The sequence below is a fragment of the Bradyrhizobium sp. USDA 4472 genome (assembly GCF_054058595.1).
The window spans coordinates 6,168,041-6,223,005 of sequence record NZ_JBSSAM010000001.1; the positions used below are offsets into that span (position 1 = coordinate 6,168,041).

The window sequence follows — 54,965 nt, forward strand, 5'->3', positions numbered from 1 at the left end:
GATCAGCCACCAGCCCTGCGATGTCGTCAGCACGCGCGTCACGAAATCCGAGATTCCGGTGACACCCTCATAGCCGAACGCCGCCACATAGATCGCCTGCGCAGTCGCGACCCAGGTCACGAACAAGGCGAGCAGCAGGGTTCCAAGGCCAAGCATCGCGCCGAAGGAGGGCGAGCGCAGTACGTCCACCGCATCCCAGGCGGTGGCTTCCTCATGGCGCTCGCGACGGCTCGAGAGCTCGTAGAGGCCGAGCGCTGCGAACGGGCCGATCAGGGCGAAACCCGCGGCCAATGGAAACAGCAGCGGAATCACCGAATAGCCCATCGCCACGCGGGCGAGCACGAGGCCCAGCACCGGGTAGATCACACAGAGGATGATCGCGTGGCTTGGAACGGCCTTGAAATCTTCCCAGCCGCGCTTGAGCGCGTCGTGCAGGTCGGACAGTTGGATGGTTCGGATGATCGGTCCGGCCGCGTCTGCGGTCCGGCCCATCCTGGGGACATTGCCCTGGTATAGTGTGGCCATGGTCGGCTTGCTCCCTTGCCATGCAGCCGAATTGGGCGCCGACAACGGCGCAAGCGGCCGCATTTCTGAGTTTCACGATGCCAACCAGACGCGAATTCCGGATGGCATCGCGAGCTGAACGAGAAGCGTACGCCTATTTCCGAGTCCTGTCCCTCACGCTTGGGTGAAAATCGATGCCGCAGTGCAACCCCGATGACGTCATCCGGTCGTCATTTCGCCGCAGATAAGCTCATGCTGTTTGTTGGTTCGCAGGGACTTCGCGGGCGCGACAACGTAACTTCATCCATAAGTGTCACTCAGGGCCTTACAAGGGATCCTTTTCGGGGAACAGACATGAGCATTTTCGGGAAAATCATGGGCGCGATCTTCGGCGGCCACGCAGCTTCCGGTGCGCCCGCCGGCGGCGCACCCGCGGGCAGCGCGCCGGCAGGAGGCGCGCCAGGCGCATCGGCGCCGGCGTCTGCACCTGCAGCCGCGCCTCCGGCAACTGTCGATGTCGCGGCGATCGTTGATGCGGCCGCCGCCGCGCACAAGGGCGAGAAGCTGGAATGGCGCACCTCGATCGTCGACCTGATGAAGGCGCTCGACGTCGATTCGAGCCTTGCCGCGCGCAAGGATCTCGCGAAGGAGCTCGGCTACACCGGCGACATGAACGACTCCGCCAGCATGAATGTCTGGTTGCACAAGCAGGTGATGTCCAAGCTCGCCGCCAATGGCGGCAAGCTGCCGCCGGAAATCAAGCACTGACCGGTTACCATTGGTCAATGCTGAAGGGCCCGCGAACTCGCGGGCCCTTTTTGGTCAGGCAACGAGATCTGCGTCCTCCGGATGCTTGTCGAGATAGTCGACGACGAAGCCGCAGCCCGCAATCACCTTGCGGCCGTCCTTGCGGATCAGCTCGAGTGCGCCCTTGATCAGCTCCGACGCGATACCGCGGCCGCGCAGTGCACGTGGCGTCTCGGTGTGGGTGATGATGACGGCAGTAGGCGTCAGGCGGTAATTGGCGAAGGCCAGCTCGTGACCGGTCTCTTGGCCGACATCGAGCTCGAAGCGGCTCCTGTCCTTGTTGTCGCGAACCGCTGTTGCCATGGCTGCCCCTTCCGAAGCGATGCTTGTTGCCTGATCCAGGCGCCTGAATCCTGTCCACTTTTTTGGGGGAAATCAGGGCTCCTCGCAATGACGAGGTCAGATTTTCACCAGGTCCTGATAGTCCGGATGCTTGTCGATCCAGGCCTTCACGAACGGGCATTCCGGGATCAGCTTCAAGCCGCTGGCGCGGACCTGGTCGAGCGCGCCTTGCACCAGCTTCGAGCCGATGCCTTTGCCGCCGAGCTCTTTCGGCACGTCGGTATGCTCGAATGTGATGACATCGCCTTCGAGCTTGTAGTGCTCGGTCGCGAGATGGCCTTCCACCTCGAGCTCATAGCGGTGATGAGCCCTGTTGTTGATCACGTCGCTCATGATATCTCCGCTCAACTTTTCAGTGCGTCCGTCAGCATCTTGCGGATCGACCAGGGTTCGCCGTCGGATGCCCCCTTGATGTCATCGATCTTCCAGCTGTTGGCTTCTCGCACGAAGTCATAATGCACGATCCGATCGGCTGGTTTGCGGTCGTTGCGGCGGCCGGTGATGGTCACCGCCAGCGTCGCCTTGTCGGCCTCGGCTTTCTCCAAGTCAACCTTGAACGACTTCACGTCGGGTTCCTGCGAATTGGTGATGGGATCGAAATCGATCGGGCCGACGTCGCCCTTCGGCGTGTGCGCATCCGCCTTCGCCCACAGCGCGACCAGCGCCTGGGAGAAATATTTTGCCTTCGCAGCCTTGTTCTCGGTGACGAAGGCCGCGCCGCCGTCACCCTTGCCCTTGGCGGCGCGGGTGTAGATCGCGCTCAGGATGGCTGCGGGATCGTCGGCGGCAGGCGTCTGAGCGAAGACGGGCTTGGCGGCGGCGAGGAGAGAGGCGGCAACGAGGCTGCGGCGGGTGAGCATGGATCGTCCCTCAGATGATGGCGAGCGACCATAGGCCGGAACGGCTGATGTCGACGCTGTACCCTGTAGACCAACCCAAGCGTGGTTCGGTTCAATCGGCCGCCTTGGCAAGCCGCGAATCGTCCGGCTGTGGCTTTGCATGAAGGCAGCCCTGGCAGATGACCAGCGAACGATTGACCTTTGCGTCCTGCTCGGCATCGATGCCGTCGCTCTCCGACTGGGCAGCTGCGCGCGTTGGGCGTGAAGGGCCGGGAGTAGAGTGCGGCCGATTGGGGTCCCGACCCGCGCCATCCCAGGCATAGCGCCCGGGCGTAAAGGCGGGATCGGAGGCCAATTGCGCTTGCGGAGCGACGGCACAGCCGGCAAGCGCCAACGACAACAGCAGGAACGCGGGCGCTTTGACCATGATGCGGCACTCTGTACGCGAGGACTGATGCAGGTTGCGCCGATCATGTTTAAAATTCCCTGAACGAGCGCAAGGATGACGCCGGCTGGCGGCCTTGCGAGGCCGTTCTTGATGGCGATAAATGGGCCGCAATATCGGGGAAGGCCAGCGTGCCATCCGCTATCGAAGAGGAAGCCCCATGCAGCCGCTCCGCATGTCCCGCCGTGTCATGAATCTCGCTCATATGCTGACGCAGAATGCGCGGCGGCATGGATCTCGGCCCGGGTTCGTCTGGGGGGACAAATCCTGGACCTGGCGCGAGATCGATGCGCGGGTCTCGGCACTCGCTGCCGCACTTGCCGCGCGCGGTATCGCCAAGGGCGATCGCATCCTCGTCCATTCCAAGAACGGCGACGAGATGTTCCTCTCGATGTTCGCGGCTTTCCGGCTCGGCGCGGTCTGGGTGCCGACCAATTTCCGCCTGATGCCGGACGAGGTGGCCTATCTTGGACAGGCCTCCGGCGCGAAGGCGTTTCTGTGCCATGTCGATTTCCCTGAACATGCGGCGGCGGTGAAGGGCGGCCCGCTGGAATTCACCTGGTGTATCGACGGCGAGGCCTCGTTCGGCGAGACGTCGGTGGCGGACGCCATCGGCTCACAGGCTGGCACCGTGGTCGAGAATGTCGCAGTCGAGCATGACGATCCCTGCTGGTTCTTCTTCACCTCAGGCACCACCGGCCGCTCCAAGGCTGCGGTGCTGACCCACGGCCAGATGGGGTTTGTGGTCACCAACCATCTTGCCGATCTCACCCCTGGCGTCACGGAAGCCGATGCGTCGCTGGTGGTGGCGCCGCTGTCGCACGGCGCGGGCGTGCATCAACTGGTGCAGACCGCGCGCGGGGTCTGCACCGTGCTGCTGCCGACCGAGAAATTCGATATCGACGAGGCGTTCCGACTGATCGAAAAGCATCGCGTCGCCAATCTGTTCACGGTGCCGACGATCCTCAAGATGATGGTCGAGCACCCCGCCGCCGACAAATACGATCATTCCTCGCTGCGCCACGTGATCTATGCGGGCGCGCCGATGTATCGCGAGGACCAGAAGGCCGCGCTGAAAAAGCTCGGCAAGGTCATCGTGCAGTATTTCGGCCTCGGCGAGGTCACCGGCAACATCACCGTGCTGCCGGCGGCGCTGCATGATCCCGAGGACGGGCCGCACGCCAAGATCGGCACTTGCGGCTTCGAGCGCACCGGCATGCAGGTCTCGATCCAGGACGACGAGGGCCGCGAGCTCAGTGCGAACCAGAGCGGCGAGATCTGCGTGATCGGTCCTGCGGTGCTCGCCGGCTATTACGACAACCCGGAGGCCAATGCGAAGGCGTTCCGCAACGGCTGGTTCCGCACCGGCGATCTCGGCCACATGGACGAGGAGGGGTTCGTCTACATCACCGGCCGCGCTTCGGACATGTACATCTCGGGCGGCTCCAACATCTATCCGCGCGAGATCGAGGAGAAGATCTTGACACATCCCGCGGTCGGCGAGGTCGCTGTGCTCGGCGTGCCCGATGCGACCTGGGGCGAGGTCGGCGTCGCCGTCTGTGTGGCGCGTGACGGCGAGAACGCCGTGAGCGAAGCGGAGATGGCGGCGTTTCTCTCGCCGAAAGTGCCGCGCTACAAGATGCCGAAGCGCTTCTTCTTCTGGGAGGCGTTGCCGAAATCCGGCTACGGCAAGGTGCCGAAACGCATGGTGCGCGATGAGCTGGAGGCGCGCGGGCTGCTCGATCTCGACAAATCGAAGGCAGGCTGAGCGCTGATCATGCGGAGCATCAAGCAGCCGGGCGCGCCCGCCACTGAGCGTATCCAATGGGTGGAGGCGAGGGGCCGCGCCTTTTCGTTCAGGCTTCAGGCTGGTCTGCCGCTGCTCGAAGCCGCGCGCCGCGGCTTTGCCGCGGAAGGCTTTGCGGGTGGCGTGCTGAATTTCGGCCAGGGCGCGCTCGGACCGTTCGGCTATGTGATGCCGGCGCTGTCGAAGACCGGCGAGAATGCGGCGTTCTATAGCGACACGCAGCGGCCCGCAGGCGTGACGCGCACCCGGTTCGGCAGCATGACGCTGGGCGAGCGCGACGGCGCGCCGTTCTTTCATTGCCACGGCCTGTGGACGGAAGCGGATGGCAAGGCGAGCGGCGGCCACATGCTGCCGGACGAGACGATCGTGGCCGAACCGTTCGAGGTCCGGGCTTTTGGCGTCGAGGGCGCGATGTTTCGCGCCGAGCCTGACCCCGAGACCAATTTCAAGCTGTTCGGACCGGTCGCTACAGCGAGCACCGGCGCGCGCACGACCAGCCGCGCCTTCGCGCTGCGGCTGCGGCCCAACCAGGATTTCGCCTTCTGCCTCGAAGCCTTTTGCAAGGCGCACGGCATAGCGCGCGCAAAGATCCACGGCGGGGTCGGTTCGACCATCGGCGCCCGCTTCACCCATGGTGGTGTGACCGAGCCGTTTGCGACGGAGCTTGCGATATCGGCTGGGACGATCGCGCCTGACGCCTCCGGCGCGCTGCAAGCCGCGCTGGACGTCGCCTTGATCGACTACACCGGCGGCATCGCCGAGGGCCGGCTGATCGGCGGCGACAATCCCGTGTTGATGACGATGGAGCTGGTGCTGGAGGCGCTGGATTAGCTTCCGTGTTGAAGAGCGCTGCCGGCGCCAGGGGATTTTCATCTTCGACGAGCCGGAATCCGCGTTGTCGTCGACGCGTCAGCTCGAATTTTTGAAGCTGCTGCAGCGCATGGAGGACTCCCGCATCTGCCAGGTCATCATGGCGACCCATTCGCCGATGCTGATGGCTTATCCAAATGCGCGGTTGCTGCGGCTCGGGAAGTACGGGCTGGAGCCGACGAGCGTGGAGGAGACCGATCATTACAGGGTGATGCGGGAATTCTGCGACGACCCGCGCGGGTTCGTGGAGGCGACGCTGGCGGAATAGGTGACGGAAGGACGTCGCAGATGCGCGCTCGCTCCGTCGTCATTGCAAGCGCAGCGAAGCAATCCAGAATCCCGCCGCGTTGACGGTCTGGATTGCTTCGCTGCGCTCGTAATGACGGCGCTTGGGGCACGGGCACCCAATTCGCGTCTTCCTTGCAGACACACCTTCGCGTCCTCGCTGCACACGTGCCCGAGCTTTTGGTTCAACCGCTGCCCTCGAAGGTGCCGAGGGCGCAGGGAAGACCGGGTGCTGACCTCGCACCCGCGGTCCACTGTGCGATGGGTTGCGCTACAAGAGGCTGCACAGCGGCATACAGGTGAAGCCCAAACATCCGGCCTTCCCTGCGCAGTGGTTTGACGGCTTATGTCGTGATCTCCCCGGGGAGCGATGCACTATTGCCCCCGTCGGCTCGCAGATGACTGACACGAGGGCCCGGTTGGGCCACACGCATCACCACGAGCCTTGACGCACAGACTCCGGGCGCCAGGACCACACGATTTTGCCGTACGCGGATCACACCGGTCGTTTGCGCGACGCTTTGCTCACGGTTGCCCGCCCTGCAGAACCCTTCGCGCCGATGCGGCCCACGCCCACCGCCGTCCGGCCCGCGTCGTGACGATCGCGATACGCCCCTCTTCCATGGGCCGGGTTGCCGCGACACATACGCCGTTTCCGAATTTCGGTAAAGTGGAATATTTTCGGATGCGCAGCTTGCCCCACGGCTGGGGTGTTTTGCCCGACAGGCAACGCAAGCTGTTGTGGCACGCTGCGCGGCAGCTAGGCCGGCGTGCGATCTCCGAGGTCGGCCAGCACGGCCGGCGCGATCTCGTCGATGTGCGTGAAGACGAGATCCGGCTGCCGCGCCCGCAGCGCCGCCGGTGCGGCGTAACCCCAGCTGACCGCGCCGCACGCAATCCCCACCGCACGCGCCGCCTCGATGTCGCGGACCTCGTCGCCGATTGAAATGACGTTTTGCGGCATCACGCCAGCACGCCGGATGACGCGGCGAAATTTCGCGGGCTTGCCGAACACGGAAGCCGCGCCCTCGAAATACCGGAACAGCGTGGCTGATGCGCCGAGCTTTTGCCGCGCATTGACTTCGCTGTCCGACGTTATCAGCGCGAGCTGCACGCCGTTCTCGGATAGCGTCCGCAGCATCGCTTCAGTGCCCGCAAACAGCGAAATCTCCGACGCCGCTTCCGCCTTCAGACGCCGCGCATAACGCGCGATGGCCGGCAGCTTCCACACGGGCACCTCGAGCCGTGAGAGGATCTCGCGCGTCGAGGCATGCCGCAGCCCCTCGACATCCTCATCCCTGACGCGCCGAAAGCCGAAACGATCGGCGACGTCGTTGATGGTGCGGAGGAACCAGGGGAAGCTGTCGACGAGAGTGCCGTCGAGGTCGAAGATGGCGAGGGCGTAGCGCATGAAGGAGGGGAGGTTACCAGCAGCAAGCCGGGCTTGGAGATGATTTGGCCGAGGTGTCGGAGCCCGGTAATGCAGCGCGTCGTACATGTTCACTGGCCCACTCTGCAAATGCAAGACGGGAGGCTGGGTCAGCGAAAACCCCAGCTGGAAACCGTGCGTCGTACCAGAGCGCGACCGGCGAATTGGTATCCTTCATCGCTGCAGTCGCACTCCAGGGCATCCGGCTTTCGACGCCCGGAGTCCTAATGACTGTCGAGACATCATCAAAGGCAACCTGCCACGTCATCTGCGCGGCTCCATGCAGCTCGAATGATCTGCCAAACATTTGGCGAATGCATCAGAGCATCACGAAGAATGCGAAGCAATACCCCAGCATGAACCACATTAGCGATCCGAATGCCGCACCCGCTGCCAACCAACCTCGATCCACGGCTGCACAGGCCCAAACGATGATCAGGAAGATTGCGACGACTGGGGCACCGGCGCTGATGCGCTGGTCGATGAGAGCCTTCAGGTTCTTACCAGTCACATTCCAAAAAGTCTGTGTTCGGCTCTGGTGGCTTGAAATTCGAAATGGAAGCCGCTTGCTTCAGTTGCGTTGCTCATTCTGACCTCCCGACGGCGAAGTCAGAAAGGTATAGCAGGGATCAGCGATTAACCCGAGGTTGCTAATAGGCGAACTAAGTATCGCCCCACGGACGATACTTAGAAGAACCGAAACGCATGGATCGGCCAAGCGACTGGCCGATCCATCGGCCCCATAGACACACTGCCAAGTCTGCAGCGATAGGCTACTCCGCCGCCTCGCTCGTGCTCCGCCGCTTCGGCTTGCGCGCCTTCTTCAGCACCGGCTCCAGGAACTTGCCCGTGTAGCTGCGCTGCGCTTTCACGATGTCCTCGGGTGGGCCCCAGGCGACGATCTCGCCGCCGCCGTCGCCGCCTTCGGGGCCGAGGTCGATGACCCAGTCGGCGGTCTTGATGACTTCGAGATTGTGCTCGATGACGACGACCGTGTTGCCTTGCGCGACCAGCTCGTGCAGCACCTCCAGGAGCTTCTTGACGTCGTGGAAGTGCAGGCCGGTGGTCGGCTCGTCCAGGATGTAGAGCGTGCGGCCGGTGGCACGCTTGGACAGCTCTTTTGCAAGTTTGACGCGCTGGGCTTCGCCGCCCGACAGCGTCGTCGCTTGCTGGCCCACGTGAATGTAATCCAGCCCGACCCGGTGCAATGTCTGAAAAGTCTCGCGCACGCGCGGCACCGCCTTGAAGAACTCGGCGGCTTCCTCGACGGTCATGTCGAGCACGTCGGCGATGCTCTTGCCCTTGAACAGCACTTCGAGCGTCTCGCGGTTGTAGCGCTTGCCCTTGCAGACGTCGCAGGTGACGTAGACGTCGGGCAGGAAGTGCATCTCGATCTTGATGACGCCGTCGCCCTGGCACGCTTCGCAGCGGCCGCCCTTGACGTTGAAGGAGAAGCGGCCCGGCTCGTAGCCGCGCGCCTTCGCTTCGGGCAGCCCGGCGAACCATTCGCGGATCGGCGTGAAGGCGCCGGTGTAGGTTGCCGGGTTCGAACGCGGCGTGCGGCCGATCGGCGACTGGTCGATGTCGATGATCTTATCGATATGCTCGAGCCCCTCGATGCGGTCGTGCGGAGCTGCGCCTTCGCTGGCATTGTTCAACTTGCGGGCGATGGCCTTGTAGAGCGTGTCGATCAGCAGCGTCGACTTGCCGCCGCCGGAGACGCCGGTGACGGCGGTGAATAGGCCGAGCGGAATTTCGGCCGTGACATTCTTGAGGTTATTGCCGCGCGCGTTCACCACCTTGATGGTGCGGCGATGGTTCGGTGGCCGCCGCTCCGGCACCTCGACCTCGAGCTCGCCGGTGAGATATTTGCCGGTGAGCGATTTCGGGTTGCGCATGATCTCCGCGGGCGTGCCTTCGGCGATGATGTTGCCGCCGTGCATGCCGGCGCCCGGGCCGATGTCGAGCACGTGGTCGGCGAGCAGAATCGCGTCCTCGTCATGCTCGACCACGATCACGGTGTTGCCGAGGTCGCGCAGCCGCTTCAGGGTGTCGAGCAGGCGCGCATTGTCGCGCTGGTGCAGGCCGATCGACGGCTCGTCCAGCACGTAAAGTACGCCCGTCAACCCCGAGCCGATCTGCGAGGCCAGGCGGATGCGCTGGCTCTCGCCGCCGGACAGCGTGCCGGAGGAACGGGAGAGGGTGAGATAGTTGAGGCCGACGTCGAGCAGGAAGGTGAGGCGCTCGCGGATCTCCTTGAGGATGCGCCCGGCGATCTCGTTCTGCTGCGCGTTCAGCGTATCAGGCACGGTCTCGAACCATGCGCCGGCGCCTTTCACGGACAGCTCCGAGATCTCGCCGATGTGCTTGCCGCCGATCTTGACGCAGAGCGCCTCGGGCTTCAGCCGGAAACCATTGCAGGCGCCGCAGGGCACGTCGTGGAAATACTTTGCGAGTTCTTCCCGCGCCCACTCGCTCTCGGTTTCGCGGTAGCGGCGGTTGATGTTGGTGATGACGCCCTCGAACGGCTTCTTGGTGTCGTAGGAGCGCACCCCGTCCTCATAGGAGAACTTGATCTCGTCGTCGCCGGAGCCATGGAGGATCGCGTTCTGCGTCTTCTTGGGCAGATCCTTCCACTTGGTGGTGAGCGTGAACTTGTAGTGCTTGCCGAGTGCCGTCAGCGTCTGCACGTAATAGGGTGACGATGACTTGGCCCAGGGCGCGATCGCGCCCTTGCCGATGGCGATCTCCTTGTCGGGAATGACCAGGTCCTCGTCGACATGCTGCTCGACGCCGAGGCCGCCGCAGGCCGGGCAGGCACCATAGGGATTATTGAAGGAAAACAGTCTGGGCTCGATCTCGGGGATCGTGAAGCCCGAGACAGGGCAGGCGAATTTTTCCGAGAACAGGATGCGCTCGGGTCCGCTCTTGTCGTGGATCTTTGCCGTCTTCTTTTTCTCTTCCGCCGGCGCTGCCGCCGGCGCGTCGGCGAACTCGACGACGGCGAGGCCCTCGGCGAGCTTCAGCGCGGTCTCGAAGCTTTCGGCAAGGCGCTGGCCGATATCGGCGCGCACCACGATGCGGTCGACCACGACGTCGATGTCATGCGGGAATTTCTTGTCGAGCGTGGGCGCTTCCGCCAGCTCGTAGAAAGTGCCGTCGATCTTGACGCGCTGAAAGCCCTTCTTGAGCCATTCGGCGAGTTCCTTGCGGTACTCGCCCTTACGGCCGCGCACGACGGGCGCCAGCAGATAGAGGCGGGTGCCTTCCGGCAGCGCCAGGACGCGGTCGACCATCTGCGAGACGGTCTGGCTTTCGATCGGAAGTCCCGTGGCCGGCGAATAGGGCACGCCTACGCGCGCCCAGAGCAGGCGCATATAGTCGTAGATCTCGGTGACCGTGCCCACGGTCGAGCGCGGATTCTTCGACGTCGTCTTCTGCTCGATCGAGATTGCCGGGGACAGGCCGTCGATCTGGTCGACGTCGGGCTTCTGCATCATCTCCAGGAACTGGCGGGCATAGGCCGACAGTGATTCGACGTAGCGGCGCTGGCCTTCCGCATAGATGGTGTCGAAGGCGAGCGAGGATTTGCCGGAGCCGGAGAGGCCGGTGAAAACCACGAGCTTGTCGCGGGGAATCTCGACGTCGATATTCTTGAGGTTGTGCTCGCGCGCGCCACGGATCGTAATCGCGCGCAGGCTGGAGCCCGCGTTCTGCTGTTGGCGCTTCGCCTTGATCACTTCATCCATCCCGTTGCCCTCGAAGAATCCCATGAGCGAGCGACCGCGCCAACGTTCCGGCGCGCTTCGCCCGGAACCGGGATCGGCGCCAATGGGTATGTGAGCGAACGTAGGAAGAACGGGGAGGGATTTCCAGAGGGACTTGCGAATCGTCAACGGATTGTTGTGGCGCTGGCGGGACTTGGCAGCAGCTGATGGCAATTGCACCGAATGGAACAGCAAAAAGGCCGGCACGAGGCCGGCCTTTCGTGACGTTGTGACGTCGGTTGCGAGGATCAGTACTTCGCGACCACCGGGCCACCGAAGGTGTAGTTCAGGCGGACGGTGCCCATGTCCACATCCTGCTTGATGTTGTCGGCGCGGAAGGGCAGGCCGACCACCGTGAAGCTGTCGTTGTGCTTGCCCATGAACAGGTGGTTGTACTCAAAACCAACCGACCAGTTCGGCGCGAAGCCGAACTCGATGCCGGTGCCGATGGTGCCGCCCCAACGGGTGTCGCTCGCGTCGCCGACCGTGACACCGGCCAGAGTGCCGCTGAACTTGTTGTGGGTGACGGCCGCACCGCCCTTCACATACCAGAGGACGTTGTTCCAAGCGTAACCCACCTGGCCGGTGAAGAGGCCTATGGCGTCGATCTTGGTATTGTTCACCAGCGGGAAGAACGCGGCGGGCGAGCTGGTGTTCGAACCCTTCAGATCGGCCCAATCACCCTGCGCTTCGACGCCGAACAACCAGGCGGCGGACTGCCAGCGATAACCGATCTGACCACCGGCGAGAGCGCCGGTCGCGTCATGGCAACCTTCGCTCGTCGTGGGGACAGTAGCGCCACCGACGCTGGTCGTGTCCCAGCAATTGTGGCTGGAGCCGCCACCAGCGTTGGCGCCAATGTAGAAGCCGCTCCAGTTGTAGATCGAAGCGATAGCTACCGGAGCCTTGGTGTAGGGGCGAGCCGCCAGATCGGCAGCCGAAGCGGCGCCAGTGAGGGCGAACAGAGCGGCCGAAGCCAACAAAACCTTTTTCATTTTCAACTTATCCCAGTCCCAGTTTCTGTTGTTGCCTTCCGTGCGTCGGAAGGGCAGCGGACGTCGTCCAACTGACGTCTTGCTTACACCACTGAAGCCGCAAGTTGTGTCTCTCAAAAGCCACAACAGGCGCAAAACGTGGCGTTTGCTGGAAGAAACAGCAAAAGGCCGGCGCGAGGCCGGCCTTCGATCCTCGAATGGATTCAGAGGGATCAGTGCTTTGGGGATCAGTACTTGATGACCGTATTCAGCGATTGCCGGGCTGCCGAAGCGGTAAGTGAGGCGGACGAGACCGATGTCGACATTGTGGCCGATCCGGTCGGTCTGGAATGCAACGCCAGCGGGTGTATTGAGTGTAACGGTCCGATTCCCCCCAAGATGTGGTCATACTGCGGCGCAGGGTTTGGACGCTTGGGTCGCAGCCATTTCGATGGGAACAAATCTGGAACGAAGGCCCGGTCGGTGCTATATGTGGGGATAACCGAGGGCGTGGTGGGCCGATCGGCGCTTGTAAGCGTATAGGGTCGGCCCAACAGGCGGCAGCGCGGGCGCGCCTTTTCGAAATTCAGTGGCATTGGAGTGGAGAGCGGCGATGGCGGGAAGCGTCAACAAGGTCATTCTGGTTGGAAATCTCGGCAAGGATCCGGAGATCCGCCGCACCCAGGACGGGCGACCGATCGCGAATCTGAGCATCGCCACCTCCGAGACCTGGCGCGACAAGAACAGCGGCGAGCGCAAGGAAAAGACCGAGTGGCACCGCGTCGTGATCTTCAATGAAGGGCTCTGCAAGGTCGCCGAGCAGTATCTGAAGAAGGGCGCCAAGGTTTACATCGAAGGCGCGCTCCAGACCCGCAAATGGACCGACCAGAGCGGCGTCGAGAAGTACTCCACCGAGGTCGTGCTGCAGGGCTTCAACTCGACGCTGACGATGCTCGACGGCCGCGGCGGCGGAGGTGGCGGCAGCTTCGGTGACGAGCCGGGCGGCGATTTCGGCTCGTCGGGTCCGGTCAGCAGCGCACCGCGTCGGCCCGTGGCGGCCGGCGGTGGTGGCCGCAACAATGACATGGACGACGACATCCCGTTCTAGGAATGGTCCGGGCGATGAGGGTGCGCTGGTCAGGTTGATCAACACCTTCCACGTCGCGTCAGTAAACCCAACTAATCGACGGAAGGGGCTCGGAATTTGCGGGCCCGCTTCATGTTTGGGATGAAGTCGGGGCGCGGGCTGCAAAGCGGCAGAACGGCCGCACTCGCCCACGGCTCGACCGCCCGTCCGAGGCGATTTTGGAAGGTTGATTCCAGGCTCATCCAAGATGCCCGCTTCAGGGACGTAAGTTATTGGAAGAATAGACGGAAAAAGCGCTTCCCTGGCCTCGCGAGGGTGGTTATCAGGGCCTCGATGCGCTATATGATTCCCAGATAGAATCTCACCGGATTTCCCCTTGGCAGACGACGACAACAAGCCCGGCGACCAGCCGGCGCAACCCTCGGACATTCGCCCCGTTTCGATCTACGAGGAGATGAAGAAGTCCTACCTCGATTACGCCATGAGCGTGATCGTATCGCGTGCGCTGCCCGATGCGCGCGACGGGTTGAAGCCGGTGCATCGCCGCATCCTCTACGCGATGAACAATCGCGGCGACACCCCGGACAAGAAGCACAAGAAGTCCGCCGGTGCCGTCGGTGAAGTCATGGGTAAGTACCACCCCCATGGCGACCAGGCGATCTACGACGCCCTGGTGCGCATGGCGCAGGACTTCTCGATGCGCGCGCCCCTGATCGATGGGCAGGGCAATTTCGGCTCGGTCGACGGCGATCCGCCAGCGGCCATGCGCTACACCGAATCCCGCCTGACCAAGATCGCGCTGAAGCTGCTCGAGGACATCGACGACGATACGGTCGATTTCCAGGACAACTATGACGGCTCCGAGCGGGAGCCTGTCGTTCTGCCGGCTCGGTTCCCGAACCTTCTGGTCAACGGCGCCGGCGGCATCGCCGTCGGCATGGCGACCAATATCCCGCCGCACAATCTCGGCGAGGTCATCGATGCCTGCGTGGCGCTGATCGACAATCCGTCGCTGACGATCGACGAGCTCAACAACATCATCCCGGGCCCGGACTTCCCGACCGGAGGCATCATCCTTGGACGCCAGGGCATCCGCAGCGCCTATCACCTCGGCCGCGGTTCCATCGTGATGCGTGGCAAGGTCGAGTTCGAGACGATCCGGAAGGAGCGCGAGGCGATCGTCATCACCGAGATCCCGTATCAGGTGAACAAGGCGACGATGGTCGAGCGCATCGCCGAGCTCTACAAGGAAAAGAAGATCGAGGGCATCTCCGATCTGCGCGACGAGTCCGACCGCGACGGCTACCGCGTCGTCGTCGAGCTCAAGCGCGACGCCGTGCCAGACGTGGTGCTGAACCAGCTCTACAAATTCACACCGCTGCAGACTTCTTTCGGCGTCAACGCCGTCGCCCTCGATAGTGGCCGTCCGCAGACGATGAACCTGAAGGACATGCTGACGATCTTCGTCGGCTTCCGCGAGCAGGTCGTCACCCGCCGCACCAAATACAAGCTGCGCAAGGCGCGCGAGCGGGCGCATGAGCAGGTCGGCCTCGCGATCGCGGTCGCCAATATCGACGAGATCATCAAGGTCATCAGGCATTCGCCGACGCCGGCCGCCGCGCGCGAGACCCTGATGACGCGCGACTGGCCCGCGCGCGACGTCGAGGACATCATCACGCTGATCGACGATCCCCGCCATCGGATCAACGAGAACGGCACCATCCGCCTCTCGCTGGAGCAGGCGAGGGCGATCCTCGAGCTGCGCCTCGCTCGCCTCACCGCACTCGGCCGCGACGAAATCGGCGAGGAGCTGGCAAAGCTCGCCGGCGAGATCGGCGAGTATCTCGAGATCCTGCGCTCGCGCGCCCGCATCCTCGACATCATCAAGACCGAGCTTGCCGAGGTAAAGGCCGAGTTCGCCACGCCACGCAAGACAGTGATTATGGAGCAGGAAGGCGAGGTCGAGGACGAGGACCTGATCCAGCGCGAGGACATGGTCGTCACCGTCTCGCACGCCGGCTACGTCAAGCGCGTGCCGCTGTCGGCCTATCGCGCCCAGCGCCGCGGCGGCAAGGGCCGCTCCGGCATGCAGACCCGCGACGAGGATTTCGTCAGCCGCCTGTTCGTGGCCTCCACGCACACGCCGGTGCTGTTCTTCTCGTCGCGCGGCCAGGTCTACAAGGAGAAGGTCTGGCGGCTGCCGATGGCAGCGCCCAACGCGCGCGGCAAGGCTTTGATCAACATTCTGCCGCTGGAGCAGGGCGAGCGCATCACCACCATCATGCCGCTGCCCGAGGACGAATCCACCTGGGCGCAGCTCGATGTGATGTTCGCAACGACCGGCGGCAACGTCCGTCGCAACAAGCTGTCCGACTTCGTCGACGTGCGCCGCTCCGGCATCATCGCGATGAAGCTCGACGACGGCGAGGCGATCGTCGACGTCCAGATCTGCACCGAGCATGACGACGTGCTGCTGACCGCGGCCGGCGGGCAGTGCATCCGCTTCCCGGTCCCCGACGTCCGCGTCTTCACCGGACGCACCTCGATGGGCGTGCGCGGCATTGCGCTCGGCGTGGGAGACAAGGTAATCTCGCTGGCCATCCTGCGCCATGTCGAGACCACCTCGGACGAGCGTTCGGCCTACCTGAAGATGCGCCGCGCGGTCGCCGGTGAAGCTGCGGCCGAAGAGCCGGCAGCGGACGCCGAGGCCGAGGAGACTTCCGGCAGCTTCCAGCTCCCGCAGGAGCGCTATGCCGAGATGTCAGCGGCCGAGCAGGTGGTGCTGACCGTCTCCGTCAACGGCTATGGCAAGCGGACCTCGTCCTACGAGTACCGCACCACGGGGCGCGGCGGCAAAGGCATCGTCGCCATGAGCGTCAACAACCGCAACGGCAACCTCGTCGCGTCCTTCCCCGTCGAGGATGCGGATCAGATCATGCTCGTCACCGACAAGGGCCAGCTGATCCGCTGCCCGGTGGAAGGCATCCGCATCGCCGGCCGCTCGACGCAAGGCGTGATCGTGTTCGACACCGCCGAGGACGAGCACGTCGTCTCGGTCGAGCACATCACCGAGGAGGCGGAGAGCGGGAATGGCGCGAATGGAGAACAGGCGAATGGCGAATAGGGAATAGCGAACGAAGCTTGCTGCTCTCTTCGCTATCGACCACTCGCCATTCGCTAGATTTCCAGCTCCGTGCCGAACTCCACCACCTGCTTCGTCGGCACGCCGAAGAAGGCGGCGGAGCGCTCGGCGTTGCGCTGGAGGAAGGCGAACAGGCCTTCGCGCCAGACCCACATGCCCGGAATGTCCTCGCTCGGAATGATGGTTTCGCGGCCGACGTAGTAGGTGATGTCGGAGAGATCGATGCCGGGCAGCTTGCCCTGGCGGCAGGCGAGCGCCAGACCCTCATAGATCGTTGGGTACTGCATGAAGCCATAATGCAGAATCACGCGGGTGATGCCGGGAATGATCTCGATGATCTCGACCCGGTCCTGGTCGGCGATGTGGGGCAACTCCTCGATCAGCACGGTGACGAGGACGACGCGCTCGTGCAGCACGTGATTGTGCTTGACGAATTGCGTCAGCGCCAGCGGCACGCCTTTCGGCGCGGAGGCCAGGAACACGGCGGTGCCGGGCAGGCGCGCGCTGCATTTGTTGACCGCCGTCTCGATCAGATCCTCCTCCGGCTGCCGCAGCTTTGCGCGTGCGGCTTCAACGAGCTTCACGCCGCTGCGCCAGGTCAGCATCAGGAAGGCGACGAAGCCCGCGAGCAGCAGCGGAAACCAGCCCCCCTCGAACAGCTTGATCGAATTGGCCGAGAAGAAGATCACGTCGATCACGAAGAAGAAGCCGTTCACGGCCACCACGATCCACGGTGAGTAGCCCCACTGGATCGCGACCAGGGCTGCGAGCAGCGTGGTGATGGCCATCAGGAGCGAGACGGCGATGCCATAGGCGCCGGCGAGCGCGTCCGAGGTGCCGAAGCTCAAGACCGCGCCGAGCGTGGCGGCGGCGAGCAGCCAGTTCACCAGCGGCACGTAGATCTGGCCGATCGCATGGCTCGTGGTGTGGCGGATCTGCATGCGCGGCAGGAAGCCGAGCTGGATCGACTGCTGAGTCAGCGAGAACACGCCGGAAATGATCGCCTGCGAGGCGATTACGGTTGCGATCGCCGAGAACGCGACCAGCCCGTAATGTAGAAAGTCGGGGCAGAGCTGGAAGAACGGATTCTCGATCATCGAGGGATCGGTGATCAGCAGCGCGGCTTGGCCGAAATAATTCAGCACCAGCGCCGGCAGGCAGATCGCGAACCAGGCGAGCCGGATCGGCAGGCGGCCGAAATGTCCCATGTCCGCATACATGGCTTCGCCCCCGGTCACCGCCAGGAAGGCGGCACCAAGGATCGCGAAGGAGACATGGAAATCCTGGTGGATCAGGAAATCGAAGGCATAGAGCGGGCTGAGCGCCGCCAGCACCCCCGGCGCCTTGAGGATGCCGTGGATGCCGAGCGCGGCGAGCACCACGAACCATGCCACCATGACCGGTCCAAAGATGCGGCCGATGAAGCCGGTCCCTTGCTTTTGCATCACGAACAGGCCGACCAGAATCGCGACGGTCAGCGGCACCACCACCGGCGAGAGCGAGGGAGCGTCAACCTTGAGGCCTTCGATGGCCGACAGCACCGAGATCGCCGGCGTGATTGCACCGTCGCCGTAGAGCAGCGCCGCACCGATCAGGCCGACCACCAGGAGATGCGCGCGCCAGGTACCCGCTTTCGCGTGGCGGGCGTGCAGCAGCGCCAATAGCGCGACGATGCCGCCTTCGCCGCGGTTGTCCGCGCGCAGAATCAGCAGCGCATATTTCAGGGAAATGATCAGCAGCAGTGCCCAGAGGATGAGCGAGGCGACGCCGAGGACGGCGTCTGAGCTCACCGCGCCGCCACGGGCGGCCGCCTTGGCGGCTTCCTTCAACGCATAGAGGGGACTGGTGCCGATATCGCCATAGACCACCCCGAGGGCGCCCACGGTCATGGCAAGCGGAAGCGGATCGGGATGATGGCCGGAGACAACGGCGGGCGTACTGGACAATTGCAACCCCTCAATGGGCCCGCGACCATCGGGCCATTCCGAGGGTGCGCGCATCACATAGTCTGCGACGAGACGTCGCAAATATCCATGGGATTTATCTGGGGTTTACAACGAAGTTTATGACACAGAGCTGACAGACCGCCTACGGTGTGCGGTCTGCCGTCACGAGGCGGGCGACGCGGATGTCCGCCTTGGTGCCGGCGCGGCGCAGGCAGGATGCCTCGAAGTTTGGCCACGCTCGTTGCGAGCAATCCCTGCCGATGGCCTTGATGTCGAGCCGGTCACCCTTGGCGAGCGGCTGCGGCACGCTGGCTTCGACCGACGGCGCAAAGCCGGGCAGCAGGGTGAGCATCGCAGCAACACATGCAGCAACAGCTATAGCGGAAAGAGCCTTGATCATTGACGGTCCCCTGTGATGCGGCCGCGACGCCCAGTGCGCGACCGTCATTCGTTGGCCGGATTAGTAACCACGCCCAGTTTCCGGACGTCTTCGCCGATGCCGGAAATGGTTTCGTTCGCGCCTCGTTGTGTTTCGTCGATGCCCCGCGGACGAAACAAATCGCGGCCTTCCCGACTGGGGGGAGCGGAAAAATCGGTGGGACTGACGCTGAACAGGTCCGGCTTGCCGGGCAGGGCCGGGCGCGGTAGGACGTGCCATGCCGCGAATTGCCTTCTACCCCGGTTCCTTCGACCCCATCACCAACGGCCATCTGGACGTGGTCCGGAACAGCGTTTTCATGTGCGACCGGCTGGTGGTCGCGATCGGGGTCCATCCCGGCAAGAAGCCGCTGTTCTCGACCGAGGAGCGGCTCAAGATGCTTGATGATGTCTGCGGGCCGGTGGCGGCCCAGGCCGGTTGTACGCTTGAGGCTGTGACTTACGACGATCTCGCGGTCACCGCGGCGCGCAAGTACGGTGCGACCATCATGATTCGAGGCCTGCGCGACGGCACCGATCTCGACTACGAGATGCAACTCGCCGGCATGAACGGCACCATGGCACCGGAGGTACAGACCGTCTTCCTGCCTGCCTCTCCCGCAGTTCGCCCGATCAAGGCCACCTTGGTACGCCAGATCGCCGCCATGGGAGGAGACGTTTCGCCCTTCGTCCCGCCGCTCGTTGCATCCCAGCTCAAGGCCAAATTCGCCTGAACACGGCGCGTCAATTCATCTTACCTGATCCGGAGTCTCCATGATCCGTCGTCTCGCAATATTTGCCACGATGTTCGTCGCGCTCATTGGCGCCGTCCCGGCGGTGGCGCAGCAGCTGCCGGCCAATCTCGACAAGGCCAATGCGCTGGTCATCGACACGACCAAGGGTCGCATCGTCATCAAGCTCCGCACCGACCTTGCGCCGCAGCACGCCGAGCGCCTCAAGCAGCTCGCGCGCGAAGGCTTCTACAACAACGTGCCGTTCCACCGCGTGATGGACGGCTTCATGGCCCAGACCGGCGACGGCCAGAACGGCAACGGGACTGGCGGCTCGAAATATCCGAACCTGAAGCAGGAATTCTCCAAGGTTCATTTCGCCCGCGGCATCGTCGGCATGGCTCGGCGCGGGGACAGCGTCGATACCGCCAATTCGCAGTTCTTCATCATGTTCGCCGACGGCGGCAGCCTCGACGGCCAGTACACCGTGGTCGGCGAGGTCGTGCAGGGCATGGACGTCGTCGACAAGCTGAAAAAGGCGCCGGCCGGTTCGCCGAGCGGCACCGTCACCGATCCCGACAAGATGGTGAAGGTGCAGGTCGCCTCCGACATCAAATAGCCGAGACGATGGCGCGCCGTGGCGACAGGCTCCTGTTCGCTGCCGCGGCGCTGCTGTTCGGCATCACGGGTGCGGCTGCAGAGGACGCGCCCGTCAACACTCTCCACGACCTCTTCCAGCGCTTGCAGACCTGCTGGAAGCCGCCGCCGCCCAACAAGGCCCGCCCACTCGACATCACCGTCGTCGTGAGCTTTAACCGTTCCGGAAACATTCTGGGGCATCCACGGATTACCTACGAATCCGCGGGGGCCTCCGACAATGACCGGCTGCAATACCGGATCGCGGTAATGGAGGCGTTGCAACGCTGCACGCCGATGCCATTTACCGATGCAATGGCCGGCGCCGCCGCGGGACGTCCATTCGCGATCCAGTTCCGTAGCCGCAAAACTTCACCTCCAACGCAAGAGAGACGAGCATGACCGTCACCGAAAACACATTGATCCTCGAGACCACGCAGGGCCCGGTCACCATCGAGATGCGGCCCGACCTGGCGCCCGGCCACGTCGCACGCATCAAGGAGCTGGTCCGTGAAGGTTTCTACGACGGCATCGTGTTCCATCGCGTGATCGACGGCTTCATGGCCCAGACCGGTTGCCCGCATGGCACCGGGACCGGCGGCTCGGGCCAGAAGCTCAAGGCCGAGTTCAACAAGGAGCCGCATGTGCGCGGCACCACCTCGATGGCACGCGCCGCGAGCCCCGATTCCGGTGACAGCCAATTCTTCATCTGCTTCGACGACGCCCGCTTCCTCGACAACCAGTACACGGTGTGGGGCAAGGTCACCGAGGGCATGGAGAATGTCGACAAGATCAAGCGCGGCGAGCCGGTGCAGAACCCGGACAAGATCGTCAAGGCGCGGATGGCGGTCGATAAGGAATAGACATGTGTCGTCGTTCCGGGGCGGCTCGTAGAGCCGAACCCCAGGTGCGCAATTGCGCACCGGGGAACCTCGAGATTCCCGGCTCGTGCCATGCGCGCCCCGGAATGACGTCATAAGAGACCATGCGCACCGATCTCTTCGATTTCGACCTGCCACCCGAGCGCATCGCGTTGCGCCCGGCGCAGCCGCGCGACTCCGCGAAGATGCTGGTCGTCGAGAACGGCGCGCTGCGTGACGAGACCGTCGCCCAGTTGCCGCGCTGGCTGAAGCCGGGCGACCAGCTCGTGGTCAACGACACCAAGGTGATCGCGGCGCAGCTTAGAGGCCGCCGCATCGGCCGCGAGACCGAGCCGAAGATCGAGGCGACCCTGATCAAGCGCCTCGACGGCTCGCGCTGGCAGGCATTGGTGAAGCCCGCGAAGAAGCTTGTCGCCGGCGACCACATCCGCTTCGGCAACGAAGGCAAGGTCTGCCTGCTCGGCCATCTCGATGCCGAGGTCGAGGCCAAGGGAGAGGAGGGCGAGGTGACGCTGTCATTCTCGTTCCACGGCCCGACGCTGGATCAGGCCATCGCCGATCTCGGCAGCCCGCCGCTGCCACCCTATATCGCCTCGAAGCGTACGCCCGACGATCAGGATCTCTCCGATTACCAGACGATGTTTGCGGCGAACGAAGGCGCAGTTGCAGCGCCCACCGCGGGCCTGCATTTCACGCCCGCGCTGGAGCACGCGCTGCACGCGCGCGGCGTCGGCGTTAATCGCATCACGCTGCATGTCGGGGCAGGGACCTTCCTGCCGGTCAAGGTCGATGACACCGACGGCCACAAGATGCATGCCGAGTGGGGCACGATCTCGGCGCAGACCGCGGAGAGGCTCAACGCCGCGCGAAAGAGCGGCGGCCGCATTGTCGCCGTCGGCACCACGTCATTGCGGCTGCTCGAAAGCGCGGCGAGCGAGGACGGCACCATCCGGCCGTTCACGGCCGAGACCTCGATCTTCATCACGCCCGGCTATCGCTTCCGCGCCGTCGATGTCTTGATGACCAATTTCCATCTGCCGAAGTCGACGCTGTTCATGCTGGTGTCGGCATTCGCCGGGCTCGAGACGATGCGGCGCGCGTATGCCCACGCCATCGCAAATGGGTATCGGTTCTACTCATATGGCGATGCGTGTTTGTTGTTTAAGGCGGAGTCGTAGGGTGGGTTAGCCGCAAGGCGTAACCCACCAGTTTTGTTTCCGCGGATAGGGAGCCCGGTGGGTTACGCCGAGCAGATGCGCTTTGCGCATCTGCGGGGCTAACCCACCCTGCGCTTCCGTTACGCCATCACCCGCTGCGGCAGCAGTTCGGCGATCTGCACCGCGTTCAGCGCGGCGCCCTTGAGCAGCTGATCCGCCGCCACGAACATCGAGATCGAATGGCCGGAGGGGTCGCTGAGGTCCTTGCGGATGCGGCCGACCAGGACGTCGTCCTGGCCCGAGGCGTCGATCGGCATCGGGAAGTAGTTCTTCACGCGATCGTCGACGACCTTCACGCCCGGGGCCCGCGCCATGATGGCGCGGACCTGATCCTCATTGATCGGCTTCTCGCATTCGAAGGTGATGGCCTCGCAATGCGCACGCAGCACCGGCACGCGGACGCAGGTGACGCCGATCGCAATTGTCTCGTCCTCGAAGATCTTGCGGGTTTCCTTGATGACCTTGGTCTCTTCGTCGTTGTAGCCGGTTTCAGGATCGATCGCCGTGTTGTGGTTGAAGAGGTTGAAGGCGTAGGGGTGCGGCATCACCTTCGGCGTATAGACCTGCCCGTTGAGATTGGCACGAGTGGACTCGACGAGCTCCTCCATCGCGGCCGCGCCGGCGCCGGAGGCTGCCTGGTAGGTCGAGATGATGACGCGCTTGATGCGGTTCTTCTGGTGGATCGGCCAGAGCGGCACCAGTGCGGTGATCGCAGCGCAGTTCGGGTTGGCAATGATGCCCTTGTGGTCGCGGATGCGGTTGCCGTTCACCTCGGGGATGACGAGCGGAACGTTCGGGTCCATGCGGAAGGCGGAGGAATTGTCGACAACGACGGCGCCCGCCTTGACCGCAACAGGCGCGAACTTCTTCGAGATGCCGCTGCCGGCGGAGAACAGTGCTATGTCGACGCCTTCAAAGGCGCGTTCGGTCAGCTCCTCGATGACGACGTTCTGGCCGCGGAACGACACCGTCTTGCCGGCGGAGCGGGCGCTGGCGAGCGCCTTGAGCTTGTCGACGCGAAAGCCGCGCTTGTCCATGGTGGCGATGAATTCGGCGCCTACCGCACCGGTGACGCCGACAATCGCGACGACGGGATCGTTACTCACTTTGTCCTCCATTGAGATCGATTGAGACAACAAAAAAGCCCCGGACCATCTTGGGCGGGGCTTCGGCAGAGCTTGATGCGTTTCTAGTCGACGACTATGCGCGCACGCCTCCCCGGGCCCCGAAGGCCGTGGTGGTTTTGGTCGTGCGTTTGGTGGTCGTGAACATGGCGGCGACTTATGCGGGAGAGTCCGGCGTGCGTCAATGGCTTTCCGGCGGGATCGTGGCGTTTGCGTTATTTGCCCCGGGCACCCGGCGGCTCGAGGATGACCTCCTTGAGGTCGTCGCCACTGATGACGACGATTGCGAAATTGAGCCGTCCTCGCTCGCGCACCAGCCCGCCGCTGATGGCCTTGCCGGACGCTGCCTGCTCGGCGACGCGGACCGCATCGGCGAGGCGATGTGTGATGGTGCCGAGCGCTGCGAGATTGCTGCGGTCGTCATGGTCCAGCTCAGCCAGGGGCAGGGCAGCTTCGCCGCCCACGACCGCGCCGGTTTCCGCATTGATGGTGTAGCGCCAGATCCGGTCATTGTGCAGCGTCTTGACCCGGTAGACCGGCACGCCCGAGCCGCCGTCGAAGCTGATATCGGCGGTCGTCGCGCCGGCATGACGGGCTTCCGCGATCGCCATGGCCTGGCTGATCGAGATCGAGGAGCTGCGGAAACGCTCGATCTCGCGGCTGACGGCCTGGCGGTCCGCCGCAGCATCACCATCTGTCTCGCTGTGCAGGGCGGCGGGCGTGCTTCCCGCCGAAACGGTCGCGCGCGCCGGCACTGCGATGAGCAGCCCCGAGAGGGCGACCGCCAACCACCCGTACATTCCTGGTCTTGTCGCGCTCATGCTCGAAACCCTCGGCCGGCAAGCCTTGAACCAGCAAGTTTGCCGGATGTTCGTAAAGAAATCGCGGCCGACCTTGGGCACCGGCCGGCCGCGGAACGTCGTGACGGGCTGCACCCGTCACGGCGGTCTAAGCAGTCCGGTCCTCTTTGGGGCTGGTGAAAAAGCGGCCCGCACTGCCCGATAAACAAAACCATACCGTATCGTTTTATTTTGGTCAATGAAGGAGACGATTGTTCCCCGGTGACAAACCGCTGATCTCACGGAAATGTCAGCGGGACGGGCGGCGCCGTTGCAGGGCTTTTGCAGCGCCCTGGACGCGGTCGGCAGGACCAATCGCGCCGGCCAGGAACAGCTTGATTGCTGCGCGCATCCGCTTCTCGGCGGGTTTCAGTTCCATCGGCGTGCCGAACGTCGCCATGCGGTGGGTGTGGCCGACGACGACGTCGAGGAATACTTCTGCGGCGATCGTGGTGTCGTCGACGTCGAGTGCGCCTTGCGCCACCAGATGGTCGAAGAAGCGCGCGGTGGTGGCGACAGCCTTGAGCCAGCCTTCCTCCTTGCCGAGCTTGGCGACGTCAGGGAAGTTGATGGCCTGCGACGTCATCATGCGGCTGAAGGCCACGGCGTCGGGTCCGCAGGTGAAGGTCAACATCTCGCGCCCGATCTCGACCAGCCGCTGTTCGACCGAGATATCGGAGGCGCTGCTGAGCTGCGTTTCGGCCGCAGCCGACAGCGGCGCAAGCCAGCGCGCGATCTCGCGGCGGAGCACGGCGGCAAACAAGCCGCGCTTGTCGCCGTAACGGGAATAGACTGTGGGCTTGCTGACGCGGGCTGCTTCCGCCACCGCATCGAGTGAGGTCGCTTCAAAACCGCGATCGAGGAACAGGCGGGTGGCGACCTCGATCAGCCGCTGGTCGCGCTCGATCGCGGCGCTTTTCGTCGGCCGGCCGCCGCGCGATTTCGACACCTCGCGCCGGGGTGCCGCCGTTCTTGTCTTGGTCGCAGCCAATCCCATGTCCAATGATATGCCCGATGATTCCTGCGCGGTCCGGCCAGTGTGCATTGCTGTATAACGCGCAGCAACCGGGGCGTCATCGCGATTCTGGCCGAATTGGCCGTATCGTCAACGGTCTCCGACGGACGCCGTTCCGCTGCGCGGATATCAAGGCATCCGCGCGGTCCAGGCCCGGCCGCCGGCCGCTTTCTCGTATCCGTACTGGTACAGCGCCCGCATGTAGCTGGTGTCAAAACCTTCGGACGGCGGCGCAGGATAGTCGCGCTCGATGTAGGAGAGGTGGAAGCCGAGGTGATTGCGCTGGGCGAACTCGTAGGTCGAGAAAATGATCGAGCGCGTCTGCGATTGGGTGATCGCAGACAGGCTGCGTGAGGCGACGTCGATCGTGCTGTTGGCGACGAGCTCGAAGTTGCGCTCGATCTTCTTGTTGACGAGGATGTAGATGTCCATCCTGGCGTTGCCGGGCAGGCGCCCCTGGAACAGCAGGGCTTCGGGCAAGGTCAGCACTGGCGCCGTCACGCCGCCATCGACATGCATCTCCTGAAACCTGTGGCCCTGGCCTTCAGCTTCGATCAGGATCGGCGGAAACACCAGCGGGATGCTGGCGGAGGCCGCCATCACGTCGCGAAACAGTTTCAGCGCTTCGGGCGTGCCGACCGCGGCGATCTTGCCCATGTCCCAGATTGCGGTGCGTTGCGTGTCGAGATCCGTGGTGACCACCAGCAGCCGTCGGCCCTTGGCGTGCTCGCGCGCGACTTGTGCCATGATCTCGGGTCCGACATAGCGCGCCACCAGCTCGCGCAGCCGTGTATTGCCGAACAGGCCGGAGCCGAACAGCACGCGGATGATGCTGGGATCATTCAGCAGGGTTTCGGGGACGCCGCTGGTGTAGAGCTCCCGAAGCGTGTCGTCATATTGCGGTCCGAGGAACGCAAACGGCGCGATCAGCCCGCCGGTGCTCACCCCTGATACGACGGAGAAGGTCGGGCGCTTGCGCGCCGCGGTCCAGCCGTTCAGCACGCCGACGCCATAGGCGCCATCCGCGCCGCCTCCGGAGAGCGCCAGATAGGTTCGGCTTCCTGTCGCCTCGTCCTGCTCGAAGCTGAACTTCGTGATGGGCTCGTCGGCGTAGCGCCTGAGGCCGTCGATATCCAGCACGCGCGATGCGCCGGCATCGGCAGCCGTATAGGGCGTGCGGGGGAGCGAGGTACAGGCGGCGAGCGCCAGGCTGCACGCGAGTGCCAGCGATCTGATCAGCTGGGCGGCTGTCCGCTTGGTCCAGCCATCGGAGGCGGCGGACGTATCCGTCCGGCATGTGGGGAGGGGCATTGGTCGGTGGCTGACGATCACGGATCTGCAGCCGCTGGCAACTTGCCGCGGCTTCTCGTTTCAGGCCCCGGTATTAAACTATACTGTATCGTTTTATTTTGCGAGGTGACGCGCATCACGTCCGCGTCACCGGTGTCCCAGTCTGGAACATTGCGGCCGAGCGGGTTGATCGGTCTCGCCCGACACGCAATAAGCACCGCCATGAATCTGCCCAATCATTTCGAACTGCTCGCCACCGATGGCGCCGCCCGCACCGGCCGCCTGACCACGCCGCATGGTGTGGTGCGGACTCCTGCCTTCATGCCGGTCGGCACCGCCGGCGCCATGAAGGGCATGCACTGGCGCGAGGTGCGTGATGCCGGCGCAGATATCGTGCTGGGCAACACCTATCACCTGATGCTGCGTCCCGGCGCGGAGCGCATCCACGCGCTCGGCGGCTTGCAGCGATTCACGGGGTGGAACGGGCCGATGCTGACGGATTCCGGCGGCTTCCAGGTGATGTCGTTGTCTGATCTGCGCAAGGTCAGTGAGCATGCCGTGACCTTCCGCTCGCATATCGACGGCGCCAAGGTCGAGCTATCGCCGGAGCGTTCGATCGAGGTGCAGCGCTGTCTGGGCTCCGACATCGCGATGCAGATGGACGAATGCGTGCGGCTGCCGGCCGAGCGCGACGACATCGAGCGCGCGATGCTGCTGTCGTTGCGCTGGGCCGAACGAAGCAAGCGCGCGTTCGAGAGCGCACCGGACGGCTACATGCTGTTCGGCATCGTGCAGGGCGGCGACGTGCCCCAGCTGCGACACGCCAGCGCACAGGGGCTCGTCGAGATCGGCTTCCACGGCTATGCGATCGGCGGCCTTGCCGTCGGCGAGCCGCAGGCGGTGATGCTGGCGATGATCGACGAGACCGCGCCGGCGCTGCCGAGCGACCGGCCGCGATATCTGATGGGCGTCGGCACGCCCGACGACATTCTCGAGGCGGTGAAGCGCGGCGTCGACATGTTCGATTGCGTGATGCCGACGCGCAACGGGCGCCACGGAGTCGCGTTCACGCGCTTCGGCCAGGTGAACTTGCGTAACGCACGCCACGCCGACGATGCGCGTCCACTCGACGAAGAGAGTCCGTGGCCGTCAGCGCGGATTTACGCACGCGCCTACCTGCACCATCTCGTCAAGGCGGGCGAGACGCTGGGGGCGATGCTGTTGTCCGAAATCAATATTGCCTACTACCAGTTCCTGATGCAGGGCATCAGGGACGCGATCGGGCACGGAACCTTCGACGAGTTCTACCAGCGTACACGCGAGGACTGGGCGAGGGGCGACATCGCCCCGCGCTAGATTAATTGCACACGATCCGCTGCTTGACCGCATGCTTGGTCACGAAACCGTAGCCGCAATTGTCGCAGGTCCAGAGATAGCTGATCATGTGGTCCGAGACGTAGGCCGAGGCTTCGGCGGCGACCATGGAGTCGGCGCACACAGGACAGCTCGGCAACTCGCTGCAGCGCGGATTACGCCTTGATGCTACGGTCGACAACACTTCAGCGGCAGCTGACATCGTGGTGACCTCCCTGCTTCGAGACCTAAGTCTAACATAAGCCGAATCAGTTGACGAGGTCGCAACACAAATGCGTTGGTTTTCTGCTAATTACAGCTCACGCGATTTTGCGATGCAGCGTATTTGAAATGTGCCGCATTGCAGCTTGCGTGTCGTCAAAAGCTGTCCGTAACTGCGCGCATGCGCTGCGATAGGAGCGCAAATCGTCGCCACAGGGAGTCCATCATGGACGTATCGTCCAACACGGGTGCAGCGCACCAACCCGGCCGCGGCCGAATCTACTCGTCGATCGTCGAGGCTTTTGGCGACACGCCGATCGTGCGCTTGCGCCGGCTGCCGGGCATGCACGGCGTGAACGCGACGCTTTTGGCAAAACTTGAATATTTCAATCCGGCCGCGAGCGTGAAGGACCGCATCGGCGCGGCCATGATCATCGCGATGGAGAAGGCCGGCATCATCAAGCCCGACACCGTGCTGATCGAGCCGACATCCGGCAATACCGGTATCGCGCTCGCCTATGTCGCGGCCTCCCGCGGTTACCGGTTGAAGCTGGTCATGCCGGAATCCATGTCGATCGAGCGGCGCAAGATGCTCGCCTTCCTCGGCGCCGAGCTGGTGCTGACGCCGGCCGCCCAAGGCATGAAAGGCGCGATCGCCGCGGCCGAAGAACTCCTGAAGACGACGCCGAACTCGGTGATGCCGCAGCAGTTCAAGAACCTCGCCAACCCCGAGGTGCATCGCCGCACCACGGCGGAAGAGATCTGGAACGACACGTCAGGCAACATCGACTTCTTCGTCGCCGGCGTCGGGACCGGCGGCACCATCACCGGCGTCGGTCAGGTCCTGAAGCCGCGCAAGGCGTCGCTGCGCGTGGTCGCGGTCGAGCCGGAAGAGAGCCCGGTGCTATCGGGCGGCCAGCACACGCCGCACAAGATCCAGGGCATAGGCGCCGGCTTCGTGCCGGACATTCTCGACCGCTCCGTGATCGACGAGATCGTGAAGATCAACTCGACGACCGCGATCGAGACCTCGCGGGCGCTGGCGCGGCATGAGGGCATTCCGGGCGGCATCTCCGCTGGAGCTGCGATTGCGGCCGCGCTCGAGATCGGCAAGCGGCCGGAAGCCGCGGGAAAAACCATTTTGGCTATCGTGCCATCCTTCTCCGAGCGTTATCTTTCCACAGTTCTGTTTGAAGGAATCTGAGAGATGACGGATCAACCGAGACGGCCGCGCACGCTGGGCGATGCGCGGTCGGAAGCCGAGGCAGCGTTCAAGAAGGTGACGGCCAAGGTCGCCGCGGCGCCGCCGAAGCAGAACGTGGCGCCAGGCATCAAGGAGCAGGTCACGCTGCGCATCGATCAGGACGTGCTCGAGCATTTCCAGGCGGGCGGCCCCGGCTGGCAGGACCGCATCAACGAGGCGCTGCGCAAAGCGGCAGGGAAGTAGGCGCCGTTCAAGTTGGTCGCGCGTGTCGGAGGCGTGTCCACCCGTGAGCTGTGACGTCCGCGCGAGGCACATTTCTCTCCTCGTCATTGCGAGGAGCCCTTGCGACGAAGCAATCCAGCTTGTTGCCGCGGAGAGATTCTGGATTGCATCGCTTCGCTCGCAATGACGGAGTGTGCGGAAGCACGTCATTCTGCCGTGACTGCGGCGAGCAAAGAAAAGCCCGGCGCGAGCCGGGCTTTTCTGTTTGTCGCGATTCAGCGGCGGAACATGCCGCCCATCATGCCGCCGACCACGCCGCCCATGAAGGCCGCGCCGGCATCGCCGCCACCGCTGTGGCGGGGGGCAGGCGCGCTCTGGGGAGCGGCGCGCCGGGCCGGCTTCGGGCTGTCTTCGCTGGCGGTTGTCGTCGAGGCGACGATCTCGGAGAGCAGGGCCTTGTGCTGGAGCTTGTTGAGGAAGCCCGTCGACGGATAGCCGCGGGCGGCTTGCCAGCGCTTCAACACCGAGCGGGTCTCGTCGTTGAACACGCCTGATACCTTGGTATCGAAGCCGAGTCCGTTGAGGCGCCGCTGCACGTCGCGACGCTGGCCCTTGTCGAGGCCGATCTGATCCTCGGTGAGCTGGCTGGCCTCATCGGTGAAGGTCGCGGGATCGACGCCCGCATTGAGATTGCGGGTCGTGGTCGACGGGCCATTCTGGATGGCCGCGAGCCGCGCCATGGCCAGCGGCTTAAACTGGCCGTTGGGATAAGCGGAGAGGTAGGCGTTGAGCTCTTCCGGCTTGTTGGATTCCTTCACCGAGCGCCAGAACTCGACTTCTGCTTCGGAGTTGCCGGCCCCCGCGGTCGGCGCCGCGGTGGCCGTCGGTGCCGCGGTGGCAACCTGGGTCGTCGGCGCCTGGTTGAGGTAGACGGCGCCGATCAGATTGGTATGGCCCCAGGGCAGCTGGCCCTTGTGGGTCTCCTCATTCACCTGTGCGCGCACCGAGGTCATCGCCTGCTGGATCTCGACGCCCGGCTTCGTGATGTTGTCGATCAGCGCGCGGGTGAAGGGGCTGTTGTTGCCCTCCTGACCGTCAAGCGCGGTCTGGCCCGGGCCGGTGGCGAAAGCGATCAACGCGCCTTCGCCGGATTTCATCTCCGCGAGACCGCTGCCGACATTGACGCTGCGGGTCGCGGAGTTCGACTTGATCTTGGCAGCGAACGGATTGTCGCGACAGGCGTCGAGGAACACCAGCTTGACCTTGGCATCGCCCATGGTCTGGTCGAGCGTCAGGTCGATGTTGATGGCGGCGCCCAGCTTGACGTCCATCTCCGACTTGATGTCGGCATCGATGGGCAGGAGATAATTGGTGCCGCCGACGGCGATGCCATGGCCAGCGTAATAGAAAACGGCAATGTCGGAGCCCTGGGCCTTGCGACCGAACTCGAGCAGCTTCTCGGTCATCTGGTCGCGGGACAGGTTCGATCCTTCGATCACGTCGAATCCGACATTCCGCAGCGTCGACGCCATCGCCCTGGCGTCGATCGGCGGGTTCGGCAATTGCGCGACGTTCCTGTAGGCGCCGTTGCCGACGACGAAAGCGACGCGGCGGTCGGCCTTGGCGGCGCTAACCGACAGCGCCATGCACATGAGCGAAACGATGATGGTGAGAGTGCGCATCTGAAATCCCCAGCAGAATCGAATGACAGCAGCAACAAATTGGTGCCGAAGCTACACGAAAGTGCCCGACCTCGCGCCAGCAAAACGACTGACCCACTACTCACCCAACCCGATGCTCTGTGGCCAAGTGTGCCCGCTGGAAGGCCCCTCCAACGTGATCCAAGTCACGCTCGACCGCCTTGATCTGTCGCGTCAGGCCGCGCCCAGGTTCATTGCGCGTGAGCTGGAACCGGAGCTATCGGCTTCAAATTCAAGAGATTGCCGAACAGGATCAGCGCCGCGCCGAGCACGGTCCAGACGTCGAGCCGTTCGGAATACAGGAGCCAGCCAGCAGTGGCGGTGAGGGGAACCCGTAGGAAATCCATGGGAACCACAATGGTGGCGTCGGCGTAGCGCAGCGCGCTGGCGAGGCAATAGTGCGAAAAAGTGCCGCAGACGCCGATGACGAACAGCCAGCCCCACAGATAGGCCGACGGCGAGGTCCAGACGTAGAGGGTCGGCACCAGGCCGACGACCATCTGCACCACGACCATCCAGAACAGGATCGCCAAGGCGCTTTCGGTCCGTGTCAGCGATTTCGCCAAGGCCATGGAGATGCTGAAGCCGATCGCGGCCGCAAGCGCGATCAACTGACCCGGATTGATCTCACCCGTCGCGGGGCGCACGATCATGACGACACCGACGATGCCGAGCACGATGGCGCCGATCTTCCAAGGGGTCATGCGCTCGGACAGGAAGGTCGCGGCGAGCAGCGCGGTCCAGATCGGCATCGTGAATTCGATCGCGACGACCTGGCCGATGCCGATCAGCGTCAGTGCGTAGAACCAGCCGAGCTGCGCGAAATAATGGACTCCGTTGCGGGCGAGGTGCTGGGGCAGGCGTTTGGTCGCGACCGCCTTGAAGCCCCCGGAGCGGTAAATGATCGGCAGAAGCAGCGTGAAGCCGATCAGCGAGCGAACTTCCATGATCTCAAAGACGTTCAGATCGCGCGTGGTCTCGCGGCCCGCGACCGCCATGATCAGCATCAGTGACAGCCAGCCGGCCATCCACAGTGCGGCCATCGGTTTGGACGGTGTCGTGCTCATCGGGCGGGTGCTGGAGATGAAACGTGCGGGACGGTCGGTATCGGCGACATCGCCGGTGTTTGCAACGGCCAAATCTGCCGATGCAGCGATGCAAGGCGGGGTGCTAAGGCATCGGCGAACAACGACAAAACGGGAGGACGTCCTCATCCGCATCTTGCATGGCCCGGTCGTGGAAGGGGCCGGGCCGCGGCATCGAGCGGGCCGCGCAGACCGGGGGGGCGAGGAGGCGGGCAATTGCGAGCCTGGCACGGCGACGCAGGTGAACGCATAAAAAGGACCCGGCGATGCGTCGCCGGGTCGTTTGAGCAGAATCCGTACGGGGCTTAGCGCGACAGCGTGATGTCGGCGCCGCGGAACTGGCTGTCGGCGCGCATCCTCACGCTCTGCTTGTTCCCGGAGGTCTTCAGCGAGATGTTGGCGTTGAAGCCTGCGGTCGAGGCGACCAGTTCGTAATTGCCGCCGGCACCGCGGCCCTGCAGTGCGCCGCTGATGTTGCGGCTGGTCTCGCTCCAGCTGCCGGCGATGGCGCCGCCCTCAGCCTTCACGTCGGCGCCGAGGTTGAACTTATAGGCATCGCTGGCGCAGGTCAGCGACATCTCCATGGTCGGGCCGACCGGGGCGTATTTGGCGCGGCAGCGGATCCGCTCGGTCGAGCCGTCATCCAGGGTGACCGTGCCGACACCGCTCCAGGTGCCCGCCAGTGGCGCGAAGGGACCCGCCTGCGCCTTGCTCTCCGAACTGGTGGCAACAGCTGTCACAAACAAAACGGCGGCCGCCATGAGCAGCCGCCGGTTGGGGAAATTAGTCCAGAATTGCTTATTGGCGCGATGCTTCCCATCGCCCGCTGCACGGTATGCCTGCAGATGCTCCATTCCACTTCCCCGATCCGGCGTTGCCGCTGAGTTGACCGTTAGCATATGCACCATTGATCGAAACTTTAACAAGACCCCCACTGCCGATGGTGCCGGAAACGTTAGCACCGGGCGCCGTGATCTTGCCGTCGGCAACCGTCAGCATGGAGCTCGCGGTCGGCTCGCAAGAGCCGGTCTTGGTCACGATGGTGACCTGCCAATTGCCGTCAAAGGGGGTTTGGGCGATCGCCGGGGCGGCGAGGGCGGCAATAAAAACTGAAGCGGCACAGAACGCCGCGATGCGACCAAAACGCATGATCCCGTCCTTGAATGTGTCTGATATGCTGACCGTTATTCGGGCCAAATGTGACGGAAGTTTGGTGCGCTGCAAAGTCGAAAATTGTTCCTTTGGAAACAATGGTTTATTTGCGTTTCGGGTTCCGATTTTCGATGTGGAATCAAGGCCGCCTGACGTTAATCCTTAACGTCGGTCGCGGGTCGGGACCGACTCACGACAGACTTGTTCAAGACAGACTCGGCGCGGAGGTCGCGAACTGCTCGTCCTGCGGCTTCGACGGCAAGGTCTTGTGAACCTTCGCGTAGTCGATCACATCGGCCAGCAGCTTGAGGCCGAGCGGCGCCAGCGCACGCTCCCAGAGCTCGCGGGCGGTCTCGCCCTTCCTCACGAAGCACCAGTCCTGGGCAGCGATGGCGCCGGCGTCCATGCGGTCGGCGAGGTGATAGATCGTGCCGCCGGCGATCGGATCGCCTTCCTTGATGGTCCATTCCACCGCGGCCTTGCCGCGATGGCGCGGCAGCAGCGAGGGGTGATAGCCGATCCCCCCGAGCTTGCTGGCTGCCAGCGCGTCCTTGCCGATCCGGGCGTGGCTGTGAGCGGTGATGATCAGATCAGTGTCAGGGGCGATTTCGGAGGCGACCACCAACTTCGGATTGGCCTGCACCACCACCTCGATTCCGGCGGCCTTGGCGGTTGCGGCCAAGCGGTCGTCCGCATCGGCAACCACGACCCGCACGACACCGACGCCGTGTTCGCGGAGCATGTTCAGGGTGGTCACGCCGAAATGGCGGGAGCCGACGAGGGTAATGCGCATGGGTGTCTGATCCGTCTCGCAGCTACGTCATCCCCCGATAACACGTCAGGCCGCCCTGTCACCACCTGCGCGGCATTTGCGCCGGTTATCAACAATGCGCGGGGTCAGCGGGCTGCGATGAATCCGCGATTGCGCAGCTGGCCGTTCCGGTGCTCCCGGGAAATCATTGCGACCTGCGATGCCCCGCGGCCAGGGCGAACCCGGCTTTTTTGAGCGCGCCATCAGGAATCATCAAACGGTAACGCGTTTTCAACCTTGCTGTCGTATCGACGGATCCGTCGCGGATCTGTATCGCGTACCGCGACACCAAAAATGTCTCGCCGGCGTGGGTGCGCCGCGCCGGCATTTTTGCCGGGACCCATTTCATGCCAAGTGCAATTGAGCAGATCGTGGATGCCTATGTGCGGCTGAAGAACCGCCGCGGCCTCGACGAGCTGATGATGCACAGGCAGCGGCTCGCGGTCGATCTGAAGAGCAGGTCGTCAGGCCGGTACGATTTCAGCGTCCCGATCGACAAGATCGACGAGGAGATCGCGATCATCGAGGAAGGCCTCAGCCGGCTCATTGCTGAATCCACCGACGATGGCACGACACGTCCGACCTGACGCGCTCAGTCGCGCCGGCCACCCTGGATCACGGTGAACAGTGGCCGCGCCGCGGTCGGCTCCTCGAGCAACTCCTCCACCAGCGCCGTTGCCGCATCGACATATTTGCGCGTGGGCTTGTCGAGCTCGCGCTTCGCCTCGTCGTCGAGCGCGATCTTCGCGGCTTCGACCAGCTTGCGCATGCGCGCGCCGTGGTCGTCCCCGGCGGTCAGCGTCGCGCGCGCCAGCGAGCGCAGCACGAACAGCTCGCCCTCGAGGCGGAGCAGGCGGTCATTGAGCCTGGTGATGACGGCGTTGAGATCGGCCATGGCACATTTTTCGTTGCGGAAGATCCTGTCCGATCTAGCGACGATCGGTGAACGGAGTCCAAACGTGACAGGCGCAATTGAGGCGATCGTCCGTCACGCCGCCGTTCGTGCCAGATAGTCGCGCGCGAAGGCGAGATACCAGTCGAGGCAGGCCGGATTGGCCATGGCCTCCTTGTTGATGACCTTTTCGACGGGCTGGCCGAGCAGCAGCTTCTTGATCGGCAGCTCCTGCTTCTTGCCCGAGAGCGTGCGAGGGATCTCGGCGACGGCAAAAATCTCGTTGGGCAGGAAGCGGCGGGACAGCCCGGCCTCGATCGCCTTGTTGATCTTGGCCTGCATCGCGCCGTCGAAAACGACACCCTCACGGAGCACCACGAACAGCGGCATGTAGCTGTCGCGGCCGAGATATTCGAGGTCGACGACGAGGCTGTCGAGCACCTCCGGGAGCGCCTCGATCGCGGAATAGAGTTCGCTGGTGCCCATGCGCAGGCCGTGCCGGTTGATGGTGGCATCGCTGCGGCCGTAGATCACGCACGAACCATCTGGATTGACCTTGAGCCAGTCGCCGTGCCGCCACACCGGTCCGCGGCCGCTGCCGTCGAAATTGTCCGGATAGGTCTCGAAATAGCTCGCCCGATAGCGCGCATTGCCCTTGTCGTTCCAGAAATAGAGCGGCATCGACGGCATCGGCTCGGTGCAGACGAGTTCGCCGACCTCGTCGATCACGGCACGACCCTGTTCGCTGAAGGCTTCGACGGCAGCGCCCAGCAGGCGGCACTGCATCGCGCCCGGCGTCTGCGGCAGTTCTCTGTTGCCGCCGATGAAGGCGCCGGCGAAGTCGGTGCCGCCGGAAATGTTCGCCCACCAGATATCGGCTTGCGCCTTGCTGCCGTTGATCGTCGACAAGCCTGCGAAACGATCGTTGAACCAGGTTTGTGTATCGGCGCTGAGCGGCGAACCGGTCGAGCCGAGACAGCGCAGTTGCGCCAGATCGCCGGCGGCGGTGAGATCGATGTCCGCTTTGGCGCAATTGGCAAAGAACGCCGCGCCTGCGCCGAAGAAGGTCGCTTTCGACCGTGCCACGAAGCGCCACAGCGTGGACCAATCCGGCCTGTCCTTGGGACCGCCCGGACTGCCGTCGAAAATGCAGCAGGTGGTGCCGCTCAGCAGGCCGCCGACCTGTGAGTTCCACATGATCCAGCCGGTCGAAGAGTACCAGTGATAGCGTTCGCCGAACGAGTTTGGGTGATAGGAGCAGCCGATGTCGTTGTGCAGGCCGAGCAGCGCCAGCACCACGATGAGGATACCGCCATGGCCGTGCACGATCGGCTTCGGCAGGCCCGTGGTGCCGCTGGAATAGACGATCCAGAGCGGATGATCGAACGGCAGCCACATCGGCTCGAACGCGTCGACAGCATCTCCCGCCCTTGTGGTGATGTGGGAGAGCAGGGCCTCCCGTGCGGATGGCGCGACGGCCTCGCTGTGCAAGATGACATGCTCGACCGTCGGCAGTGATCGCCGCAGCTCGGCGACGACGTCCTTGCGGTCATGGCTGTGGCCGGCATAGGTGACGGCATCGCAGGCGATCAGCACCTTTGGCTCGATCTGCTTGAAACGGTCGATCACTGCGGGCGCGGCCATATCAGGGGCGCAGAGGCTCCAGATGGCACCGATGCTGGCGCTCGCGAGAAATGCGATGATGGTCTCGGGGATGTTCGGCAGATAGGCCGCGACACGGTCGCCCGGCTTGATACCCCGGTCCTTCAGATGCAGCGCGAGCGCGGCCGCCTTGCGCCGCAATTCTGGCCAGCTGGTCTCGGCGAGCTTGCCATCCTCACCGCTGCTGACGATCGCGGGCAGGCCGGCGGCGTGCGCCGCGTCCACATGCCGGAACACCTGCCGTGCGTAGTTCACTTGGGCGCCGGGAAACCAGATCGCGCCGGGCATCTTGCGCTCGGTGATGACGGCCGCAAACGGCGTCGGCGATTGCAGATCGTAATAGTCCCAGATGCTCCGCCAGAAACCGTCGAGATCGCGCACCGACCATTGCCGCATCTGCTCGTAATTGGCGAAGGTGAGGCCGCGCTGCTGGGCGAGCCAGTCACGATAGAGGGCGATCTGGGCGACGAAAGGAGCGGTCATTGCGGGTCGGGTGCGGTTACGGAGAGAGGGAGCCTAACCGGTGTCGACGCGCAGCAGAAGCCGCAGTTCTCGTTAACAGCGTTGAGCGAGAGTTGGATCAGCGCACGCTGTAGAGCGCCGAGAACGCGGCTGCTTGGACGAATGACGGAGAAGCTCGGCCTACCACCCTACGCCCGCCCATCGTCTCCCGAACACCGGCGGCCTGGTCTTCACCGCCTGCCAGCCGAAGAAATGATGCTTGCCGGACCAGCTGTGTACCAAGCCGCTGCAAATGCTGCATTTGAATTGGCCTGAATGCGGCTCGGCATGTTCCTCCCGGGTCGCGGTGTAGGTCATGCTGCAACCGGGGCAGGTGAATTCTTCGATCGTCCAGATGCTGTTGGCCATTGCACCGCAAGTGTATTCGAGGACCTGGCGTGAAGCGTAGATGCGAGCCTTTGCCTCGGCGTAAACCTACCCAGCGAAATCCGGTTAATCGTCGTTAGGCAAACCCCGGTCGGGGGCAGATATTGCAGATTTGCTCGTTTGGCGCCGCCTCTCAGTCCGGATCGCGCAGTCCCGCCGGTCCGGGCGCGCCCTTGGGCTCCCGCTCGTCTTGACGCCCGGCCCGGGGCTGGCAATAACGCGGGGCCCGCGCAAGTGCCGGAACCCGCGTTGAGGCCGCAAGGAAAGCCGTGCCTGTGAAAAGTCTGCGTCAACTCCTGACGGGCGAAGACGTCATCCAGCTCGTGATCCGGCTCGGCCTGTTGGCGCTGCTGATCATCTGGACATTCCTGATCATTCGGCCGTTCGTGCCGATTCTGGCCTGGAGCTTCGTGCTCGCGGTCGCGTTCTATCCGGCGTTCAGCTGGGTCGCCAGGATCCTGGGCGGGCGGCCCAAGACCGCGGCCGTCATCCTGACCTTGATCACCCTCGGCATTGTCCTCGGTCCGGCGACATGGCTCGGCGTGAGCGCCGTGGACGGGGGGAGGGAGCTGGCGCACCAGCTGGCCACGGGTGATCTCGCGCTGCAGTCGGCTCCAGAGCAGATCAAGTCATGGCCGCTGATCGGTCCGACGCTGTTCGAGCTGTGGGACCAGGCCTACAACAACATCCGCGCAGTGCTGCGCGAGGTCGCGCCCTATCTGCAGCCGCTGGCGGGGCCGCTGCTATCGCTGGCTGGCGATGCCAGCCTCGGTACGCTGCAATTCCTGGTCTCGGTGTTCGTCGCCGGCTTCCTGTTTCCGCACGGGCCCCGGCTGGTTGCGGCGGGGCGCGGTTTCCTGTCGCGCATCGTGCCAGAGCAGAGCGAGCACTTTCTCGAGCTTGGCGGCGCCACCATCCGCGCCGTTGCGCAAGGCGTGATCGGCGTCGCCATCGTGCAGGCGCTGCTCGCGGGCATCGGCTTCAAGCTCGCGTCCGTGCCGAGCGCGGGCCTGCTCGCCTTCATCGTGCTGCTGTTGTCGATCGTGCAGATCGGTGCGTTCCTCGTGCTGCTGCCCGTCATCATCTGGATCTGGACCGCCAAGGATGTCACCACGGCGCTGGTGCTCACCGTATTCTTCGTCGTCGTCGGCTTCATCGACACCATGTTGAAGCCGCTCGTGATGGGACGCGGTCTCAACACGCCGACCATCGTGATCTTCGTCGGCGTGATCGGCGGAACGCTTGCCCACGGCATCGTCGGCCTGTTCATCGGGCCGATCATCCTGTCGGTGGCGTGGGAAATGGCGGCCGCATGGATCGGGACGGCGGAGAAGCGGGCAGCCGAATTGCCTGCAGCCGGATTTCCTCCAGCCGACGAGTCCTGACGGCGCCTCGCTGGTCAAACCCAATTTGCAGGATGTGGACAATTGGGGATGGCGCCGGGACGCGGCGCCCCCATGGAACTTGTCTCATGACATAGACAAGTTACGATGGCGCCAGATTCTTTTTCTCGGTTTACGACAGGTATGGCGAAGTCTTCCAAGCTGGTTGCCGCAAAACGCGGCAAGGTTCTGTTGGTCAGGCGACGGTCGGACGGTCTGTGGATGTTTCCGGGCGGCCGCAAGCGTGCACGGGAATCCGACAAGGATTGCCTGCGCCGCGAGATCAGGGAGGAACTGCCGAAGCTGAAGCTCGGCAGGATCAGCCTCTGGAAGGAAGTGACAGCCAAGAACAAGCGCTCGGGGCGCAAGATGAGCGATGCGATCTTCATCGCCAAAAGCGCCAAGGGCCGCCTGGCGATCGGCGACAAGAAGGAGCTCGACCGCGCCGCCTGGCAGAAGCCGCGCGGAATCCGTCTGACCGCGACGTCGCGCTACATCAGGGATCGCCTGTTTCCGAGGAAGCCGCGGCGGGGCTGAGCTCGGGTCCCGTGGGTGTGACAAATCGTCCGGTCCGGCCGCATCGGCCGCTATCCTGCGGCGCGCCCTTGTCGTTCGATCTCCCGCACCAGCCGCTGGCCGGATTGCGCGAGGTATTCCTTCTTCTGCGCCAGCCCGTCGAGCAGCAGCTTTCCGTTCCGCTTCTTCCAGCTGCCGCCGATCATCACTGCGTCGATATTGGCGAGGCTCGTCTGCATCACCACTGATGAAACGGGATCGTGGACCGGGAAGAGATTGAGATCGTCGGCATCGATGATCACGAGATCAGCGCGTTTCCCCGGCGTCAGCGAGCCGATCTCGCTTTCGCGGCCGAGCATGCGGGCGCCCGAAGTTGTGACCCAAGCCAGTGCCTCCACCCGCGCAGCGCCGTCTGCCAGGTGTGCATATAGGCATTGACGAGACCGGGAATGACGGTACCGCCGCGCCCATCGACGATCTCGGCGTCCGCGGCGTCGATACCCGGCCGCACTGCAGCGATCCGCCCGTCCTCGACCAGCACGTCACCATCCCCGACATCGCCGATGCGATCGTCCATGGTAATGATCGTGGCTGAGTGGATCAGGGTACGCTTCATTGTGGTCACGCCGCTTTGATTGCGACCGGCGTCTCGCCGGCCCAGGCGCGCGCAATGAGGTCGCGGATGGCACCCCGCTCGAGTGGGCGCGGATTCCAGTAGGCATTGGTGACGGCGAGGTCGGCCGCCTTGTCGATTCCGCTCTCGGGCATGCCGATGTCACGTAGCGCGACCTTGGCGCCCAACCGCTTGGCTAGTTCGAAAAGCCCCTGCGATGCATCCGACGCACCGATTGCGCGCGCGATCCGCGCCATCGCGTCGGGCACCACCGGTGCGTTGTAGGCCAGCGCATGCGGCAGCACGATGGTGTGCGTCTCCGCATGAGGCAGATCGAACGTGCCGCCGAGCGTGTGGCAAAGCTTGTGATGCAACGCCATGCCGACGGTGCCGAGACACACGCCGCACAGCCAGGCGCCGTAGAGTGCATCGCTGCGCGCGCCGCGATCGTCGGGCTTGGCGGCAATCGCGGGCAGGGCACGCGCCAGCGCGCGGATGCCCTCCTCGGCCATCAGCGAGGTGACAGGGTTGGTGTCTCGCGCATAGAGCGCTTCGACCGCATGTGCGATGGCGTTGATGCCCGATGTGGCCGTGAGCCCGACCGGCAGCGTCATCGTCAGGTCGACATCGTAGATTACGGTCTCCGGCAGCACGGCGTTGTCGCGCACCGTCGTCTTCAACCCGTTCTCGGTCTGGCCGAGGATCGGGGTCATCTCCGAGCCGGCATAGGTGGTGGGAATGCAGAGCTGGTTGACGCCTGTGCGCAGGGCGAGCGCCTTGCCCAATCCGGTGGTCGAGCCGCCGCCGAGCGCGACCACGCAGTCCGCGCCGCAATCCTTCATCGCCGCGATCGCGCGCTCGGTGATTTCGACCGGCGTGTGCATCGTGGCGCCGGGAAAGAGGCCGGCATAGAGCGGGCCAAGGGCGGCACCCAGCGCCTTGCCCGCCGTTTCCTGCTGCGGCGTTGTCAGCACCAGCGCGCGCTTGCCGCCGAGGCGCTCGAGCTCGGCCTTGGCCGCGCCGAGCGTTCCGCTGCCGAACACGACACGGCAGGGCAGGTTTTCAAAGGTAAACGAACCGATCATGTGCCTGTCTCTTTGACGGGATAATCGACCTTGCAACGCGTGCACTGGATCTGGACGGAACTCATGCACCGGCAACAACGAACACTGGAGATCGGCGGCTGAGCCGTATACCTGAAGAAAGGCTGAAGGCGCGCTCGCGATCTGATCGCGCGCCGGCAGCACCGTCGCCAGATCCGCGGTGGCCGCATTCACGTTGACGGATCTGTTCGGCGCGGCGCTTTTCGGCGGCCTCGCGGTATTCGGGAGCAATCCCGCTGGGGTCGACCAAGCCCTGGGGTCGAGCGGGCGGTCACTTCGGAACGTGGTCGATCTTGTGGCCCAAATGCCCCGTTTGATGATCGCGCCGCAACTGGCTCAGCGACGTCTCGTTCAACTGTTGCAAGACTTCGCTGAGTCTCGTCGTATCGGGATACCCGGCCGCAAAACTCTTCCCATAGATATGGCGCAGCGTACCGATCAGGGTGTTGCCGTGCTTCTTGATGATCTCGCCATCCTTGTCCCGGTGGCGACCATCCAGGCCATGTTCCTTCATGGCTCACTCCCTGTGCGAGGGCGGCTAGGCTGCCTGCTCCTCAAACGAGGTGTAAACCCGGCCCTGCGGATCGACGATCTGAACATCCCGGCATCCGTCCTCGATCAGCTCCCTGGCCTTCTTGAGGGCGGCAGTCAGAGACTCCCGCTTGAGGTTGACGACCCCTGCCGTGTCGAAACCGGTGATTTCAAACATGCCGCTCCTCCCATTTTGTCGAAGCCTACACCTTTCCGGCGGGTTGTCTCCTGGCTTTTTTTGGAGGAGATGCATGGAGCGGGAACAGAGTGCAGCCCCGTAATCGGCCGGGGTCACGGGGCGTGCCGGGCGGCCACGTCGCTAACGTGGAATTAATCCGAAATGCTCACAATTTGAAGCAGTTGTGTAAGTGAGTGCTGCGTAAGGGAGACGTCGCGATGACGTTCCGGCGACGGCCTCCTTTTGCTCGCTCATGAGGTCAATGCGCATGACCACGACATCCGAAACGCTGGGCTTCGCCGAGCATCTCGACGGCGCTGCACTTGCAGCCGCGGCATTCCAATCCGAAGCCGAACGCGAAGCACCGAAAGCTCCGGAATTGCTCAAGCGTTCGAGCCGGAAATCCGTACTGGCACTGGCGGTGTGTGCCCTGGCGATCAATGGCGCGGCTGCTATCTATACATTGCCGTTCGATCTCACCTTGCCCGACATCAGCAACCTGGCCGCGCTGTTTCCGCGCCAGGATGAGGTCGCGCCAAAGCCGGATCCGATCGTTGCGGCCTTGAAGGAGATCCAATCGACACAGCAGCAACAGGCCGCCGCGCTGCAGGAGATCAATTCCTCCTTGCAGCAAAGCACGGCTCTGCGTCAGCAGGATTCGACCACCCTCATGTCACTCCGCCAGAGCATCACTGACGAACGGGGCGACGTGAAGAAGATCTCGCCGCAGCTTTCGACGCTGATCGCGAAGATCGACACCCTGCAAAGTTCGATGATGTCGGAAGTCACGTCCTCACTCCCAAGATTGCGCGCGCGCGACCGGTTGTTGATGCGCAAGATGGCTCGGCAGCCGAAATCGATCGGGCCGGTTTCGGTCGGAGGTGCTCCGCTGACGGCGCCGGCGACGGTTGCAGTTCCGGAGAGCTGAGGGCAGTCCAGCTCTTTGACGCGGTGGTCCGATAGAGCTCACGAGGATTTTGGAAGCTGCGGAAGGTGAGTTTCAGTGCCTGGCGGCCCTTTCCAAAAACTTGAGCAGAGACGGTGATACATCGCCCAGCTCGACAAAGCGTCGGCGGAGCTCATCGGCAATGTCCGCGGTCACATCGCGCGACCATCCCTCTGCCGTGTTGAAGGCGACGATGCGAGCGGGATGTTCGTACTGGCCTTCAGTCAGGTGCCGCACCAGCGTGGCGCGACCGGTATCCTCTTCGGCAGTTTCGCACCAGGCGCGGCCGAGCCGTCCCCCAAAATCCTCAAGCACGAGATAGACATCACGGTCGGTTGGGGCGATCGGCACAATTGAGGGCGACCTGCTCACGAGACCCTCCGCTTTCTGGCTTGGTTTCGATGCTGGAATCTTGAGCTTCCGTGACCGAAAAGTCGACTGGCGAAAAGGAGTTAGTCCATCGCGCGAGCAGGGTGACACTGCCGCCAGCGACAATCCATCCAGGCCCGAGGCCTGACGGCACACGCTCCGTATCCTCGACCTGCAGAAGTGGCAATCGATCGGCCCACACAGGGCTTTTTCGGTCGGCTTCGAGTTCTTGCTAAAGTCCAGTGATTTTGCTTGGTGAGCGCGCTGGGGCTCGAACCCAGGACCCCGTGATTAAAAGTCACGTGCTCTACCGGCTGAGCTACGCGCTCCCATGGCCGCTGATGGCTTTAGAGATCGACCGCCATCGTCTCGGTCATTGGAAAAGCATGTCTTGCCGCCAAGCCGATTTGGCGTTGCGGAAAACCGGATGTTTCCGGGTCATGCTTTCGGCCCGCGCTGTGTAGGGGGATGGGACGCGGAGGTCAATAGCGCGAATGGCTGCCGCGGATAGCGGTACGAGCGGGGATTCTGCTGCGGTTTCTACCGCTTAGCTAAAGACCTTCACCTCGCTTGGCGGTTCGTCATCCACGTCGAAGTCAGTTCGCCTCCCGCCGCACCTCGCTCGGCACGGCTTGCGCCTTGCCCGACGTCGGCAGCGCGACGGGGCGCAGGCCGATCAGCTCGGCGGTGCGGATCGCGCTGTCGCGCCAGAACTGGAACGAGTTGATGCGGCTGAGCTCGAGGATGGCGATCGCGACCGCGGCCAGGAACGGCAGGCTCTGCAGCACCAGCACGCCGGCGAAGATGTAGATCTCGGTGATCTGGCGGAAAGAGTTGGAGGCGACCAGCACGCCGGCGCCGACCAGCAGCAGGGTGCCGATGACGGCCTCCCAGAACGCCTGGAACTCGATCGACATCCTGGACAGACCGCCCTTGGAGGTGCGCGCGAACGCGATGTGCTCGGTGATCAGGCCCTGCGCCACCGCGCGCGACACCGTCCATTGCACGCTCATCGCGGCGATCATGGCGCCCAGCATCTGGCCGGGTTTGATCGCGACGCGCGCGCGGTACATCGAGAGGAAATGCGCGAGCGAGACGACGAAGGCGCCGATGATCGGCAGAGTCAAGATTTTGTCGGGGATGGCGATGTCGGCGAAGGCGACGATCGGCACCCACACGAGGTTGAGCAGCGCCACGACCACGCCGAGGCTTTCGGCCCCGAGCCAGTTCAGCCAGCCCAGGCCATATTCGCGCTTCTGATCAGGCGTCAGTCGGCTCTTGCCCGGCAGGAAGTGCCGCCAGTGCTTCTTGACGATCTGGAGGCCGCCATAGGCCCAGCGGTGACGCTGCTTCTTGAAGGCCTCATAGGTGTCGGGCAGCAGGCCCTTGCCGTAGCGGTAGCGGGTGTAGTGGGTGGTCCAGCCGAGCTCCTGGATCGCAAGCCCGAGATCCGAATCCTCGCAGATCGTGTCGGATGACCAGCCGCCGGCCATGTCCATCGCTGCGCGGCGGATCAGGCACATCGTGCCGTGCACGATGACGGCGTTGAGCTCGTTGCGCTGGACCATGCCGATATCGAAGAATCCCGCATATTCGCCGTTCATGATGTAGTGCATGATCGACAGATCGCCGTCGCGGTGCTCCTGCGGCGCCTGCACCAGCCCAACGCGGGGGTCGGCGAAAGCCGGCACGAGATCCTTCAGCCAGTCGGGCTCGACGACATAGTCGGCATCGAGGATGCCGATGATCTCGGCGTCGGCGGCGGTACGATCCATCGCGATCCGCAGCGCGCCGGCCTTGAAACCCTGCACCTTCTCGGCGTTGATGAACTTGAAGCGCTCACCGAGCGCGCGGCAATGATCCTGGATCGGTTGCCAGAACGCGGGATCGGGCGTGTTGTTGATGATGACCACGCATTCGTAGTTCGGATAGTCGAGCCGCGACAGCGCATCGAGCGTCTGCTTGAGCATCTCGACCGGCTCGAAATACGCAGGGATGTGGATCGAGACTTTCGGGTAGTAATTGTCAGGCACGTTCTCGATCGGCTTGCTCTTGGCGAGCAGCCGCTGCGGCGGGCGGCCGAAGGCGACGGCCGCAATCTCGTCGATGCGGGCCATAGCGATCAGGACGAGAGGAACAAGCAGGATCATGCCGAGCGTCAGCGCGAACGCCGAGCCGAAGATGAAATAGTGCCCGTTCCAGAACGCGAACACGGTCGCGGCCCAGGCGCCGACGCCATTGGCGGCCGCCGACAGCAGGAAGGCCTGCCTGGCGGTGGGCTGCTCCAGGCGCAGGATCGGCAGCGACAACAGGATGCCGACCAGCAGTGCGATCGTCATCAGCTTCCAATAGTCGGGGTTTTCGACCGGTCCGGTCCAGGCGAATTTCGGCTCGCGGTTGGCGTTGAGGATACCCCAGTACGGACCGACGCCGCCTTCAGAATACTTCCAGGGCTGATCGATCGCCTCGACGATATTGTATTCCATGCCCATGGCTTCGGCGCGGCCGACGAAGTTGCGCAAGGTCAGCGCCTGCTGGAACGGGCCGGGGTCTGCGTTGCGCAAATTATAGCCCGCGCTCGGCCAGCCAAACTCGGCGATGACGATGCGCTTGCCGGGGAACTGGTTGCGCAGCAGATTGTAGCGATCGACGGCTTGGTCGACGGCCTGGTCCGAGCGGAAGAATTCCCAATAGGGCAGGACGTGGGCGGCGATGAAATCGACATTGGAGCCGAGATCGGGGTTGTCGCGCCAGATGTTCCAGATTTCGCCGGTGGTGACGGGCACGCGCACCGCGCTCTTCACCTTCTTGATCATCTCGATGAGGTATTCGACCTTCTGGTCGGCGCGATAGATCACCTCGTTGCCGACGACGACGCCGTTGACGTTGCTGTTCTTGCGGGCGAGTTCGATCGCCGCCTTGATCTCCCGCTCGTTGCGGTCCTCGTCCTTGCCGATCCAGGCACCGACCGTGACCTTGAGACCGAACTCGGCGGCAATCGGCGGCACCAGCTCGTTGCCCTCTGCCGCCGCGTAGCATCGGATGGCCCGCGTGAGGGTTGAGAGCTTCTTCATGTCCGCGCGAATCTTGTCGGGGTCGACGTTGAGGTCGACGACATGTCCTGGCTCGAACGGCATGTAAGAGAGGCTCGGCAGCAGGCCCTTGAAATCGGGCGCGGGTTCCTTGTCGCGCAGGACTCCCCACAGCCCGGCGTGAAGCGCGGACACGAGCAACAGAACTGCGGCGACAACGCGCATCGCGGCTAAACCAAAAGGGGCTGAAGGGGCAGGGAAGCGGATCCGACCCCGAGATCCGACCGAGTCCGCGGCAAATGGAGCATATCTCTGCCGCGCGGTTTCACAACTGTCATGTCCTCATGTCCTTATGAGGGCATGGCAATTTTGGATGCGTGGCAGTGCCGACCGCAGATATCGCCGGCCGTTCCTGAACGGGGGCTGAAGCCGGCCTGCGGCTATTTGGACGGTGCCGGCGTGGGGCTGGCCGCAGGCGAGGGGCTCGCTGCCGGCTGCGGCTGCGACGCGCCGCCGGCGGTCGGTGCGGGCGATGGCGAGGCCGCTGCGGCTGTCTGCTGCGGCTGGGCTGCCGGGTTGATCCAGCAGGCCTGGGTCAGATTGTTCAGGCTGTTCGGAACCTTGTCGTCGATCTGGGTGAGGAAGCGGGTCAGGCAGCGGAACGCGGCCTGGATGTGGCCGCCGGGGCAACCAAAACGGTCGTAAAGATCGATGTGGCGAAAGGCGGTATCGAGGTCGTCCCGGTACATCAACTGAACTGCGCGACGGCCGAGCCAAACGCATTCAGGGTTGCCGCCCGGACCGTTGATGGCTCGGGCAGCTTCGGCGAACTCGTCGATCCGCTTCTGGTTCTGATTCTGGTTGGCTTCCTTGGCGGCGTCGGTAGCCTGCGCCGCCGGCTGCTTGCCCTGCTCGGGTGCCGGCGCGCCGCTCTGGGCGGAGACGCTGCCGAGGCCGGTCAGTAGGACAAGGGAAGTGACGGCCAAGGTGGCGGCGAACTGCCGCAGGACCGCATTTCGTGACTCGAACACCCGTCGCCGCATGAATTCCCCAATATCTCAGCCGTCCGCCCGCGGGAGGGCCCCGCGGATGCCGACGTGATGGCGTCCAAATGGGTCTCCAATGCGGCGGAAAAATTCCTTGAAATCCATTGGCCTGTATTTGGATTTTTGTCCAGCAAAGTCACGATCCTACGGCCCGGTCCAACGGCCGCAGGCCGATTCGCCGGAGAGAGCTGGCGCCTCACCCGTGTCCCCCCTTGGCAGACGGCGTGCGAGCAGGTAATCGACGGGCCCTTCGCGGAGGATGGAACCGATTTCTCTTCGTACGCCACTGGCGCTTCTGCTCGTTTCCCTGGGTGCGATTGCTGCCGTGTGGTGGTGGCTTGCCACGCCGATCACGCTCGCGCGTGCCCCCATCGACCCCAACGACAAGGTCCAATGCGTCTCCTACGCCCCGTTCCGCGGCGAGCAGACGCCGTTGAACGCATGGACCCACATCGAAGCCGACCAGATCGAGCAGGACCTGCGTCAACTCAAGCAGATCACCGATTGCGTCCGCACCTACTCGATCGAGAACGGGCTCGACCAGGTGCCTTCGGTCGCGGCCAAGGTCGGTGGGCTGAAGGTGATCCAGGGCATCTGGCTCGGCAGCAACCGCGCCAAGAACTTTGAGCAGGTGGCGACCGCTATCCGCCTCACCAAGGAATTTCCCGACACCATCTCCGCGCTCGTGGTCGGCAACGAGGTGCTGCTGCGCGGCGAGATGACGACACAGGATCTCATCGCGATCATCCGTTCGGTCAAAGCGCAGGTCAGCGTGCCCGTGACCTATGCCGACGTGTGGGAATACTGGCTGAAGAACCGCGAGGTCTATGACGCCGTCGACTTCGTCACGATTCACATCCTGCCTTACTGGGAGGATATGCCGGTGAAGGCGAAATTCGCCTCTGCCCATGTCGAGGCGATCCGCGAGCGCATGGCGGTGGCGTTTCCCGGCAAGGAGATCCTGATCGGCGAAACCGGCTGGCCGAGCGAAGGTCGCATGCGCGACGGAGCTTTGCCGTCACGCACCAACCAGGCGCGCGTCGTCTCGGAAATCCTGGCGCTCGCCAAGACTCAGAAGTTTCGCGTCAACCTGATCGAGGCCTATGACCAGCCGTGGAAGCGGCGGTTAGAGGGCACCGTCGGCGGCTATTGGGGCCTGTTCGATTCCGTGCGGCGCCAGCTGAAATATCCGCCGGGCCAGCCGATCAGCAACTTCCCGTTCTGGAAATGGTACATGGGCGCCGGCATGGTCCTCAGCGTGCTGGTGTTCGCGGTCGCAGGCATCACGCTGCGTCGCCGGCCCTGGACGCCGCGCTTCCCGGCGTGGCTTGGCGTCGGCATCTCCGCGACCTCGGCGGGCATCCTGCTCGGGATCGCCGCCGACAAGATGTATTACGAGAGCTACGGTTGGGGCGGTTGGCTGCAATGGGGCGCGCTGCTGCTCGCCGGCATCCTGTCGCCGATCTTCTGTGCGCAGGCGCTTGTCATCGGCCGCAACCTGCCGAGCTTCCTCGACCTGCTGGGTCCGCGCGAGGGCCGCAAATGGTCAAAACTCTCGGCCGTGCTCGGCCTGACCCTGGCGGTCACGGCAGTGATCGCGGCCGAGACCGCGCTTGGATTCGTATTCGATCCGCGTTACCGCGACTTCCCCTATGCCTCGCTGACGATGGCGGTGGTGCCGTTCGCGCTGTTGATGCTGAACCGGCCGCAGATCGGCGTGCGGCCGATTGCGGAACCGGTGTTCGCGGGGCTCTTGGCGCTGTCGGCGGTCTATGTGCTGCTGAACGAAGGCCGCGACAATTGGCAGGCGATGTGGACCTGCGCGATCTATTTGCTGTTCGCGCTCACGCTGTGGCGGGCGCGGGCCGAGCAAAGCCAAGGATGAGCAGGCCGATCGCAAGGCCTGCCAGCACGATGTTGTAGAGCACGATACCGAGGCCGGCTGCGATGACGCCGAGCGTCAGCAGCACGATCGAGGGCCGCATCAGGTTCAACGTCGCGATCACGAGCGCGACGATCCCGAACACGGAATTCTTGAACAGCGACGTCGACACCGAGCGTGCCTTGCAGATCATGGTCTGCAAGCCGGCGTCGCATGCGAGCGCCACCTGTGAGAACTCGACCGCGAGATAGCGCACATAGAGCGCCCAGCCGACGGTAACGAACCCGACGACGATGAGAAACTGCACCTGATAGGGCGTGAGGCGGAACGGCTTTTTTGTCATGCGGGCAATATGGTCGGGATGGCGGGAGGGAGCAACAGGGGCGGGACATTTTTATGCCGGGCGTCGCGGCCCTTTGCTCTCTCCTTTTTGACGGCACCCAAACGCAATCAGAACCGTAGCGATACGGATTTGCGACGGTTCCTGGGTCGCCTAACATCGCACATGAAGCGCGGGCGTGCCGATCCGATCAGGAGCAGATCACGCCGTTCGAGAGCGTCACTGCGAGAATACAGGGGAGGTTGGGGATGGCTGAGGCGTTGCAGATCAATTTTGCGCTTTGGGGCATGATCATTTGCGCAGCAATCAAGATCAGCCAGTTGGCCGCAGTTTTTTAGGAGCCTCGTTTCGGCGAGACGCTGCGGCTTCGATCCGATGTCCTGATAGTCCTACCTTCTGAAGAACGACGACAGCGTCGAACTTGCCGGGGCCGTCTCGGGCTTGGCTTGAGCAGCCGGCTGAGGTGCCGGTGCAGGCGCCGGCTCCTCGCGCTTTGACGAGCGCTTGGAGGAGTAGCTGCGGCGATGCCTCTCGGGCTTGGCAGCGGGCGCGGCAGCAGGGGCGGTTTCAGCTTCCGGTACCGCGTCCTGGCTCCTCTCCGCGTTCTTGTCCTGGTTCCTGTCTGAGCCCTTGTCCTGGTTCTTGTCTTGAGCCTTCTCTTGGGCCTTGTCCGGGCCGCCGCGCATCGACAGGCGCTGGCCATCGAACACGGTCGTCTCGCAATGGCGGTCGTTCTCGGCAAGACCGGCGCAGAGCTTCGCCGCGGCAGCGGCGTTGATCAGCGGGCCGGCGCCAAGGCGGAGCTGCATGCCGAGGCCGTTACCGCTTTCCTTGATCATGATGATCGGCCGCAGCGCGGCGATCTCAGGATTGGATTTGTTCAGGCCACGCCAGAGCGCGCGCAGGCCGTCGACCGAATTCGCGCCGCCGAGATCGATCGCAAAGCGCGTCTGCTGGACGGCGATCGCGGAAGGTTCTGCCTGGCTTGCTTCCGGCGATCTGGCCGGTGTCGCGGCAATCTCGGTCGTGGTAGGCGTCGGCTCAGGCTTCTTCTCTGCGGCCTTGTCGGTCGCGTTCGATTCGATCAATTTCGATGCGGCCGGATCGGGCGGAGCCATGATCGACTTCGATGGCACCAGCGGAGGGATCGGGACCGCTGACGTCGTCACCGGCGATAGCGGTACGAGCGAGGCGGCGGAAGCGCTCTGCGGCGGCGGGCTCGTCGGATCCTTTGCGGTGTCTTTCGAACTGTCCTTGTTCGAGCTGTCCTTGTTCGAACTGTCCTTGGGTTCCTTGCCAGCGCCTGCGCGCGGCCTGTCGACCAGCGAGGCCGCGGTCGAGGCGACCGGCGCGATCTCGGGTGCGGGCGTCGCGGGCTGCGCGGCCGCAACGGGCGGCTCCTGCGGCCTGGCGAGCGGCGGCTGGGGTGATGTCGCGTTCTGCCTGGCGAGGGCGCCCGTGACGGAATCGAGCCCCTGTTCGAGCACCGTGATGCGCGCATAAAGCCGGTCGCGATCGGAGTTCAGCGTCTCGATCGCGGAGGTGAGGCGGCGCGTTTCGAGCTGGCTTTCCTTGGTCAGCACCTGGAGCCGGTCGGACTGGCGGGCGAGATCGGCGGAGGCGACCTGGTCGCGTCGCCAGCCGAGCTGGGCCTGGTTGGCCATCACGGCGATCACGACGGCGCCGACGGCGGCCGCGCCCCAGGAGCCTAGCCGCCAGAGCATGCGGCGATCGAACGTGCTTTCCTCCGCCAAAAGGCCGGAGAACAGTCCGCCCGTCTCCTTGTCGCCGAAGGCATCCGCCAGTGGGTCGGAATCCTTTGCCATGAACGTTGAGTGCCCAGCCCTGTCTGGCTTCCCCGAATCAATCAAGGAACATTAACAGGAAAACCCACGCGCACTTGAATTCCGGGCGTTTGCGGGGGTAGCAAGGCAACAAGCTCGGGCGACATCGGCTTGTCGCCCGTCGGTATGACGATCGTTTCGGCCATTTTTGACAGGATTGCGATGACCGCCCGCTCAAGCCTCACGATCGTGCTCGCCGCCGGCGAGGGCACGCGCATGCGATCCAGCTTGCCGAAAGTTCTGCATTCCGTCGCTCACCAGACATTGCTCGCCTATGTGCTCGGTGCCGCACCGCAGGGTGCCGGCACCGCGCTCGCGGTCGTGATCGGCCCGGATCATCAGGCGGTCGCGGATGAGGCGAAGCGGATCCGTCCCGATGCGCTCGTGTTCGTCCAGGCCGAGCGGCTCGGCACCGCTCACGCGGTGCTCGCAGCGCGGGAGGCCATCGCGCGGGGCGTCGATGATGTCCTGATCGCGTTCGGCGATACGCCACTGATCTCGGCCGAGACTTTTGCGCGGTTGCGCGCGCCGCTCGCCAAGGGCGCGGCAATTGCCGCGCTCGGCTTTCGTGCGGCCGATCCGACCGGCTATGGCCGCTTCATCGTCGAGGGCGACCGCCTGGTCGCGATCCGCGAACATGCCGACGCCAGTGCGGACGAGCGCAAGATCAATCTGTGCAATGCCGGCGTGATGGCGGTCGACGGCCGCCGCGCCCTCGCGATCCTCGACAAGATCGGCAACGCGAATGCCAAGGGCGAGTACTATCTGACCGATGCGGTCGGCATTACCAGCGACAATGGATGGGAGTGTGTGGTGATCGAGACCAGCGAGGACGAAGTGCGTGGCATCAACACCAAGGCCCAGCTTGCGGAAGCAGAGGGCGTGATGCAGGCCCGGTTGCGCAAAGCGGCCATGGAGGCCGGCGTCACGCTGATCGCCCCTGAAACCGTCTATCTTGCCGCCGACACGGTGTTCGGCACGGATGTCACCATCGAGCCCTTTGTGGTGATCGGACCGGGCGTCTCGATCGCCGACGGGACCGTGATCCACTCTTTCTCACATATCGTGCAGACCACGCTCGGCAAGAACGTCTCGATCGGTCCCTATGCGCGGCTGCGTCCCGGCACCTCGCTCGGCGACGGCGCGCGGATCGGCAATTTCGTCGAGACAAAAGCCGCGACGCTGGAGGCCGGCGTCAAGGTCAACCATCTTTCCTACATCGGCGATGCCACCGTTGGTGCCAATTCCAACATCGGAGCCGGCACCATCACCTGCAACTACGATGGCTTCAAGAAGCACAAGACGACAATCGGGCAGGGCGCTTTTGTCGGCACCAACTCGTCACTGGTCGCTCCCGTGAAGATCGGCAATGGCGCCTATATCGGCTCCGGCTCGGTGATCACGCGCGACGTGCCCGATGACGCCATGGCGCTCGAGCGCAATCAGCAGACCATCCGCGAAGGCGGCGCTGCGCGCTACCGCGAGCTGAAGACGACCGGCAAGACGACCGAGAAATAAGCGGCGCTAGTCGTCGTCGGCGACTTCCGAGAACATCGCGCGCGTCAGGCGCCAGCCGCGCGGTCTGGCGCGCTTTGCCGGTTCGCCCGCGGCCTGCGTGACGAGGACAGGCTTGGCTTCCTTGCCGCGCTCCATGGCACGTTGGGGCGGTGGCCAATGGGCAAGGTGCGTGCCCGTGGTCTCGCTGGCGTGCACCAAACTCGATGACAGACCTTTGCGGTCGGACGTGCGTTTCATGGCCACATCTCCTGGCGGAGGAATCGTTGGTCAAATCTGTTGACAAGGAGTTAATGCACGCGGTTAAAGGCCGGCCACTTCAGACGAAGCGCAGGGCGCCCGGGGGCTGTCTCAATCAGCAATAATTGCAATAATTATTGAGTATCTGGTTCCCTCGGAATTTCGCTAAAAACCCGGCGCGTCGTTTAGGCGATTTTTTCGACGATTTGGGGGATATTGATCCGCATGTGCGGGATTGTCGGCATTCTCGGGCGCGAACCGGTTGCAGAGCAACTGGTGGATTCGCTCAAACGTCTCGAATATCGCGGCTACGATTCCGCTGGCATCGCCACGCTCGAAGGCAAGCATCTCGAGCGCCGGCGCGCCGAAGGCAAGCTGAAGAATCTGGAGAAGCGGCTGGAAGCCGAGCCGTTGAAGGGCACCACCGGGATCGGTCACACCCGCTGGGCCACGCACGGCAAACCGACCGTCAACAACGCCCATCCGCATGCGACCGATCGCGTCGCGGTCGTGCATAACGGCATCATCGAGAATTTCCGCGAGCTGCGCGAGGAGCTCGAGAAGAAGGGCACGGTGTTCCACACCGAGACCGACACCGAGATCGTGCTGCACCTCGTCGACGATCTCTTGACCCGCGGCAACAAGCCGGTCGAGGCGGTGAAGCTGACGCTGGCCCGCCTGCGCGGCGCCTTTGCGCTCGGCTTCATCTTCGCCGGCGACGACGATCTCATGATCGGCGCCCGCAACGGCCCGCCGCTTGCGATCGGGTATGGCGACGGCGAGATGTATCTGGGGTCGGACGCGATCGCGCTCGGCCCGTTCACGGATACGATCAGCTACCTCGAGGACGGTGACTGGGTCGTGCTGACGCACAAAAGTGCCGATATCTTCGACAAGGACGGTCAGGCCGTCGCGCGCGACAAGATCAGGCACGCTGCCTCGACCTCGCTGGTCGACAAGGCCAACTACCGCCACTTCATGGCGAAGGAGATCCACGAGCAGCCGGAAGTGGTCGGCCACACGCTGGCCCGTTATGTCGACATGGCGAGCGAGCGCGTCTCGCTGCCGGTCGGGCTGCCGTTCGACTTCAAGGACATCCAGCGCATCAACATCACGGCCTGCGGCACCGCGAGTTACGCCGGCATCGTCGCAAAATACTGGTTCGAGCGCTTTGCACGCCTGCCGGTCGAAGTCGATGTCGCCTCCGAATTCCGCTACCGCGAAGCGCCGCTGCGCAAGGGCGATCTCGCGATCTTCATCTCACAATCAGGCGAGACCGCCGACACGCTGGCCGCGCTGCGCTACGCCAAGGCCGAGGGCGCGCACACCATTGCCGTCGTCAACGTCCCGACCTCGACCATCGCGCGCGAGAGCGAGACCGTGCTGCAAACGCTAGCCGGCCCCGAGATCGGCGTCGCCTCGACCAAAGCCTTCACCTGCCAGCTCATGGTGCTGGCGAACCTCGCGATTGCGGCGGGCAAGGCGAGAGGCGAATTGTCCGATGAGGACGAGACAAGGCTCGTTCACGGCCTCGTCGAGGTCCCGCGCTTGATCTCGGACGCGCTCACCACCGAGCTTCAGATCGAGAAGCTGGCGCACCGGATCGCCAAATCCCGCGACGTGCTCTATCTCGGCCGCGGCACCAGCTTCCCGCTGGCGCTCGAAGGCGCGCTGAAGCTGAAGGAAATCTCCTACATCCACGCCGAAGGCTACGCCGCAGGCGAGCTCAAGCACGGCCCGATCGCGCTGATCGACGAGACCATGCCTGTTGTCGTGATCGCGCCCCACGACAGGGTGTTCGAGAAGACCGTCTCCAACATGCAGGAGGTCGCCGCCCGCGGCG

The 54,965-nt window shown here is 64.0% G+C and carries 54 protein-coding genes, 1 tRNA gene and 2 pseudogenes (2 of these 57 running past the window's edge); 21 read left to right on the top strand and 36 right to left on the bottom strand.

The window, feature by feature from the left end; genetic code table 11:
- Nucleotides 1-525 carry the 5' portion of a DUF2189 domain-containing protein gene (locus ACVWZ4_RS29015; RefSeq protein ID WP_456738592.1) on the bottom strand. The gene continues 378 nt to the left of window position 1, outside the view, so 525 of the gene's 903 nt are visible here — the first part of the coding sequence; it begins with the start codon at nt 523-525; the stop codon falls past the left edge of the window.
- 333 nt (nt 526-858) lie between these two features.
- Between ACVWZ4_RS29015 and ACVWZ4_RS29020 the strand changes: the two genes are divergently transcribed.
- The gene (locus ACVWZ4_RS29020; protein ID WP_456703675.1) at nt 859-1,272 is read left to right on the top strand and encodes a DUF3597 domain-containing protein; all 414 of its coding nucleotides are present in this window, start codon (nt 859-861) and stop codon (nt 1,270-1,272) included.
- A gap of 54 nt (nt 1,273-1,326) precedes the next feature.
- Here ACVWZ4_RS29020 and ACVWZ4_RS29025 read toward each other — a convergent pair whose 3' ends face one another.
- From ACVWZ4_RS29025 to ACVWZ4_RS29040, 4 genes are all read right to left on the bottom strand, one after another.
- Nucleotides 1,327-1,614: a GNAT family N-acetyltransferase gene (locus ACVWZ4_RS29025; protein ID WP_456703674.1), complete on the bottom strand. Its 288-nt coding sequence runs from the start codon at nt 1,612-1,614 to the stop codon at nt 1,327-1,329.
- A gap of 96 nt (nt 1,615-1,710) precedes the next feature.
- A complete protein-coding gene (locus tag ACVWZ4_RS29030; RefSeq protein WP_456703673.1) occupies nt 1,711-1,986 on the bottom strand; it encodes a GNAT family N-acetyltransferase in 276 nt (91 codons plus the stop codon).
- Between the two features lie 11 nt (nt 1,987-1,997).
- Entirely contained in the window at nt 1,998-2,513 is a 516-nt protein-coding gene (locus ACVWZ4_RS29035) for a DUF3828 domain-containing protein (RefSeq protein WP_456735212.1), read from the bottom strand.
- Between the two features lie 91 nt (nt 2,514-2,604).
- On the bottom strand, nt 2,605-2,919 hold the full coding sequence (locus tag ACVWZ4_RS29040) for a hypothetical protein (RefSeq protein WP_456735211.1): 315 nt from the start codon (nt 2,917-2,919) through the stop codon (nt 2,605-2,607).
- Nucleotides 2,920-3,097: 178 nt separating this feature from the next.
- Between ACVWZ4_RS29040 and ACVWZ4_RS29045 the strand changes: the two genes are divergently transcribed.
- From ACVWZ4_RS29045 to ACVWZ4_RS29055, 3 genes and pseudogenes are all read left to right on the top strand, one after another.
- Nucleotides 3,098-4,705: an acyl-CoA synthetase gene (locus ACVWZ4_RS29045; RefSeq protein ID WP_456735210.1), complete on the top strand. Its 1,608-nt coding sequence runs from the start codon at nt 3,098-3,100 to the stop codon at nt 4,703-4,705.
- A 9-nt stretch (nt 4,706-4,714) separates the two neighbouring features.
- Entirely contained in the window at nt 4,715-5,575 is an 861-nt protein-coding gene (locus ACVWZ4_RS29050; RefSeq protein WP_456735209.1) for a PCC domain-containing protein, read from the top strand.
- Between the two features lie 10 nt (nt 5,576-5,585).
- A pseudogene (locus ACVWZ4_RS29055) lies at nt 5,586-5,882 on the top strand (AAA family ATPase); the annotation flags it as partial.
- A 777-nt stretch (nt 5,883-6,659) separates the two neighbouring features.
- On the opposite strand, the gene ACVWZ4_RS29060 reads toward ACVWZ4_RS29055, so the two are convergent.
- From ACVWZ4_RS29060 to ACVWZ4_RS29070, 3 genes are all read right to left on the bottom strand, one after another.
- Nucleotides 6,660-7,310, bottom strand: a complete 651-nt coding sequence (locus ACVWZ4_RS29060; protein WP_456705290.1) for an HAD-IA family hydrolase — start codon at nt 7,308-7,310, stop codon at nt 6,660-6,662.
- 791 nt (nt 7,311-8,101) lie between these two features.
- Nucleotides 8,102-11,077: an excinuclease ABC subunit UvrA gene (gene uvrA, locus ACVWZ4_RS29065; protein ID WP_456703668.1), complete on the bottom strand. Its 2,976-nt coding sequence runs from the start codon at nt 11,075-11,077 to the stop codon at nt 8,102-8,104.
- Nucleotides 11,078-11,343: 266 nt separating this feature from the next.
- Nucleotides 11,344-12,090 (bottom strand): outer membrane protein, encoded by a 747-nt coding sequence (locus ACVWZ4_RS29070; protein ID WP_456741677.1) that lies wholly within the window; start codon nt 12,088-12,090, stop codon nt 11,344-11,346.
- 592 nt (nt 12,091-12,682) lie between these two features.
- Between ACVWZ4_RS29070 and ACVWZ4_RS29075 the strand changes: the two genes are divergently transcribed.
- Both ACVWZ4_RS29075 and gyrA read left to right on the top strand, forming a co-directional pair.
- Complete coding sequence (locus tag ACVWZ4_RS29075) at nt 12,683-13,177, top strand: single-stranded DNA-binding protein (protein WP_456703667.1); 495 nt, start codon at nt 12,683-12,685, stop codon at nt 13,175-13,177.
- Nucleotides 13,178-13,532: 355 nt separating this feature from the next.
- Nucleotides 13,533-16,280, top strand: a complete 2,748-nt coding sequence (gene gyrA / locus ACVWZ4_RS29080; protein WP_456735208.1) for a DNA gyrase subunit A — start codon at nt 13,533-13,535, stop codon at nt 16,278-16,280.
- Nucleotides 16,281-16,333: 53 nt separating this feature from the next.
- Here gyrA and ACVWZ4_RS29085 read toward each other — a convergent pair whose 3' ends face one another.
- Together ACVWZ4_RS29085 and ACVWZ4_RS29090 are read right to left on the bottom strand one after the other, a co-directional pair.
- Nucleotides 16,334-18,187, bottom strand: coding sequence for a potassium transporter Kup (locus ACVWZ4_RS29085; RefSeq protein WP_456790512.1), 1,854 nt, complete (start codon nt 18,185-18,187; stop codon nt 16,334-16,336).
- Between the two features lie 199 nt (nt 18,188-18,386).
- The gene (locus ACVWZ4_RS29090; protein ID WP_456703665.1) at nt 18,387-18,644 is read right to left on the bottom strand and encodes a hypothetical protein; all 258 of its coding nucleotides are present in this window, start codon (nt 18,642-18,644) and stop codon (nt 18,387-18,389) included.
- A gap of 256 nt (nt 18,645-18,900) precedes the next feature.
- Between ACVWZ4_RS29090 and coaD the strand changes: the two genes are divergently transcribed.
- From coaD to queA, 5 genes are all read left to right on the top strand, one after another.
- Complete coding sequence (gene coaD, locus ACVWZ4_RS29095; RefSeq protein ID WP_456703664.1) at nt 18,901-19,395, top strand: pantetheine-phosphate adenylyltransferase; 495 nt, start codon at nt 18,901-18,903, stop codon at nt 19,393-19,395.
- Between the two features lie 40 nt (nt 19,396-19,435).
- On the top strand, nt 19,436-20,011 hold the full coding sequence (locus ACVWZ4_RS29100) for a peptidylprolyl isomerase (RefSeq protein ID WP_456703663.1): 576 nt from the start codon (nt 19,436-19,438) through the stop codon (nt 20,009-20,011).
- 8 nt (nt 20,012-20,019) lie between these two features.
- Nucleotides 20,020-20,430, top strand: a complete 411-nt coding sequence (locus tag ACVWZ4_RS29105) for a hypothetical protein (protein ID WP_456703662.1) — start codon at nt 20,020-20,022, stop codon at nt 20,428-20,430.
- Nucleotides 20,427-20,891, top strand: coding sequence for a peptidylprolyl isomerase (locus ACVWZ4_RS29110; RefSeq protein WP_456741678.1), 465 nt, complete (start codon nt 20,427-20,429; stop codon nt 20,889-20,891). The genes ACVWZ4_RS29105 and ACVWZ4_RS29110 overlap by 4 nt, the downstream gene beginning before the upstream one ends.
- A 122-nt stretch (nt 20,892-21,013) precedes the next feature.
- The gene (gene queA / locus ACVWZ4_RS29115) at nt 21,014-22,087 is read left to right on the top strand and encodes a tRNA preQ1(34) S-adenosylmethionine ribosyltransferase-isomerase QueA (protein ID WP_456741679.1); all 1,074 of its coding nucleotides are present in this window, start codon (nt 21,014-21,016) and stop codon (nt 22,085-22,087) included.
- A 119-nt stretch (nt 22,088-22,206) separates the two neighbouring features.
- On the opposite strand, the gene ACVWZ4_RS29120 is transcribed toward queA, so the two are convergent.
- The 4 genes from ACVWZ4_RS29120 to ACVWZ4_RS29135 form a co-directional block, all read right to left on the bottom strand.
- Nucleotides 22,207-23,244: an aspartate-semialdehyde dehydrogenase gene (locus tag ACVWZ4_RS29120; protein WP_456741680.1), complete on the bottom strand. Its 1,038-nt coding sequence runs from the start codon at nt 23,242-23,244 to the stop codon at nt 22,207-22,209.
- A 221-nt stretch (nt 23,245-23,465) separates the two neighbouring features.
- A complete protein-coding gene (locus tag ACVWZ4_RS29125) occupies nt 23,466-24,050 on the bottom strand; it encodes a PepSY domain-containing protein (protein ID WP_456741681.1) in 585 nt (194 codons plus the stop codon).
- A gap of 289 nt (nt 24,051-24,339) precedes the next feature.
- Nucleotides 24,340-25,086 (bottom strand): TetR/AcrR family transcriptional regulator, encoded by a 747-nt coding sequence (locus tag ACVWZ4_RS29130; RefSeq protein ID WP_456703658.1) that lies wholly within the window; start codon nt 25,084-25,086, stop codon nt 24,340-24,342.
- A gap of 147 nt (nt 25,087-25,233) precedes the next feature.
- Entirely contained in the window at nt 25,234-26,415 is a 1,182-nt protein-coding gene (locus ACVWZ4_RS29135; RefSeq protein WP_456741682.1) for a patatin-like phospholipase family protein, read from the bottom strand.
- Nucleotides 26,416-26,616: 201 nt separating this feature from the next.
- Here ACVWZ4_RS29135 and tgt point away from each other — a divergent pair, with 201 nt between their 5' ends.
- A complete protein-coding gene (gene tgt / locus ACVWZ4_RS29140; RefSeq protein WP_456790410.1) occupies nt 26,617-27,750 on the top strand; it encodes a tRNA guanosine(34) transglycosylase Tgt in 1,134 nt (377 codons plus the stop codon).
- A 1-nt stretch (nt 27,751) separates the two neighbouring features.
- Here tgt and ACVWZ4_RS29145 read toward each other — a convergent pair whose 3' ends face one another.
- On the bottom strand, nt 27,752-27,970 hold the full coding sequence (locus tag ACVWZ4_RS29145; protein WP_456703656.1) for a hypothetical protein: 219 nt from the start codon (nt 27,968-27,970) through the stop codon (nt 27,752-27,754).
- Nucleotides 27,971-28,195: 225 nt separating this feature from the next.
- On the opposite strand from ACVWZ4_RS29145, the gene cysK reads away from it, so the two are divergent.
- Nucleotides 28,196-29,173, top strand: a complete 978-nt coding sequence (gene cysK / locus ACVWZ4_RS29150; protein WP_456741684.1) for a cysteine synthase A — start codon at nt 28,196-28,198, stop codon at nt 29,171-29,173.
- A gap of 3 nt (nt 29,174-29,176) precedes the next feature.
- A complete protein-coding gene (locus ACVWZ4_RS29155) occupies nt 29,177-29,416 on the top strand; it encodes a BrnA antitoxin family protein (protein ID WP_092234811.1) in 240 nt (79 codons plus the stop codon).
- 254 nt (nt 29,417-29,670) lie between these two features.
- Here the strand turns inward: ACVWZ4_RS29155 and ACVWZ4_RS29160 are convergent, their stop codons facing one another.
- The 6 genes from ACVWZ4_RS29160 to ACVWZ4_RS29185 form a co-directional block, all read right to left on the bottom strand.
- Complete coding sequence (locus ACVWZ4_RS29160) at nt 29,671-31,077, bottom strand: caspase family protein (RefSeq protein WP_456741685.1); 1,407 nt, start codon at nt 31,075-31,077, stop codon at nt 29,671-29,673.
- 209 nt (nt 31,078-31,286) lie between these two features.
- The gene (locus tag ACVWZ4_RS29165; protein WP_456705286.1) at nt 31,287-32,162 is read right to left on the bottom strand and encodes a DMT family transporter; all 876 of its coding nucleotides are present in this window, start codon (nt 32,160-32,162) and stop codon (nt 31,287-31,289) included.
- 323 nt (nt 32,163-32,485) lie between these two features.
- Nucleotides 32,486-33,034, bottom strand: coding sequence for a hypothetical protein (locus ACVWZ4_RS29170; RefSeq protein WP_456735205.1), 549 nt, complete (start codon nt 33,032-33,034; stop codon nt 32,486-32,488).
- A complete protein-coding gene (locus ACVWZ4_RS29175; RefSeq protein WP_456703652.1) occupies nt 32,979-33,329 on the bottom strand; it encodes a hypothetical protein in 351 nt (116 codons plus the stop codon). The genes ACVWZ4_RS29170 and ACVWZ4_RS29175 overlap by 56 nt, the downstream gene beginning before the upstream one ends.
- Before the next feature lie 208 nt (nt 33,330-33,537).
- Nucleotides 33,538-34,125, bottom strand: coding sequence for a formyltransferase family protein (locus ACVWZ4_RS29180; protein WP_456703651.1), 588 nt, complete (start codon nt 34,123-34,125; stop codon nt 33,538-33,540).
- Between the two features lie 163 nt (nt 34,126-34,288).
- On the bottom strand, nt 34,289-34,492 hold the full coding sequence (locus tag ACVWZ4_RS29185) for a hypothetical protein (RefSeq protein WP_456790411.1): 204 nt from the start codon (nt 34,490-34,492) through the stop codon (nt 34,289-34,291).
- Between ACVWZ4_RS29185 and ACVWZ4_RS29190 the strand changes: the two genes are divergently transcribed.
- The gene (locus ACVWZ4_RS29190) at nt 34,491-34,730 is read left to right on the top strand and encodes a hypothetical protein (protein ID WP_456703650.1); all 240 of its coding nucleotides are present in this window, start codon (nt 34,491-34,493) and stop codon (nt 34,728-34,730) included. The two genes, ACVWZ4_RS29185 and ACVWZ4_RS29190, sit on opposite strands and share 2 nt — an antisense overlap.
- 5 nt (nt 34,731-34,735) lie before the next feature.
- Here the strand turns inward: ACVWZ4_RS29190 and ACVWZ4_RS29195 are convergent, their stop codons facing one another.
- The 3 genes from ACVWZ4_RS29195 to ACVWZ4_RS29205 form a co-directional block, all read right to left on the bottom strand.
- A complete protein-coding gene (locus ACVWZ4_RS29195) occupies nt 34,736-35,038 on the bottom strand; it encodes a hypothetical protein (protein WP_456703649.1) in 303 nt (100 codons plus the stop codon).
- 93 nt (nt 35,039-35,131) lie between these two features.
- Nucleotides 35,132-37,180, bottom strand: coding sequence for an acetoacetate--CoA ligase (locus ACVWZ4_RS29200; protein WP_456741686.1), 2,049 nt, complete (start codon nt 37,178-37,180; stop codon nt 35,132-35,134).
- Between the two features lie 159 nt (nt 37,181-37,339).
- The gene (locus ACVWZ4_RS29205) at nt 37,340-37,567 is read right to left on the bottom strand and encodes a hypothetical protein (protein WP_456703647.1); all 228 of its coding nucleotides are present in this window, start codon (nt 37,565-37,567) and stop codon (nt 37,340-37,342) included.
- Between the two features lie 287 nt (nt 37,568-37,854).
- Here ACVWZ4_RS29205 and ACVWZ4_RS29210 point away from each other — a divergent pair, with 287 nt between their 5' ends.
- The gene (locus ACVWZ4_RS29210) at nt 37,855-38,970 is read left to right on the top strand and encodes an AI-2E family transporter (protein WP_456703646.1); all 1,116 of its coding nucleotides are present in this window, start codon (nt 37,855-37,857) and stop codon (nt 38,968-38,970) included.
- Between the two features lie 141 nt (nt 38,971-39,111).
- A complete protein-coding gene (locus tag ACVWZ4_RS29215) occupies nt 39,112-39,504 on the top strand; it encodes an NUDIX hydrolase (protein ID WP_177243494.1) in 393 nt (130 codons plus the stop codon).
- 50 nt (nt 39,505-39,554) lie between these two features.
- Here the strand turns inward: ACVWZ4_RS29215 and ACVWZ4_RS29220 are convergent.
- From ACVWZ4_RS29220 to ACVWZ4_RS29240, 5 genes and pseudogenes are all read right to left on the bottom strand, one after another.
- Nucleotides 39,555-39,878: pseudogene (locus tag ACVWZ4_RS29220) on the bottom strand (amidohydrolase family protein); the annotation flags it as partial.
- Nucleotides 39,809-40,099 carry a hypothetical protein gene (locus ACVWZ4_RS29225; RefSeq protein ID WP_456735203.1) on the bottom strand — a complete coding sequence of 97 codons (291 nt, stop codon included), beginning with the start codon at nt 40,097-40,099 and terminating at the stop codon, nt 39,809-39,811. The pseudogene ACVWZ4_RS29220 and the gene ACVWZ4_RS29225, both read right to left, overlap by 70 nt.
- A gap of 5 nt (nt 40,100-40,104) precedes the next feature.
- Nucleotides 40,105-41,181 carry a maleylacetate reductase gene (locus tag ACVWZ4_RS29230; protein WP_456735202.1) on the bottom strand — a complete coding sequence of 359 codons (1,077 nt, stop codon included), beginning with the start codon at nt 41,179-41,181 and terminating at the stop codon, nt 40,105-40,107.
- Nucleotides 41,182-41,470: 289 nt separating this feature from the next.
- On the bottom strand, nt 41,471-41,713 hold the full coding sequence (locus tag ACVWZ4_RS29235) for a hypothetical protein (RefSeq protein WP_456703644.1): 243 nt from the start codon (nt 41,711-41,713) through the stop codon (nt 41,471-41,473).
- A 24-nt stretch (nt 41,714-41,737) separates the two neighbouring features.
- Nucleotides 41,738-41,908 (bottom strand): hypothetical protein, encoded by a 171-nt coding sequence (locus ACVWZ4_RS29240; protein ID WP_177243495.1) that lies wholly within the window; start codon nt 41,906-41,908, stop codon nt 41,738-41,740.
- 268 nt (nt 41,909-42,176) lie between these two features.
- Here ACVWZ4_RS29240 and ACVWZ4_RS29245 point away from each other — a divergent pair, with 268 nt between their 5' ends.
- The gene (locus tag ACVWZ4_RS29245) at nt 42,177-42,836 is read left to right on the top strand and encodes a hypothetical protein (RefSeq protein ID WP_456703643.1); all 660 of its coding nucleotides are present in this window, start codon (nt 42,177-42,179) and stop codon (nt 42,834-42,836) included.
- A 72-nt stretch (nt 42,837-42,908) separates the two neighbouring features.
- On the opposite strand, the gene ACVWZ4_RS29250 is transcribed toward ACVWZ4_RS29245, so the two are convergent.
- The 4 genes from ACVWZ4_RS29250 to ACVWZ4_RS29265 form a co-directional block, all read right to left on the bottom strand.
- Complete coding sequence (locus tag ACVWZ4_RS29250) at nt 42,909-43,226, bottom strand: hypothetical protein (RefSeq protein ID WP_092234867.1); 318 nt, start codon at nt 43,224-43,226, stop codon at nt 42,909-42,911.
- A gap of 250 nt (nt 43,227-43,476) precedes the next feature.
- A tRNA-Lys gene (locus ACVWZ4_RS29255) sits at nt 43,477-43,552 on the bottom strand.
- Between the two features lie 267 nt (nt 43,553-43,819).
- Nucleotides 43,820-46,480: a glycosyltransferase gene (locus ACVWZ4_RS29260; protein WP_456703642.1), complete on the bottom strand. Its 2,661-nt coding sequence runs from the start codon at nt 46,478-46,480 to the stop codon at nt 43,820-43,822.
- A 215-nt stretch (nt 46,481-46,695) separates the two neighbouring features.
- A complete protein-coding gene (locus ACVWZ4_RS29265) occupies nt 46,696-47,298 on the bottom strand; it encodes a beta-1-3, beta-1-6-glucan biosynthesis protein (protein ID WP_456703641.1) in 603 nt (200 codons plus the stop codon).
- Between the two features lie 262 nt (nt 47,299-47,560).
- Between ACVWZ4_RS29265 and ACVWZ4_RS29270 the strand changes: the two genes are divergently transcribed.
- Nucleotides 47,561-49,186, top strand: a complete 1,626-nt coding sequence (locus tag ACVWZ4_RS29270) for a glycoside hydrolase family 17 protein (protein ID WP_456790412.1) — start codon at nt 47,561-47,563, stop codon at nt 49,184-49,186.
- On the opposite strand, the gene ACVWZ4_RS29275 is transcribed toward ACVWZ4_RS29270, so the two are convergent.
- Together ACVWZ4_RS29275 and ACVWZ4_RS29280 are read right to left on the bottom strand one after the other, a co-directional pair.
- Nucleotides 49,146-49,526 (bottom strand): hypothetical protein, encoded by a 381-nt coding sequence (locus tag ACVWZ4_RS29275; RefSeq protein ID WP_456703639.1) that lies wholly within the window; start codon nt 49,524-49,526, stop codon nt 49,146-49,148. The genes ACVWZ4_RS29270 and ACVWZ4_RS29275 overlap by 41 nt on opposite strands.
- A 386-nt stretch (nt 49,527-49,912) precedes the next feature.
- On the bottom strand, nt 49,913-51,349 hold the full coding sequence (locus tag ACVWZ4_RS29280; protein WP_456735175.1) for a hypothetical protein: 1,437 nt from the start codon (nt 51,347-51,349) through the stop codon (nt 49,913-49,915).
- Nucleotides 51,350-51,529: 180 nt separating this feature from the next.
- Between ACVWZ4_RS29280 and glmU the strand changes: the two genes are divergently transcribed.
- On the top strand, nt 51,530-52,885 hold the full coding sequence (gene glmU / locus ACVWZ4_RS29285) for a bifunctional UDP-N-acetylglucosamine diphosphorylase/glucosamine-1-phosphate N-acetyltransferase GlmU (RefSeq protein WP_456735174.1): 1,356 nt from the start codon (nt 51,530-51,532) through the stop codon (nt 52,883-52,885).
- Between the two features lie 6 nt (nt 52,886-52,891).
- On the opposite strand, the gene ACVWZ4_RS29290 is transcribed toward glmU, so the two are convergent.
- Nucleotides 52,892-53,122 carry a hypothetical protein gene (locus ACVWZ4_RS29290; RefSeq protein WP_456703636.1) on the bottom strand — a complete coding sequence of 77 codons (231 nt, stop codon included), beginning with the start codon at nt 53,120-53,122 and terminating at the stop codon, nt 52,892-52,894.
- 225 nt (nt 53,123-53,347) lie between these two features.
- Here ACVWZ4_RS29290 and glmS point away from each other — a divergent pair, with 225 nt between their 5' ends.
- Nucleotides 53,348-54,965: the 5' portion of a glutamine--fructose-6-phosphate transaminase (isomerizing) gene (gene glmS, locus ACVWZ4_RS29295; RefSeq protein WP_456703635.1), read on the top strand. Its footprint extends 209 nt past the window's final position; 1,618 of the gene's 1,827 nt are visible here — the first part of the coding sequence; its start codon is at nt 53,348-53,350; its stop codon lies off the right edge, out of view.

Excerpts from the sequence above, each read along its gene's own strand:
- ACVWZ4_RS29020 (WP_456703675.1), top strand. The coding sequence starts at position 859 with ATGAGCATTTTCGGGAAAATCATGGGCGCGATCTTCGGCGGCCACGCA.
- ACVWZ4_RS29025 (WP_456703674.1), bottom strand. The coding sequence starts at position 1,614 with ATGGCAACAGCGGTTCGCGACAACAAGGACAGGAGCCGCTTCGAGCTC.
- ACVWZ4_RS29030 (WP_456703673.1), bottom strand. The coding sequence starts at position 1,986 with ATGAGCGACGTGATCAACAACAGGGCTCATCACCGCTATGAGCTCGAG.
- ACVWZ4_RS29035 (WP_456735212.1), bottom strand. The coding sequence starts at position 2,513 with ATGCTCACCCGCCGCAGCCTCGTTGCCGCCTCTCTCCTCGCCGCCGCC.
- ACVWZ4_RS29040 (WP_456735211.1), bottom strand. The coding sequence starts at position 2,919 with ATGGTCAAAGCGCCCGCGTTCCTGCTGTTGTCGTTGGCGCTTGCCGGC.
- ACVWZ4_RS29045 (WP_456735210.1), top strand. The coding sequence starts at position 3,098 with ATGCAGCCGCTCCGCATGTCCCGCCGTGTCATGAATCTCGCTCATATG.
- ACVWZ4_RS29050 (WP_456735209.1), top strand. The coding sequence starts at position 4,715 with ATGCGGAGCATCAAGCAGCCGGGCGCGCCCGCCACTGAGCGTATCCAA.
- ACVWZ4_RS29060 (WP_456705290.1), bottom strand. The coding sequence starts at position 7,310 with ATGCGCTACGCCCTCGCCATCTTCGACCTCGACGGCACTCTCGTCGAC.
- uvrA (WP_456703668.1), bottom strand. The coding sequence starts at position 11,077 with ATGGATGAAGTGATCAAGGCGAAGCGCCAACAGCAGAACGCGGGCTCC.
- ACVWZ4_RS29070 (WP_456741677.1), bottom strand. The coding sequence starts at position 12,090 with ATGAAAAAGGTTTTGTTGGCTTCGGCCGCTCTGTTCGCCCTCACTGGC.
- ACVWZ4_RS29075 (WP_456703667.1), top strand. The coding sequence starts at position 12,683 with ATGGCGGGAAGCGTCAACAAGGTCATTCTGGTTGGAAATCTCGGCAAG.
- ACVWZ4_RS29085 (WP_456790512.1), bottom strand. The coding sequence starts at position 18,187 with ATGACCGTGGGCGCCCTCGGGGTGGTCTATGGCGATATCGGCACCAGT.
- ACVWZ4_RS29090 (WP_456703665.1), bottom strand. The coding sequence starts at position 18,644 with ATGATCAAGGCTCTTTCCGCTATAGCTGTTGCTGCATGTGTTGCTGCG.
- coaD (WP_456703664.1), top strand. The coding sequence starts at position 18,901 with ATGCCGCGAATTGCCTTCTACCCCGGTTCCTTCGACCCCATCACCAAC.
- ACVWZ4_RS29100 (WP_456703663.1), top strand. The coding sequence starts at position 19,436 with ATGATCCGTCGTCTCGCAATATTTGCCACGATGTTCGTCGCGCTCATT.
- ACVWZ4_RS29105 (WP_456703662.1), top strand. The coding sequence starts at position 20,020 with ATGGCGCGCCGTGGCGACAGGCTCCTGTTCGCTGCCGCGGCGCTGCTG.
- ACVWZ4_RS29110 (WP_456741678.1), top strand. The coding sequence starts at position 20,427 with ATGACCGTCACCGAAAACACATTGATCCTCGAGACCACGCAGGGCCCG.
- queA (WP_456741679.1), top strand. The coding sequence starts at position 21,014 with ATGCGCACCGATCTCTTCGATTTCGACCTGCCACCCGAGCGCATCGCG.
- ACVWZ4_RS29120 (WP_456741680.1), bottom strand. The coding sequence starts at position 23,244 with ATGGAGGACAAAGTGAGTAACGATCCCGTCGTCGCGATTGTCGGCGTC.
- ACVWZ4_RS29125 (WP_456741681.1), bottom strand. The coding sequence starts at position 24,050 with ATGTACGGGTGGTTGGCGGTCGCCCTCTCGGGGCTGCTCATCGCAGTG.
- ACVWZ4_RS29130 (WP_456703658.1), bottom strand. The coding sequence starts at position 25,086 with ATGGGATTGGCTGCGACCAAGACAAGAACGGCGGCACCCCGGCGCGAG.
- ACVWZ4_RS29135 (WP_456741682.1), bottom strand. The coding sequence starts at position 26,415 with ATGCCCCTCCCCACATGCCGGACGGATACGTCCGCCGCCTCCGATGGC.
- tgt (WP_456790410.1), top strand. The coding sequence starts at position 26,617 with ATGAATCTGCCCAATCATTTCGAACTGCTCGCCACCGATGGCGCCGCC.
- ACVWZ4_RS29145 (WP_456703656.1), bottom strand. The coding sequence starts at position 27,970 with ATGTCAGCTGCCGCTGAAGTGTTGTCGACCGTAGCATCAAGGCGTAAT.
- cysK (WP_456741684.1), top strand. The coding sequence starts at position 28,196 with ATGGACGTATCGTCCAACACGGGTGCAGCGCACCAACCCGGCCGCGGC.
- ACVWZ4_RS29155 (WP_092234811.1), top strand. The coding sequence starts at position 29,177 with ATGACGGATCAACCGAGACGGCCGCGCACGCTGGGCGATGCGCGGTCG.
- ACVWZ4_RS29160 (WP_456741685.1), bottom strand. The coding sequence starts at position 31,077 with ATGCGCACTCTCACCATCATCGTTTCGCTCATGTGCATGGCGCTGTCG.
- ACVWZ4_RS29165 (WP_456705286.1), bottom strand. The coding sequence starts at position 32,162 with ATGAGCACGACACCGTCCAAACCGATGGCCGCACTGTGGATGGCCGGC.
- ACVWZ4_RS29170 (WP_456735205.1), bottom strand. The coding sequence starts at position 33,034 with ATGGAGCATCTGCAGGCATACCGTGCAGCGGGCGATGGGAAGCATCGC.
- ACVWZ4_RS29175 (WP_456703652.1), bottom strand. The coding sequence starts at position 33,329 with ATGCGTTTTGGTCGCATCGCGGCGTTCTGTGCCGCTTCAGTTTTTATT.
- ACVWZ4_RS29180 (WP_456703651.1), bottom strand. The coding sequence starts at position 34,125 with ATGCGCATTACCCTCGTCGGCTCCCGCCATTTCGGCGTGACCACCCTG.
- ACVWZ4_RS29190 (WP_456703650.1), top strand. The coding sequence starts at position 34,491 with ATGCCAAGTGCAATTGAGCAGATCGTGGATGCCTATGTGCGGCTGAAG.
- ACVWZ4_RS29185 (WP_456790411.1), bottom strand. The coding sequence starts at position 34,492 with ATGAAATGGGTCCCGGCAAAAATGCCGGCGCGGCGCACCCACGCCGGC.
- ACVWZ4_RS29195 (WP_456703649.1), bottom strand. The coding sequence starts at position 35,038 with ATGGCCGATCTCAACGCCGTCATCACCAGGCTCAATGACCGCCTGCTC.
- ACVWZ4_RS29200 (WP_456741686.1), bottom strand. The coding sequence starts at position 37,180 with ATGACCGCTCCTTTCGTCGCCCAGATCGCCCTCTATCGTGACTGGCTC.
- ACVWZ4_RS29205 (WP_456703647.1), bottom strand. The coding sequence starts at position 37,567 with ATGGCCAACAGCATCTGGACGATCGAAGAATTCACCTGCCCCGGTTGC.
- ACVWZ4_RS29215 (WP_177243494.1), top strand. The coding sequence starts at position 39,112 with ATGGCGAAGTCTTCCAAGCTGGTTGCCGCAAAACGCGGCAAGGTTCTG.
- ACVWZ4_RS29225 (WP_456735203.1), bottom strand. The coding sequence starts at position 40,099 with ATGAAGCGTACCCTGATCCACTCAGCCACGATCATTACCATGGACGAT.
- ACVWZ4_RS29230 (WP_456735202.1), bottom strand. The coding sequence starts at position 41,181 with ATGATCGGTTCGTTTACCTTTGAAAACCTGCCCTGCCGTGTCGTGTTC.
- ACVWZ4_RS29235 (WP_456703644.1), bottom strand. The coding sequence starts at position 41,713 with ATGAAGGAACATGGCCTGGATGGTCGCCACCGGGACAAGGATGGCGAG.
- ACVWZ4_RS29240 (WP_177243495.1), bottom strand. The coding sequence starts at position 41,908 with ATGTTTGAAATCACCGGTTTCGACACGGCAGGGGTCGTCAACCTCAAG.
- ACVWZ4_RS29245 (WP_456703643.1), top strand. The coding sequence starts at position 42,177 with ATGACCACGACATCCGAAACGCTGGGCTTCGCCGAGCATCTCGACGGC.
- ACVWZ4_RS29260 (WP_456703642.1), bottom strand. The coding sequence starts at position 46,480 with ATGCGCGTTGTCGCCGCAGTTCTGTTGCTCGTGTCCGCGCTTCACGCC.
- ACVWZ4_RS29265 (WP_456703641.1), bottom strand. The coding sequence starts at position 47,298 with ATGCGGCGACGGGTGTTCGAGTCACGAAATGCGGTCCTGCGGCAGTTC.
- ACVWZ4_RS29270 (WP_456790412.1), top strand. The coding sequence starts at position 47,561 with ATGGAACCGATTTCTCTTCGTACGCCACTGGCGCTTCTGCTCGTTTCC.
- ACVWZ4_RS29275 (WP_456703639.1), bottom strand. The coding sequence starts at position 49,526 with ATGACAAAAAAGCCGTTCCGCCTCACGCCCTATCAGGTGCAGTTTCTC.
- ACVWZ4_RS29280 (WP_456735175.1), bottom strand. The coding sequence starts at position 51,349 with ATGGCAAAGGATTCCGACCCACTGGCGGATGCCTTCGGCGACAAGGAG.
- glmU (WP_456735174.1), top strand. The coding sequence starts at position 51,530 with ATGACCGCCCGCTCAAGCCTCACGATCGTGCTCGCCGCCGGCGAGGGC.
- ACVWZ4_RS29290 (WP_456703636.1), bottom strand. The coding sequence starts at position 53,122 with ATGAAACGCACGTCCGACCGCAAAGGTCTGTCATCGAGTTTGGTGCAC.